This window comes from Shewanella sp. MEBiC00475, assembly GCF_005234075.1.
GTDB classification, from domain to species: Bacteria; Pseudomonadota; Gammaproteobacteria; order Enterobacterales; family Shewanellaceae; genus Shewanella; species Shewanella polaris.
In genome coordinates this window covers 2,998,913-3,056,583 of sequence record NZ_CP039928.1, presented here as the reverse complement: position 1 = coordinate 3,056,583, position 57,671 = coordinate 2,998,913, and the positions used below count along the sequence as shown (strand labels likewise).

At 39.4% G+C, this 57,671-nt stretch carries 54 protein-coding genes and 1 pseudogene (2 of these 55 running past the window's edge); 24 read left to right on the top strand and 31 right to left on the bottom strand.

Annotated elements, in window-relative coordinates; all coding sequences use genetic code 11:
• The 3 genes and pseudogenes from FCN25_RS13660 to FCN25_RS13650 form a co-directional block, all read left to right on the top strand.
• Positions 1-1,719, top strand: a pseudogene (locus FCN25_RS13660) (efflux RND transporter permease subunit); it begins 1,433 nt to the left of the window's first position.
• Positions 1,720-1,861: 142 nt separating this feature from the next.
• On the top strand, positions 1,862-2,476 hold the full coding sequence (locus FCN25_RS13655; RefSeq protein WP_175405875.1) for a TatD family nuclease-associated radical SAM protein: 615 nt from the start codon (positions 1,862-1,864) through the stop codon (positions 2,474-2,476).
• An 89-nt stretch (positions 2,477-2,565) separates the two neighbouring features.
• On the top strand, positions 2,566-4,824 hold the full coding sequence (locus FCN25_RS13650; RefSeq protein ID WP_137225676.1) for a PAS domain-containing protein: 2,259 nt from the start codon (positions 2,566-2,568) through the stop codon (positions 4,822-4,824).
• 193 nt (positions 4,825-5,017) lie between these two features.
• On the opposite strand, the gene FCN25_RS13645 is transcribed toward FCN25_RS13650, so the two are convergent.
• The 9 genes from FCN25_RS13645 to tkt all read right to left on the bottom strand — a co-directional run bounded on the left by FCN25_RS13645 (position 5,018) and on the right by tkt (position 15,423).
• Positions 5,018-6,466, bottom strand: a complete 1,449-nt coding sequence (locus FCN25_RS13645; protein ID WP_137225674.1) for a hypothetical protein — start codon at positions 6,464-6,466, stop codon at positions 5,018-5,020.
• Between the two features lie 108 nt (positions 6,467-6,574).
• Positions 6,575-7,036 carry a hypothetical protein gene (locus FCN25_RS13640; protein WP_137225672.1) on the bottom strand — a complete coding sequence of 154 codons (462 nt, stop codon included), beginning with the start codon at positions 7,034-7,036 and terminating at the stop codon, positions 6,575-6,577.
• A gap of 100 nt (positions 7,037-7,136) precedes the next feature.
• Positions 7,137-7,883: a hypothetical protein gene (locus FCN25_RS13635; protein ID WP_137225670.1), complete on the bottom strand. Its 747-nt coding sequence runs from the start codon at positions 7,881-7,883 to the stop codon at positions 7,137-7,139.
• Positions 7,884-8,425: 542 nt separating this feature from the next.
• A complete protein-coding gene (locus tag FCN25_RS13630) occupies positions 8,426-9,166 on the bottom strand; it encodes a DUF481 domain-containing protein (protein WP_137225668.1) in 741 nt (246 codons plus the stop codon).
• Positions 9,167-9,303: 137 nt separating this feature from the next.
• Positions 9,304-9,438, bottom strand: coding sequence for a hypothetical protein (locus FCN25_RS21270; protein ID WP_302628587.1), 135 nt, complete (start codon positions 9,436-9,438; stop codon positions 9,304-9,306).
• A gap of 313 nt (positions 9,439-9,751) precedes the next feature.
• A complete protein-coding gene (gene fba / locus FCN25_RS13625) occupies positions 9,752-10,816 on the bottom strand; it encodes a class II fructose-bisphosphate aldolase (protein WP_137225665.1) in 1,065 nt (354 codons plus the stop codon).
• Positions 10,817-10,969: 153 nt separating this feature from the next.
• Positions 10,970-12,145: a phosphoglycerate kinase gene (locus FCN25_RS13620; protein ID WP_137225663.1), complete on the bottom strand. Its 1,176-nt coding sequence runs from the start codon at positions 12,143-12,145 to the stop codon at positions 10,970-10,972.
• Between the two features lie 75 nt (positions 12,146-12,220).
• The gene (gene epd, locus FCN25_RS13615; RefSeq protein ID WP_137225661.1) at positions 12,221-13,240 is read right to left on the bottom strand and encodes an erythrose-4-phosphate dehydrogenase; all 1,020 of its coding nucleotides are present in this window, start codon (positions 13,238-13,240) and stop codon (positions 12,221-12,223) included.
• 188 nt (positions 13,241-13,428) lie between these two features.
• A complete protein-coding gene (gene tkt / locus FCN25_RS13610) occupies positions 13,429-15,423 on the bottom strand; it encodes a transketolase (protein ID WP_137225659.1) in 1,995 nt (664 codons plus the stop codon).
• A 539-nt stretch (positions 15,424-15,962) separates the two neighbouring features.
• Between tkt and metK the strand changes: the two genes are divergently transcribed.
• A complete protein-coding gene (gene metK, locus FCN25_RS13605) occupies positions 15,963-17,114 on the top strand; it encodes a methionine adenosyltransferase (RefSeq protein ID WP_137225657.1) in 1,152 nt (383 codons plus the stop codon).
• A 161-nt stretch (positions 17,115-17,275) separates the two neighbouring features.
• Positions 17,276-17,806: a GNAT family N-acetyltransferase gene (locus FCN25_RS13600; RefSeq protein ID WP_175405874.1), complete on the top strand. Its 531-nt coding sequence runs from the start codon at positions 17,276-17,278 to the stop codon at positions 17,804-17,806.
• 77 nt (positions 17,807-17,883) lie between these two features.
• Here FCN25_RS13600 and FCN25_RS13595 read toward each other — a convergent pair whose 3' ends face one another.
• The 3 genes from FCN25_RS13595 to FCN25_RS13585 all read right to left on the bottom strand — a co-directional run bounded on the left by FCN25_RS13595 (position 17,884) and on the right by FCN25_RS13585 (position 19,075).
• On the bottom strand, positions 17,884-18,243 hold the full coding sequence (locus FCN25_RS13595) for a hypothetical protein (RefSeq protein WP_137225653.1): 360 nt from the start codon (positions 18,241-18,243) through the stop codon (positions 17,884-17,886).
• Positions 18,244-18,304: 61 nt separating this feature from the next.
• Positions 18,305-18,853, bottom strand: coding sequence for a GNAT family N-acetyltransferase (locus FCN25_RS13590; RefSeq protein ID WP_137225651.1), 549 nt, complete (start codon positions 18,851-18,853; stop codon positions 18,305-18,307).
• A 3-nt stretch (positions 18,854-18,856) separates the two neighbouring features.
• Positions 18,857-19,075, bottom strand: coding sequence for a hypothetical protein (locus FCN25_RS13585; protein WP_137225649.1), 219 nt, complete (start codon positions 19,073-19,075; stop codon positions 18,857-18,859).
• Positions 19,076-19,197: 122 nt separating this feature from the next.
• Between FCN25_RS13585 and FCN25_RS13580 the strand changes: the two genes are divergently transcribed.
• Together FCN25_RS13580 and argR are read left to right on the top strand one after the other, a co-directional pair.
• Positions 19,198-19,623 carry an META domain-containing protein gene (locus FCN25_RS13580; RefSeq protein ID WP_137225647.1) on the top strand — a complete coding sequence of 142 codons (426 nt, stop codon included), beginning with the start codon at positions 19,198-19,200 and terminating at the stop codon, positions 19,621-19,623.
• Between the two features lie 166 nt (positions 19,624-19,789).
• On the top strand, positions 19,790-20,260 hold the full coding sequence (gene argR, locus FCN25_RS13575) for a transcriptional regulator ArgR (protein WP_101034246.1): 471 nt from the start codon (positions 19,790-19,792) through the stop codon (positions 20,258-20,260).
• Positions 20,261-20,322: 62 nt separating this feature from the next.
• On the opposite strand, the gene FCN25_RS13570 is transcribed toward argR, so the two are convergent.
• From FCN25_RS13570 to FCN25_RS13545, 6 genes are all read right to left on the bottom strand, one after another.
• A complete protein-coding gene (locus tag FCN25_RS13570) occupies positions 20,323-21,261 on the bottom strand; it encodes a Dyp-type peroxidase (RefSeq protein ID WP_137225645.1) in 939 nt (312 codons plus the stop codon).
• Between the two features lie 254 nt (positions 21,262-21,515).
• Positions 21,516-22,547 (bottom strand): ABC transporter ATP-binding protein, encoded by a 1,032-nt coding sequence (locus FCN25_RS13565; RefSeq protein WP_137225643.1) that lies wholly within the window; start codon positions 22,545-22,547, stop codon positions 21,516-21,518.
• A 2-nt stretch (positions 22,548-22,549) separates the two neighbouring features.
• Positions 22,550-24,181 (bottom strand): iron ABC transporter permease, encoded by a 1,632-nt coding sequence (locus FCN25_RS13560; protein WP_137225641.1) that lies wholly within the window; start codon positions 24,179-24,181, stop codon positions 22,550-22,552.
• Between the two features lie 93 nt (positions 24,182-24,274).
• Positions 24,275-25,282 carry an extracellular solute-binding protein gene (locus tag FCN25_RS13555; RefSeq protein ID WP_137225639.1) on the bottom strand — a complete coding sequence of 336 codons (1,008 nt, stop codon included), beginning with the start codon at positions 25,280-25,282 and terminating at the stop codon, positions 24,275-24,277.
• A 217-nt stretch (positions 25,283-25,499) separates the two neighbouring features.
• Entirely contained in the window at positions 25,500-26,249 is a 750-nt protein-coding gene (locus FCN25_RS13550; protein ID WP_137225637.1) for a ferredoxin--NADP reductase, read from the bottom strand.
• Between the two features lie 44 nt (positions 26,250-26,293).
• Positions 26,294-26,923, bottom strand: coding sequence for a DUF5610 domain-containing protein (locus tag FCN25_RS13545; RefSeq protein ID WP_137225635.1), 630 nt, complete (start codon positions 26,921-26,923; stop codon positions 26,294-26,296).
• A gap of 273 nt (positions 26,924-27,196) precedes the next feature.
• On the opposite strand from FCN25_RS13545, the gene FCN25_RS13540 reads away from it, so the two are divergent.
• Together FCN25_RS13540 and FCN25_RS13535 are read left to right on the top strand one after the other, a co-directional pair.
• Complete coding sequence (locus tag FCN25_RS13540) at positions 27,197-28,684, top strand: FMN-binding glutamate synthase family protein (protein WP_137225633.1); 1,488 nt, start codon at positions 27,197-27,199, stop codon at positions 28,682-28,684.
• A gap of 151 nt (positions 28,685-28,835) precedes the next feature.
• Positions 28,836-29,021 (top strand): hypothetical protein, encoded by a 186-nt coding sequence (locus tag FCN25_RS13535; RefSeq protein WP_240778510.1) that lies wholly within the window; start codon positions 28,836-28,838, stop codon positions 29,019-29,021.
• A gap of 214 nt (positions 29,022-29,235) precedes the next feature.
• Here FCN25_RS13535 and FCN25_RS13530 read toward each other — a convergent pair whose 3' ends face one another.
• Together FCN25_RS13530 and FCN25_RS13525 are read right to left on the bottom strand one after the other, a co-directional pair.
• A complete protein-coding gene (locus FCN25_RS13530; RefSeq protein WP_175405873.1) occupies positions 29,236-29,484 on the bottom strand; it encodes a hypothetical protein in 249 nt (82 codons plus the stop codon).
• Positions 29,485-29,847: 363 nt separating this feature from the next.
• Positions 29,848-31,635, bottom strand: coding sequence for an ABC transporter ATP-binding protein/permease (locus tag FCN25_RS13525; RefSeq protein ID WP_137225629.1), 1,788 nt, complete (start codon positions 31,633-31,635; stop codon positions 29,848-29,850).
• Between the two features lie 347 nt (positions 31,636-31,982).
• On the opposite strand from FCN25_RS13525, the gene FCN25_RS13520 reads away from it, so the two are divergent.
• On the top strand, positions 31,983-32,159 hold the full coding sequence (locus FCN25_RS13520) for a hypothetical protein (RefSeq protein WP_137225627.1): 177 nt from the start codon (positions 31,983-31,985) through the stop codon (positions 32,157-32,159).
• Positions 32,160-32,202: 43 nt separating this feature from the next.
• Here the strand turns inward: FCN25_RS13520 and aroG are convergent, their stop codons facing one another.
• A complete protein-coding gene (aroG, locus tag FCN25_RS13515) occupies positions 32,203-33,258 on the bottom strand; it encodes a 3-deoxy-7-phosphoheptulonate synthase AroG (RefSeq protein ID WP_137225625.1) in 1,056 nt (351 codons plus the stop codon).
• A gap of 413 nt (positions 33,259-33,671) precedes the next feature.
• Between aroG and FCN25_RS13510 the strand changes: the two genes are divergently transcribed.
• Positions 33,672-34,517: an ABC transporter substrate-binding protein gene (locus tag FCN25_RS13510; RefSeq protein WP_254693644.1), complete on the top strand. Its 846-nt coding sequence runs from the start codon at positions 33,672-33,674 to the stop codon at positions 34,515-34,517.
• On the opposite strand, the gene FCN25_RS13505 is transcribed toward FCN25_RS13510, so the two are convergent.
• From FCN25_RS13505 to nrfA, 5 genes are all read right to left on the bottom strand, one after another.
• Positions 34,514-35,638 carry a lipopolysaccharide assembly protein LapB gene (locus FCN25_RS13505; protein ID WP_254693643.1) on the bottom strand — a complete coding sequence of 375 codons (1,125 nt, stop codon included), beginning with the start codon at positions 35,636-35,638 and terminating at the stop codon, positions 34,514-34,516. The two genes, FCN25_RS13510 and FCN25_RS13505, sit on opposite strands and share 4 nt — an antisense overlap.
• A 209-nt stretch (positions 35,639-35,847) precedes the next feature.
• Entirely contained in the window at positions 35,848-36,189 is a 342-nt protein-coding gene (locus FCN25_RS13500; RefSeq protein WP_137225620.1) for a hypothetical protein, read from the bottom strand.
• A gap of 85 nt (positions 36,190-36,274) precedes the next feature.
• Complete coding sequence (locus FCN25_RS13495) at positions 36,275-37,525, bottom strand: ammonium transporter (RefSeq protein WP_137225617.1); 1,251 nt, start codon at positions 37,523-37,525, stop codon at positions 36,275-36,277.
• A 9-nt stretch (positions 37,526-37,534) separates the two neighbouring features.
• Entirely contained in the window at positions 37,535-37,873 is a 339-nt protein-coding gene (locus FCN25_RS13490) for a P-II family nitrogen regulator (RefSeq protein WP_137225615.1), read from the bottom strand.
• A gap of 333 nt (positions 37,874-38,206) precedes the next feature.
• Complete coding sequence (gene nrfA / locus FCN25_RS13485; RefSeq protein WP_175405872.1) at positions 38,207-39,598, bottom strand: ammonia-forming nitrite reductase cytochrome c552 subunit; 1,392 nt, start codon at positions 39,596-39,598, stop codon at positions 38,207-38,209.
• 282 nt (positions 39,599-39,880) lie between these two features.
• On the opposite strand from nrfA, the gene narQ reads away from it, so the two are divergent.
• The 3 genes from narQ (at position 39,881) to FCN25_RS13470 (ending at position 43,501) form a co-directional block, all read left to right on the top strand.
• Positions 39,881-41,596, top strand: coding sequence for a nitrate/nitrite two-component system sensor histidine kinase NarQ (narQ, locus tag FCN25_RS13480; protein ID WP_137225611.1), 1,716 nt, complete (start codon positions 39,881-39,883; stop codon positions 41,594-41,596).
• On the top strand, positions 41,589-42,218 hold the full coding sequence (locus tag FCN25_RS13475) for a response regulator (protein ID WP_137225609.1): 630 nt from the start codon (positions 41,589-41,591) through the stop codon (positions 42,216-42,218). Before narQ ends, FCN25_RS13475 begins: the two co-directional genes overlap by 8 nt.
• A 467-nt stretch (positions 42,219-42,685) precedes the next feature.
• On the top strand, positions 42,686-43,501 hold the full coding sequence (locus tag FCN25_RS13470; protein ID WP_240778381.1) for a molybdate ABC transporter substrate-binding protein: 816 nt from the start codon (positions 42,686-42,688) through the stop codon (positions 43,499-43,501).
• 130 nt (positions 43,502-43,631) lie between these two features.
• Here the strand turns inward: FCN25_RS13470 and FCN25_RS13465 are convergent, their stop codons facing one another.
• Positions 43,632-44,003: a YacL family protein gene (locus FCN25_RS13465; protein ID WP_137225607.1), complete on the bottom strand. Its 372-nt coding sequence runs from the start codon at positions 44,001-44,003 to the stop codon at positions 43,632-43,634.
• Positions 44,004-44,202: 199 nt separating this feature from the next.
• On the opposite strand from FCN25_RS13465, the gene FCN25_RS13460 reads away from it, so the two are divergent.
• Entirely contained in the window at positions 44,203-45,168 is a 966-nt protein-coding gene (locus FCN25_RS13460; RefSeq protein ID WP_137225605.1) for a zinc transporter ZntB, read from the top strand.
• 104 nt (positions 45,169-45,272) lie between these two features.
• Here the strand turns inward: FCN25_RS13460 and fkpA are convergent, their stop codons facing one another.
• Positions 45,273-46,028, bottom strand: a complete 756-nt coding sequence (gene fkpA / locus FCN25_RS13455; RefSeq protein WP_137225603.1) for an FKBP-type peptidyl-prolyl cis-trans isomerase — start codon at positions 46,026-46,028, stop codon at positions 45,273-45,275.
• 184 nt (positions 46,029-46,212) lie between these two features.
• On the opposite strand from fkpA, the gene FCN25_RS13450 reads away from it, so the two are divergent.
• The 6 genes from FCN25_RS13450 to pepN all read left to right on the top strand — a co-directional run bounded on the left by FCN25_RS13450 (position 46,213) and on the right by pepN (position 52,744).
• Complete coding sequence (locus tag FCN25_RS13450; RefSeq protein WP_137227409.1) at positions 46,213-47,169, top strand: WD40 repeat domain-containing protein; 957 nt, start codon at positions 46,213-46,215, stop codon at positions 47,167-47,169.
• Between the two features lie 20 nt (positions 47,170-47,189).
• Positions 47,190-47,402, top strand: a complete 213-nt coding sequence (locus tag FCN25_RS13445; protein ID WP_137225601.1) for a SlyX family protein — start codon at positions 47,190-47,192, stop codon at positions 47,400-47,402.
• A gap of 97 nt (positions 47,403-47,499) precedes the next feature.
• On the top strand, positions 47,500-48,012 hold the full coding sequence (gene def / locus FCN25_RS13440; protein WP_137225599.1) for a peptide deformylase: 513 nt from the start codon (positions 47,500-47,502) through the stop codon (positions 48,010-48,012).
• A complete protein-coding gene (locus FCN25_RS13435; protein ID WP_137225597.1) occupies positions 48,006-49,364 on the top strand; it encodes a COG3014 family protein in 1,359 nt (452 codons plus the stop codon). The genes def and FCN25_RS13435 overlap by 7 nt, the downstream gene beginning before the upstream one ends.
• A 48-nt stretch (positions 49,365-49,412) precedes the next feature.
• On the top strand, positions 49,413-50,006 hold the full coding sequence (gene lpoB / locus FCN25_RS13430; RefSeq protein WP_175405871.1) for a penicillin-binding protein activator LpoB: 594 nt from the start codon (positions 49,413-49,415) through the stop codon (positions 50,004-50,006).
• A 77-nt stretch (positions 50,007-50,083) separates the two neighbouring features.
• A complete protein-coding gene (gene pepN / locus FCN25_RS13425) occupies positions 50,084-52,744 on the top strand; it encodes an aminopeptidase N (RefSeq protein ID WP_137225593.1) in 2,661 nt (886 codons plus the stop codon).
• A 131-nt stretch (positions 52,745-52,875) separates the two neighbouring features.
• Here pepN and FCN25_RS13420 read toward each other — a convergent pair whose 3' ends face one another.
• A complete protein-coding gene (locus FCN25_RS13420; RefSeq protein ID WP_137225591.1) occupies positions 52,876-54,009 on the bottom strand; it encodes an endonuclease/exonuclease/phosphatase family protein in 1,134 nt (377 codons plus the stop codon).
• Positions 54,010-54,438: 429 nt separating this feature from the next.
• Between FCN25_RS13420 and FCN25_RS13415 the strand changes: the two genes are divergently transcribed.
• From FCN25_RS13415 to FCN25_RS13405, 3 genes are read left to right on the top strand one after another with little or no spacing between them, the layout of a single operon-like run.
• Entirely contained in the window at positions 54,439-54,930 is a 492-nt protein-coding gene (locus FCN25_RS13415) for a CIA30 family protein (RefSeq protein WP_175405870.1), read from the top strand.
• Between the two features lie 59 nt (positions 54,931-54,989).
• Positions 54,990-55,592 carry an HAD family hydrolase gene (locus FCN25_RS13410; protein WP_137225587.1) on the top strand — a complete coding sequence of 201 codons (603 nt, stop codon included), beginning with the start codon at positions 54,990-54,992 and terminating at the stop codon, positions 55,590-55,592.
• 32 nt (positions 55,593-55,624) lie between these two features.
• The gene (locus FCN25_RS13405) at positions 55,625-55,840 is read left to right on the top strand and encodes a TIGR02450 family Trp-rich protein (RefSeq protein WP_137225585.1); all 216 of its coding nucleotides are present in this window, start codon (positions 55,625-55,627) and stop codon (positions 55,838-55,840) included.
• Between the two features lie 69 nt (positions 55,841-55,909).
• Here the strand turns inward: FCN25_RS13405 and FCN25_RS13400 are convergent, their stop codons facing one another.
• Entirely contained in the window at positions 55,910-56,803 is an 894-nt protein-coding gene (locus FCN25_RS13400; RefSeq protein WP_137225583.1) for a tetratricopeptide repeat protein, read from the bottom strand.
• Positions 56,804-56,977: 174 nt separating this feature from the next.
• Positions 56,978-57,671, bottom strand: the 3' portion of a protein-coding gene (locus FCN25_RS13395; RefSeq protein WP_137225581.1) for a DUF2955 domain-containing protein. 335 nt of this gene lie beyond the right edge of the window; 694 of the gene's 1,029 nt are visible here — the last part of the coding sequence; the start codon falls outside the window, past its right edge — the gene reads right to left on this strand; it ends in the stop codon at positions 56,978-56,980.

The following is a 57,671-nucleotide window of genomic DNA, read 5'->3' as shown; positions in this document are numbered from 1 at the left end:
TCAAAGCTGATTCTACCTGCACATTTAGCTCACATGAAAATAAAAAAACGTAAAGTACCGACACATGTATTCTCACGTATTAAATTTGCTATCAACGAATGGCTTCAGCATTTTATTCATAACACCTATCGCCACTTCCTCGAACGTTGTATTAAACATCGTTATAACGTTGTTGCGGTGTTTGTTGGAGTATTAATTCTATCGTTAGCTTTGGTGCAGAGCGGTAAAGTTCGCTGGGTTTTCTTTCCAGATATTCCATCTGACTTTATTCAAGTTCAACTTGAAATGGAAGAAGGTAGCTCTGAACAGAACACCTTAAAAGTGCTTCAACAAGTGGAAGATGCGTTGTACAAAATGAACGCCAAACTTGAAGATCAATACGGTTACCCAATGGTAAAGCACAGCTATATTGAACTAAGTTCGCGCAGCAGTGCCTTTGTGTTTACCGAGCTGACTAAAGGTGAAGACCGAGAAATAGACGGTGTGGCGATTGCTGAAGAATGGCGCAAGCAATTACCCGAGTTATTATCAGTTAAAAAGCTTAACATCAATGCCAGTACCAACGATGCTGGCGGCGACTTATCGTTCCGCTTAACAGCAACCGACTTAGACCAGTTATCTGAAGCGGCCAAAGTGCTTAAAGCTAAATTGGCCACTTACGAAGGCGTGTATGATATTACTGATAACTTCTCATCAGGTTCACACGAGATCCGCTTAAACATTCGTCCAGAAGCAGAAGCGCAAGGGCTAACATTGTCTGATTTGGCTCGCCAAGTCCGTTACGGCTTTTATGGTTATGAAGCCCAACGTATTTTACGTAATAAAGAAGAAGTTAAAGTCATGGTGCGTTACCCACTAGAGCAACGTCGTACTGTGGGTGATCTTGAAAACATGCTTATCCGCACACCGTCTGGTGCCGCAGTACCATTTTCAACCGTGGCAGATATTGAGTTAGGCGAGTCATATGCGTCTATCACCCGTGTTGATGGTCGTAGAGCTATCACCATTTCGGCCAATGTGAATAAGGATAACGTTGAACCATCGAAAGTGGTCGCTGAAATTCAGGAAGATTTTCTACCTGAATTAACTGCGCGATTCCCTAAAGTGGCTTCAGCTTTGGATGGCGGCAGCTTGGATGAGCAAAATGCCATGTTAGGGTTAGCACAAGGCTTTTTCTTTGCTATGTTTACCATTTACGCCTTAATGGCTATTCCATTAAAATCGTACACTCAACCACTTATTATCATGTCGGTGATCCCGTTCGGCATGATTGGCGCCTTGTTTGGTCATTACATTCTTGGCTTATCCATGAGCGTATTAAGCTTGTGCGGTATTGTGGCGTTAGCTGGGGTAGTGGTAAACGACTCGCTGATTTTGGTCGACTTTGTTAACCGAGCACGCGAAGAAGGTAAATCGTTGATGCAGTCGGCAATCGACTCTGGTTGTTATCGCTTTAGAGCAATTATTTTAACCTCACTCACTACCTTTGTTGGCTTAGTACCGATTATTATGGAAAAAAGCTTACAAGCTAAAATTGTCATTCCAATGGCAACTTCTTTAGCGTTCGGCATTTTGTTTTCTACTGTAGTGACGCTGATTTTAGTTCCTGTGCTGTATATTATCCTTGACGATATAAAACGTACATTAAGCCGTTTTTACCTCTGGTGGTGGCAACCTAAAGCAGTTACAGAACCATTAAGTTCTGACGATCACCATTAACCACGTTAACCACTATTGTTAATCTAAAAAAACAGTGCTAAATAAGCACTGTTTTTTTGCTTTAAAACTGCGAGCTGAGCAACATAGTTACCATCTGTATTTAGCTACAATACTGGCCATGTTCTCCATGGTAAAAACGGTTATGACCACAACCTCAGCTATGCCAACCTTAGTTTACGATATCGGCAATCACCGTTATCTCAATATTACGGCAAGATGCACATTAAGATGCCAGTTCTGCCCCAAGCATAATGGTTCGAAGCAAGTGCACGAGTACGACTTATCTCTCACTCAACGTATTACCGCAGAGGATATTATCCCCTTATTAGGTAATGTAAATGAAGTGGAAGAATACGTATTTTGCGGCTTTGGTGAACCCACTTTAAACCTTGAGTGTTTGCTCGAAGTTGCCCGAGAGATAAAAGCACAAGGTGGACACGTAAGGCTGAATACTGATGGTTTAGGTAATCACTTTCACCGTCGTAATATTTTGCCAGAGCTCAGCCAATGCATAGACAGTTTATCAATTTCACTCAATGCCGATACAGCAGAAAGCTACCAACAACACTGTCGTCCCAAGCTTGAAAACTCATATGAGGCACTGCTTGAATTTATTCAACTGGCTCCTAAATATATACCTCAAGTGCAAGTGAGTGCCATTAATGGACTGGCTAATGTAAACATTGAACGTTGCCGCATTATCGCAGAACAAAACGGCGCAATATTTAAACAACGCGAGTTAGATGTCATTGGTTAAACAAACCAGATCTATTAGTGGATAGACGTTTTCGCCAAAGAAGGCTTCATGTTAGTATTGTTGTAAGAGAATGCTAAAAAAGTGGCACAATGTCTAAACACAAATCAGTGGGTTCTTCAAACACGTTATTAATTTCATCACAAGCGACTCATTGGTCTCAACAGCACATTCTTTCGCTGTTAAGCCAACTTATTATTTTATTAATTGCGGTGTTTATTATCACTAGCATGGTGGTCAATTTAGGCGAACGTCGCCTACAAGAAGATTGGGCCGACCAGCGTTACAGTGAATTACAAACAGTCGCGTCTTTGGCGTCAGACAAAGTATCATTTTTGCAATTTAGAACTCAAACCATTGCAAAAGATGAATTACTGCGGCAATACCTGCTAAACCCATCAGAAAAACTGAAATTAAAAACCATCAAAAGATGGGACTCATTAACTGAAAATATACCAGAGCTTCTTGATCTGGCATTATTTAACCCTCAAGGAGAACTTCAGTTTTCCACTACGGGGAGTTTCAATAACATGCAGCTACCAGCAACATTATTGGGCTCAAGTAAAAATATGGGTGGCAGTGATATTTACACTTCACCAATGGCATTTACTCCCATTAATGGCATATTAGAACCTTATTTTTACCAGTTATCATGGATAGAGAATCCAGACCAAAGTATTAATGGTTATTTGGTCACTTACAATTCTATTGTTAAATTACTTGAAACAATAAAACCCGCTTTTTTCAACCAAAACTCGCCATTACTGCTGCTTGATACTCAAGGGTTTCTTTATGCTGGAGCCAACCAACCCACTCCATTAGACAACATGCCAGACACGCTAGGGGCCAGTTTAAAACAAACTAACCCCGAGTTATGGCGAGTAATGGCAATGAATAACTTTGGTCAGTTTCATAGCCAAGATTCAACTTTTGTATATTTAAAAGTTGAATTAACTAGCCAATATGAAACTAAAAGAGAATACTTTTTATTATCTTACATACGTCATGATGATATTGCAGCTCGGTATGCACAATGGCGAATGGCGATCATTATTGCGGGATGCCTAATCGCACTATTTGCTAGCTTACTGATTATATTAAGGCATCGATTTGTCCTCGAGCGACGAGCAAAACAAAATAGCGTCCAATTGAGTAACGGTCTATTTAACAACGAATTGAGCTGTTTAATTGTCAATGATAGTGGCCGCATCCAAAGTGTAAATGCTAAAGCATCTGCAGCCTTATCACTGCCAATTGATGCCCTCAAAGATCGCAGCATACAAAGAGTACTGCATCTTGATGATGATCGTTTCCATCAAATTAAAGAGGCGTTAACGCTTCATAACCAATGGCGAGGTGAAATCAATTTAGAAACACTTAATAGTAGTATGTTACAGACTCACATTCGCAACGAAAAATGCCCTAACAGTAATGAGCATTACTGGTTGGTCACATTTGAAGATATTACCGCATTAATTGATAGTCAGCGCCAAGCCTATCTCTATCACTTAATGAGCAATGGTGCTGTTGCTTCGGCGCTAACTGATGCCAATGGCCTTATTATAAAATGTAATCACCAATTTGATTTGCTGATGTCTTTACACGGAGACACTAATATTTCGCTTACCGAATTGCTGGGTGATGAACTGGATAATCAATGGCAAAATATTACCGCACAAATTAGTTTACAAGGTGAATGGACTGCGCAAATTATGCCATTTAGTCATAGCCGTTTTACGCATTGCTTAAAAACAACCTTAACAGGTCAACTCACATTTGAAGGGGATATTGAATTTCTTATTTGCACCTTTGAAGAAACGACTCCCGCGATATCAGTCCAAAACAGCAGTAATATAATAGGTCATCGCAGCGCCATTGTATTACGCTTAAACGAGCTTGAAGATTACTTTATTAATCTTAACGAGCTCACCAAAGAAAATTCAAGCTTACTGGTGATGGACATCAATCCAGAAAGCATTTTCAGCAATATGGGTAATATAAGTCAACTTGAAAAGTGCCAAAAAGACATTGAACTGCAATTACTGATTAAGTTACCACTTAATTATCAAATTGCTCAATGGCAACTTGGAAAGCTGGTCATTTTAATGCCAGAGACCAATGCGAATTCAGCACATAAATATGCCATTAATATAATGCAACGATTAGAAGAAATGAATTTAGGCGCAGGGATTAATATTGGCATAGCGAGCTATTTGCAAGCGCAAAGTTTAGATCAATATCTAGCTCATGCTGAAATAGCATTAAAACGTGCAAAGCAGTCCGTTGATCAAAATATTTGCCAAGCTTTTACTCGTTCAATTGATAATGACAGCTACCACGAAAGGGATTAACTCAAAAAATTTACGTAACGGTAGATTCTTTGCGTAACGGTAGATTATGTGACTTTAAAAATTGTATTGTCGTCAGCCAAATAAATGTCGCTTATCACGGGTTGTTAACCTAAATTAACAACCCGCGATATATTGGCAATACTCCCTCATCTTAAGCCACTCCCCTTGTATAAGCATTATTCAATTCAATGCACTATTCATGAACACGGGGATGAGGATTACTGGTAATGTCAGTAAGAATATCATCTGATTCAAGTTTAAAGGGCTGTATATTATCCGGCAGCTGACTTTCTTTAATTTCAACAATACTTGAACGATTCATTGTCACTTTAAAACGCGCATATTCCGGTTGTTTTTTACCATCACGCAACACCGCAACCAAATTAACTTGATAGCGACGCTCAACAGACTCATTACTAATATTACCTTCGTTTTCTGAATATATTTTGGCTTTCCCGCGCTCTAAATGACGAGCAAAAGGCACTAAACTGAAGTTAACTTGCTCTTGAATTTGCGAATAGTCGGCTTCAAAAGGCTTATTGGTAACCTTAGTAGCGATACGATAATGCAGCACTTCTGAATCCACTTTGTTTTGACTATGGCGTTGCTTCATAATTTCAGTTACCACATCAGGGATATCTTGGCTGCGCATAAACTCTAGCCAAACAAGTTGTTTTGCAACCACTGTTTGGGTAGTTGTATCGCGTAAAATACGACTCCAGCGAGGACGTCCTCGTTGAATAAACCGCCACATCGCATTTCGAATGTCCTCTTTGAAAATTTCCCTGAAGCCATAAATAACAGCCAACGTGAGTAATAACGTTAAAGTCAGTTCATTAAAGAAACCTTGAGCTTTTATAATCATCGCTGACACCACCAGCATAACTAAGCCCGTAGCAATTCCTGTAACGAATTTTTTAAGCCCTACGCCTAAAGGTTTTAACTCTTCTTTTAAGACAACCCCTTGCTGAATAAGACGCCTTAACAGCAACATTTTATTAGAGATTCGGTTAGCATCTAGCTGAGTTTGCACTGAATTATATTTACGCTCTTGTTCTCGATAATGATTTTCGCCACGACATAAGCTCAACACTTTATCTTTAACATCACTATAATCAGCACTTCTAGGGCTACGAGATAATGTCTTTAATAATTGCTGTTCGCAAAACCAAGATAAGTAATTATCAGCATGTTCGAAATAAGATTTCCACTTAGGATCACTCGGTTCATTACGACGAAACTTTTTTAACAATTGCGTCACCACATCACAAAGCTCATCCAGCTCAGGATAAAACTCACTAGGATCAGTTTTTTGATGCAATTCTTTACCATCAGTTTCAATAGCAACAGCAAATTGGTATGCGAATAAATTAAGGTATAAACGAAACTCTTCTATGGTTCGTTTATTTAAACTGATAAAACGAGACTGAACTAAAGGTAAATGAAGGCCTTTAGAATAATAAGAACGGCGTCCGAGAATACCACTGTGATAATACTCTTCTTCATCAAAGGTATGCGAACCAACACCCATTTCGGTTGGTAAATAAAAATACAGATCAAATACCCGTTGGTCTCCAGGGCCCATTTGATGGCTGAATTTTATTGATAATGCTTCTTCTTGTTTTACTTTAACTTTTGCCACTATATTTGTTCACACACCTTTTTTCATCAACACAGACCCACTATACCGTAAAGGGAATATTAAGCTAAAAGTTAATTTATTCAATGAAAATTAGTCAGAACTATGCTGTTAATTTAGCTGACAAGCCCACACATTATTGCTTGGAAGAAAATCTAGCCTTGCCTTGGTTAATGTTTTATCTAAATAGCTTATCTGAATCTGTTGGGATACACCTGCCTCTGCTAGCAATTCTTCTGTAGCAATACTAAATTCGTTCTCCAAGTATGGTCGTAACAGACTGTTATATTGCCAGTCAGTCGGTTGTAACGTTAATACTAAATGGTACGTTAATGACCCCATATCAAGTCGTTCAACCTCACCAAATAATTGCGCGATTTCTATGCCATTTGTTAATGACTGTAATCGGTAAGTTAGCTTTGCTTGATTATTTTCAATACTGAACGTTAACTCAGCATTACTTTTTTCAACAGTTAACGGTAATTCACCCAAGTGATTAAAATAACCATCAGCACGACAATCAAAATGCCATACATTAGGAGGGTTGTTAACGCGATGAAGAACATAGGCCACAGTAAACGTAATTAGCACCAAACTTAATATAAAAAAAAGTTTTCCCCTTGAGGATTGTAAAAATCTGCGTATTTTTATATGCCATAATCGAGTCATTGATCTAGCCACAAAGATGTACCTTTTGCAGCCATTGCTGGGTAATAAATGGCGAACTCATGTCATCAACACTGACTTTAAGACTACTGACCACAGGTTCAATCTCACTAGAATCAATCAAAATAAAACTAATATAGTGTTGATTGGAAGATAAAGCCATCGTGATAGAATCCCAGCGTACATGGTGACATAAGCGTAATTGTGAAGCTAAGCAGTCTGCATGTAATAGCACATCTTGTTGATTATCACTTCCAAACACAAATAGTCGAATAACGTGTCCATTTTGCGTTAACACTTGCCGCAATACATCTGCCTGTGTAAACAGAGGGGGATTAAGATTTGAGTAAACAAATAATAATGCACTTAAGAGAATAACGATAATAAATAGATACTGACCGGAAGAGAGTAGTCGATTAGGTAACTCCAATATTTTAGTACGCTTATTCATCGCTGTAGCGTATAGAACCACCCCTTGATCAGGCACATATTCAATCATATTCACATGACGTTTACACAAATAATTAATAATTTTACTGATAATATCCAGTAGTTCAGAATGAGGTATTTGCTGGGGACTGTCGCCAGATATTGCGACAGTTTGAAGCATAGAGAGAGGAACCACTTGGCCGCGATGCAGAGCCAACTGATTTAAGACCCAGTATTCATGATCATTTAAATGCCACTGGGTCGCCGTGGTCTGGTCGATCAGCATACGTTCTGTATTGTCGAACCAACAACATCCTAATTGCATCGCACTGTCTCAGTGTATCGACTGATAAAAAAAGTATACTCTCAAAAGAAGCGCTAAATGGATTCCTTGGTCACGATCTTGTGGATAAGATTATTATTTGTGAGCGAGTCCGCGAATAGTACGATTTTTATGCGCAAAGTATAATTGCATGATAACGAATATAAAAATCGCAAATTTCATTATTATTGTTACAGTGATTGAGATAGAAATGGTTCATTTCATTTGAATCAAACTATAAAAGAACACCTCATAGTATCAATTCTTGGATAGAAATAAGTATTAATTATAATAACTCTATAACGAATGAATTGTAGAACGAATAATCGTAGCCGTGATCGCTGCATAGGCAATAATAAGCCCTTCACTATCCAGTGACTAGGTTAGTACAATGGGGAAAAGTCATTAATATATAAATAAAGTGGTGAGAGAGTTAGTGATGTATAAGCTAAATATTACACTTATTTTAAATCAGCCATAAAAAAAGCTGGCAGAGCCAGCATTTTTATACTTACATTCTAGGTTACATAATTTATGCAGCTAACTTAAAATGAATATAATAATGTCATGTTTGTTTCTGTATCAGTGCTTTCTTTATCATCAAGCGGTTCACTGTTATAACGAACAATAACGGCAAATTTCATCGCTAGAGCACCAACAATATTTGCAGTTAATGAGGTTTCAGAACGAGCATCTAATTTACTACCCCAATCGGCAATAAATTTCTGCTGGAACTTAGATGAATCACTGATCTTGGTTTGGAAATCAATCACCGCGTGAGCAACAACGCTGTCGTCGCTATCATAACCTTCCGCCAGTGCTGATTCGTCATCAAGTTGTTGATATATATAACCAGGACCCGCTTCTGCTTTTAACGACATTCTATCGGTATCAATAAAACGGTGACCATAACCAGCTGAAGTCGTTGAAGTGAAATCATAACCAGTAAATGGATCCACTTCATAGTTAGTATTAGCAAATAAATAGCTCACATCGTTAATTTGATAGTCGCCTTGTACACCAAGAAAATAACGCTTTGCAGTCACTTCATCAGTATCTTCTTTGTACAATCCTTCTAATACATACTCGTTTTCCCAGTCACCTAATTCTTGTTTTAACGCGAAGCGCGCTTTAAACGAAGAAGTATCAGTATTACCAGTGGTTAAAGTCGCACCTAATTCTGCTTCACCAGCAAGAGTGGCATCACCTTCAACAAACTCACTTCCAGCATGTGCTGCAAATGGCATGGTTAGTGTAATAGCTGCAGTAAGTAGCAGTTTTTTCATGTCATTTCGTCCTTTATTTACGATTTACAAACCTAATGTGGGGTCATGCGCTTAAAATTCCCACGCATACTAACACTTTGCTCGCAGAATTGAAAAAATAGTCATACCGCTAAGCGCCAAGCAACAAGGATCTTAGCTTACCAACGGCAAATGCGCCAACGCCATATCATAGAGAACCCTCTAATCCATTCATCAAGCACTAAGGCGGCCCAAACACCCAATAAACCATACTCTAAGTGGATCCCCGAGATAATAAGCACCTGGTACCGCAATATGACTCCTGGTTTATCATAAAAGTGTTAATTGCTGCCGTTAAAAACGTGTAAAGCAAAATAGACGAATAGTGGCCAAGTCAGTAAAATAACGATAAAGGTGTATTTGGCTTAACAGCCCCTAGTAATTCAACTATTAAGATGGCTAACAGCATAAAGGTTATATCAGTAAGCTATGATATTTAGGGGCAATTTTTAAGGCGAGGATAATGCTAGATAGCGTTTAAAAAACAACATTTTTTCGTTATTTATTGACAAAAAAATCAGCTCATTCAAAAAATGAGCTGATTTGCTTTTTTAACGTAAAACTGGCTTACATGATTTTAGGGTCAAGTTCACCAGATTGATAAGCTTTATACATTGCTTGCAGTGATTTAGGCTTAATTTTAGAACCCATCCCCGCACAACCAAATGCTTCATAACGAGTTGTACAAATGTCAGCCATTGCTTCCATTGACGCTTTTAAGAATTTACGCGGGTCAAATTCTGCTGGGTTTTCGGCTAAGAATTTACGTACTGCACCCGTTGATGCTAAACGTAAATCCGTATCAATGTTCACTTTACGAACACCGTGCTTAATACCTTCAACAATTTCTTCTAACGGTACACCGTAAGTTTCTGGTATTTGACCACCATATTTGTTGATGATCTGCAGCCATTCTTGTGGTACTGAAGACGAACCGTGCATCACTAAGTGCGTATTAGGGATACGCGCATGGATTTCTTTAATACGATCAATACGTAACACATCACCAGTAGGCTTACGGCTAAACTTATAAGCACCATGGCTAGTACCAATAGCAATAGCTAATGCGTCAACATGGGTATCAGCAACGAAACGCGCCGCTTCTTCAGGGGTGGTTAGCATTTGATCCATACTAAGGGTACCAACAGCACCAATACCATCTTCTTCGCCTGCTTGACCCGTTTCTAAACTGCCTAAACAACCAATTTCACCTTCAACCGACACACCACAAGCATGAGCAAAAGCGACAGTACGACGAGTCACATCAACGTTGTAGTCATAAGATGCAGGTGTTTTACCATCGGCCATAAGTGAGCCATCCATCATTACTGATGACATGCCTAACTGGATCGAACGCTGACAAATATCAGGGTCAGTACCATGGTCTTGATGAATACACACAGGAATATCAGGATACTGCTCAAGCGCAGCTGCCATAAGATATTTTAGAAACTGTGGACGAGCATATTTACGTGCACCAGCAGATGCTTGCACAATTACAGGGCTGTCTGTTGCTTCAGCCGCTTGCATAATTGCGCGCATTTGCTCAAGGTTATTTACGTTAAATGCAGGGACGCCATAATCATGCTCAGCAGCATGATCAAGTAGTTGTCGTAGAGAGATAAGAGCCATTTCGTTCTCCATTAATAGGGTGATTACTCACCTAGGTCGCTATCGTTTGGACGGATTGTTAACTCTGCGACAACCTAATTCCATTAGGCTGTAACAGAGCATTTTTTATAATAATTATTATTAGGTTTTACGGTAAAATACTTGATGCGTGAACTAAGCGCCACGTTTTTCAAGCATTGCAACTGCAGGCAACTCTTTACCTTCTAAAAACTCAAGGAAAGCGCCACCACCAGTAGAGATGTAAGATACTTTGTCAGCAATATTATATTTATCTACTGCGGCTAAGGTGTCGCCACCACCAGCAATAGAAAATGCTTTTGACTCCGCAATAGCTTGTGCTATACGTTTAGTACCTTCACCGAATTGATCAAACTCAAACACACCCACTGGACCATTCCAGACGATAGTGCCGGCTTGTTCAATAATTTTTGCCAATACTTCAGCACTCTCAGGGCCGATATCAAATATCATATCACTGTCAGTGACATCACTCACCGATTTCAGCGTAGCAACAGCCGTAGGGCTAAATTCGCTTGCCACGACCACATCAGTAGGGACAGGAATATCACCACCGCGACTTCGAGCATTGGCCACAAGACGCTTTGCTTCTTCCACTAAATCAGCTTCATACAATGATTTACCGACATTATAACCCGCAGCTGCAATAAAGGTATTGGCAATACCACCACCCACAACAAGCTGGTCAACCTTGGTTGACAGGCTTTCAAGTACGGTTAACTTGGTTGACACTTTTGATCCACCAACAATTGCCACCATTGGACGAGCTGGATTATGAAGCGCTTTACCTAATGCATCTAATTCTTGGGCTAATAACGGACCCGCACAGGCTATAGGAGCATAAACGCCTACGCCGTGAGTCGACGCTTGAGCGCGATGAGCGGTACCAAATGCATCCATGACATACACATCACATAAGGCAGCCATTTTTTTAGATAACGTCTCATCGTTTTTACCTTCACCAATATTAAAGCGAACGTTTTCAAATACGACGACTTCACCCACATTAACCTCAACGCCATCAAGATAATCACTCACTAAGCGTACAGAGCAATCAAGGGCTTTGACCAAATATTCAACCACAGGTTTCATTGAATACTCTGGGTTAAACTCACCTTCGGTAGGGCGACCCAAATGCGACATCACCATGACTGCCGCACCTTTTTTGAGTGCGAGTTTAATAGTAGGTAATGAAGCTCGTAAACGCGCATCACTGGTTACTAAACCATCGCTGACAGGTACATTTAAATCTTCACGAATAAGCACACGCTTATTTTGTAGATCTAAATCTGTCATGTTAATAATTGCCATAATTAGCAGTTCCTTTTTAAGTTAATACGAAATCTTACTGCGCAACCGGCTTACCCCATTGCGACATAATTGATGTTATTGGTCCAATTTTGCTTGGATCATCGCTAAACTGGTATCCAGCATGCGGTTAGCAAAACCCCATTCGTTATCGCACCATAATAATAATTTGACCAAGTGGCCGGCACTAACACGGGTTTGAGTACCATCAACAATACTTGAACGGGGGTCGTGGTTAAAGTCACACGATACTAATGGTTCGTCAGTGTAACCCAAAATACCATTAAAACTGCCGTTTGATGCACGCTCTAGCACACTGTTGATTTGCTCGATATTGACTTTTTTAGCAAGTGTGACAGATAAATCGATCGCGGTAACATTAATGGTAGGCACCCGAACAGATATAGCTTCAAATTTATCCTTCATGTGCGGCAGAATACGCTCAATGCCTCGGGCTAATTTAGTATCTACCGGAATAATTGATTGGCCAGCTGCACGAGTTCGACGCAGATCATCATGATAGGCATCAATCACCTGCTGATCATTCATCGCCGAGTGAATAGTCGTAATAGCGCCACTTTTGACTTTAAAATGTTTATCCAACACATCAATAACCGGGACAATACAGTTGGTAGTACAAGAAGCGTTAGAAATAACGGTATGTTCTGCACGTAGTAGGTCATGATTAACACCATAAACAATGGTGCCATCAACGTCTGCAGAAGAAGGATTGCTAATGAGTACTTGTTTAGCGCCTGCATGAATGTGTGCTTCGCAAGCTTGGCGATCAACTAAACTGCCGGTGGCTTCATAAACGATATCAATATCGAGTTCTGCCCATGGCAATAAACTCGCATCCGCTTGATTGAGCAGCTGTATGCTGTCATCACCAATCAATAACTTGTCACCGTCGAGTTTAACCTTGTGCTTAAAACGGCCATGAGTGGTGTCATATTGAGTTAAATGACAAATGGCTTCTGGCTTTGCCAACTCATTGATCGCCACTATTTGAATTTGTTGACGTTTACCCGATTCATACAAGGCACGAAGTATTGAACGGCCAATTCGGCCATAACCATTAATTGCAACTCGAATCATTTAGGGTCCAGAGTAATTAACCAAAGCACTTATTATTGAGTCAGTTATAAATAAAACACTGAAACATTAGCGACTTAAATATATTACTTTACGTGAATTAAAGACATAAAAAAACGGCCTACAAGAGTATTGCAGGCCGTTATTATACAGATTAAACACCTAATAGATAAGTGTTTAATCTCAGATGATTATCCTAAAGACTGGACAGTTTTTACGACATTATCAACAGTGAAGCCGAAATATTTAAGTAATTCAGCACCTGGGGCAGACTCACCAAAGGTCGTCATACCCACCACGCCACCGTCAAAACCAATATATTTGTACCAGAAATCAGCGTGTGCAGCTTCAATTGCGACACGTTTAGTCACTGCTTTTGGTAATACGGACTCTCTGTATGCAGCATCTTGCTTATCAAACTCAGTCGTAGAAGGCATAGAAACAACCCGTACTTTTTGACCTAGTTTAGTGAGTTCAGCGGCTGAATCCATGGCTAATTGCACTTCTGAACCTGTGGCAATTAAGATGACATCAGCAGTGCCTTGGCAATCAGACAGTACATAACCACCTTTAGCTACGTTCGCTAATTGCTCAGAGGTACGCGCTTGAGCTTTAAGGCCTTGACGGCTAAAGATGAGAGATGTTGGAGCATTGCGACGTTCAATTGCAATTTTCCAAGATACAGCCGTTTCTGCTGCATCACATGGACGCCATACGGCCATATTAGGTGTTAAACGCAAGTTAGCTAATTGCTCAACTGGTTGATGAGTAGGGCCATCTTCGCCTTGACCAATAGAATCATGGGTATAAACGAAAATATTTTGAATACCCATTAATGCAGACATACGTACTGCATTACGCGCATATTCCATAAACATCATGAAAGTCGCACCATAGTTAATAAAACCACCATGTAGTGATGCACCATTCATAATACCGCTCATACCGAATTCACGCACACCGTAGTAGATGTAGTTACCGGCTGGATCATCTTGAATACCTTTAGAACCAGACCAAAGGGTTAAGTTAGAACCCGCTAAGTCGGCACTGCCACCAAGTAATTCAGGCAACATCGCACCAAATACACCAATGGCATTTTGCGATGCTTTACGACTAGCAATATTTTCGGCTTTGTCTTGGCTTTCTTGGATAAACGCTTGTGCTTTTGTTTCGAAATCAGCAGGCAATTCACCTTTTAATACCCGGCGATCATATTCTGCAGCGAGCTCAGGGTAAGCGGCTTGATAAGCTGCAAAATGCTCATCCCATAACGACTCATTGCTGGCACCCTTTTGCTTAGCATCCCAACCAGCATAAACCTCTGATGGAATTTCAAAAGGAGCATATGGCCAGTTTAAGAATTCACGAGCGGCTGCAATTTCAGCATCGCCTAATGGCGCACCATGGCAATCATGACTACCTGATTTATTCGGTGAGCCAAAACCAATAATTGTTTTACAACAAATCATTGATGGCTTATCTGTAACCGATCTCGCTTCTTCAATTGCAGCACGGATAGCCTCTGGATTATGGCCATCGACACCAGCAATAACATGCCAACCGTACGCTTCAAAACGCTTAGGTGTGTCATCAGTGAACCAGCCTTCAACATTACCATCGATTGAAATACCGTTGTCATCCCAAAATGCCACTAACTTGCCAAGACCTAACGTTCCGGCTAATGAACAGGCTTCATGAGAAATACCTTCCATTAAACAACCATCACCCAAGAAACAGTATGTGAAATGATCGACAATGTCGTGTCCCGGACGGTTAAATTGAGCCGCTAAGGTTTTTTCTGCAATAGCCATACCCACAGCGTTACTGATACCAGCGCCTAAAGGTCCGGTAGTCGTTTCAATGCCTGGAGTGTAACCATATTCAGGATGTCCTGGAGTTTTTGAATGCAATTGGCGGAATTGCTTTAGCTCTTCCATAGGTAATGCATAACCAGATAAATGCAGTAAAGAGTATATAAGCATAGAGCCATGACCGTTTGATAACACAAAACGATCGCGATCGACCCACTTAGGATTAGTTGGATTGTGCTTTAGAAAATCATTCCATAGCACTTCGGCGATATCAGCCATGCCCATCGGGGCACCGGGATGGCCAGAATTGGCTTTTTGAATCGCATCCATACTTAGGGCGCGAATGGCATTAGCGAGTACTTTACGAGATGACATGCTCTCTCCTGCTTGTTTTTATGATCTAGCTGGCAATTGTGAAGCCATATTTTCCCCTACAAGGCGATATGACGCAAATTAAAATTACTCTCATTACACATTTTAATGATCAACTAACTGAATTTTGCTCATATAGAAGTACAAAAAGCTAAATTATTTCATTATACAAGCTGATCAGATACCCATAATCAATACTCACTATACGAGTAATTATTTATTGACAACAACAGTCAAAAAAATCTCAATAGCAATAAAACATCGTCTTTCATTACTGGTGAAAACCGAATAACTCACACTGATATTGTTCAACTCTTAGCAGCAGAGTGATTAAATACAATAGTTAAACCCAAAAATAACATTTTGAATCATAGATTTAATTAGCCTTCCTACTAAACATTGTTTTTGTGAATAAAAAATATTCATGCATTAGTGCACAATTATCGAGATAAATTCGTATAGGGGGGTGTTATCAAAATCAAATTCGACTAAAATAGCCGTCTAGACGTATATTCAATTGCAACCAACGAGATTCCCCTATTATGGCAAAGCACTTGTTTACCTCTGAGTCTGTCTCAGAAGGTCATCCAGATAAAATAGCCGATCAGATTTCTGATGCGGTATTAGACGCGATACTTGAGCAAGATCCAAAAGCTCGTGTTGCGTGCGAAACGTATGTTAAAACCGGTATGGTATTAGTAGGTGGTGAAGTTACCACTTCTGCTTGGGTAGATATTGAAGAAATTACCCGCAAAACGGTACGCGAAATTGGCTACACCAATTCAGATATGGGTTTTGATGCAGATTCATGTGCAGTACTAAATGCCATTGGCAAACAGTCTCCAGATATTAATCAAGGTGTTGATCGTGCCGATCCTGCTGAGCAAGGCGCTGGCGATCAAGGCTTAATGTTCGGTTATGCAAGCAATGAAACTGATGTATTAATGCCTGCACCTATTACTTACGCCCATAAATTAGTTAAGCGTCAGTCTGAAGTGCGCAAAAACGGTACACTACCGTGGTTACGTCCAGATGCGAAAAGCCAAGTCACTTTTGCCTACGATAACGGCAAAATCATTGGCATTGATGCAATTGTATTATCAACTCAACATCGTGAAGACATTAAACAAGCTGATTTGATTGAAGCCGTAATGGAAACCATCATTAAGCCTGTGTTACCTGAACAATGGTTAAATAAAGACACTAAATACTTTATTAACCCTACAGGGCGTTTTGTTATTGGCGGACCCGTTGGTGACTGTGGACTAACAGGACGTAAAATTATCGTTGACACATATGGTGGCATGGCGCGTCATGGTGGTGGTGCTTTCTCTGGTAAAGACCCATCAAAAGTTGACCGTAGTGCTGCTTATGCTGCACGTTATGTGGCTAAAAATATTGTTGCTGCGGGTCTTGCTGATCGTTGCGAGTTACAAGTGTCTTATGCGATTGGTGTTGCAGAACCAACCTCTATCAGTATCGAAACTTTCGGTACTGGTAAGGTGTCTCAAGAAGTGTTAATTAAATTGGTTCGTCAACACTTTGAACTACGTCCATATGGCTTAACAGCAATGTTAGATTTAGCACGTCCAATCTATCAACAGACTGCTGCTTATGGCCACTTTGGTCGAGATATCTTCCCTTGGGAAGCAACAGATAAAGCTGAAATCCTTCGTGCAGACGCTGGATTATAATAAGCTAACTGTCTATGTCATTTTAACCTAGCATTTGTAAACTAAGTTAATAGCATAGAAAAATAAAACCGCCATTAGGCGGTTTTATTTTTTCTGTTTTGTAGCAATAACAACATATAACATTAATAACATCATTATTTGATTTTAAAATGGCTCACATTATGTATCAACCAACTTGGCTAAACACAAAGATAACTGGAAATCAGCAACCTTCTGTTGCCATTAGAGAATGGTCCGCAATCAAATTATTCTACCGTCAACATATGCCTTATGCTCGATTGGCCCAAAAAGAATCTGTTGCTGTCATCCATCATGTTCAACCAACACTCACGAATGACACAGAATTGAGCCAGCAAATAATCATTGCCGCAATAAGAGTTAAACCTGTAGGCCAATATCAATTAATAAGTGGATTGTTAGTCCATCCTGACTATCGTGGCCAGCAAGTATCAACTCAACTATTACAATTTATCGCACCAAAATTAATCGTTAAAGATTGTTTCTTATTTGCCCATCCGTGGTTAATAAGCTTATATCAACAACAGCAATTTATAGTAAGAGAGCCAAGTGAATTATCCACATTGCCAGCAGAAATAACTCAATTATATCACCGGTATCACAGTGAACAGCGACCATTAATATTGATGCAACTTAGTGAGCTAAATGACATCAATGGGCTTAAGTCAGAATAAGTCCAATTCAAATAAACCTAATTCAGTCTAATCTTAAATCAACTTAAACTTACATCAAGACAGCACTTGTAAGTCAATTAGCAGTGATCGAAATGGGCCGTTTCAATACACATAAACGACACTTGCTGCATGGTCATAATCGGCACATCTTTAACAATGATTGAGGCCGTGTTAATCAGCTCTATTTGGGAAACCAATGTTATTGCAGCATTATAATCATTGGTTATGCCACAAAATATCCACATCTCTTTCCAACGAACAAAATACCCAGAATGTTGCACTTGAGAATTAACCGCATCTTGAAAGTGCGCTTCAATACATTGATACGGTTCCCCAGCATCAGACAGTACTGCAGCAATTAACTTCACGTTGTCAAACGCCGAAAGCCTTAAGCTTAGGTATGGTGCAAAAAGTGTTTCAAAATCAATGTTCGTCATATTATTAATAAGTAACCATGTTGATGTAAACTCATTTTAACTGCTTAGCCTATGTTGCTAATCAAGCAATATTACTCGTCGCAAGTAAGTAATAATCACGTTGCTCAAAGCTAAATTGATCAATCTCTGTCATTGCCGCTTTTTGTTTATGCGCAGCCAATGAACGAGCGTTGTCGGCGGCGACATAGGTCACCATAAATGGAAAAGTATCACGTACTTGCCGTTTTAATTCACTCACTAACGCCGCGAAAATACCTTGACCACGCTTCGACTCTTGAATCCAAACGGGGCCATATTGACAAGAGTTAGTTGTTGATATTGCTTGACCATTTAAATCGGCAAACTTAATTTTTTGAATAATATGGCGGTATAAAGGTTGTGCGGAAAAAAATGACCATTTTGCAGCCATTACATAACCAACAATATGCCCTTGTTCTTCTGCGACAAGAAACCAATGTTGATTAATTAACTGAATAACCTCACCTTTTCTCAGCGAATGAGCATGTAGTTGGCTATTAGAGTCTAACAACTCATCATCAACATGAGCACGCTCTAACTGCACTATGGCAGCAACATCGGTTAATAACGCCTTACGGATAATAAATGACAATGATTATTCCTTTGACTCTGAATTGGGAGATTGATTCTTAGCCCATTCTATCACTAGCGCAACAGGTAACGGAGACATAATTAATGTGCCCACACCAATAAGTAAAGCGATAACCAACATGCCGCTGACTTGTTGAGCAAGATCACTTTGCCAGTATAGTCCTACGCCCAGCAACAACATGATTACCCCAACAAAATGCAATACTTTGACTATTTTGATCATTTGAGACTCTTTAATAGGTTAAATAATGTTAATTCATCCAAAACATTACATTTATTTACTCTTTTATTACTGTTCAAGTAGTAGAATAACCGCAATGTTTTCGTTTTTGGACCCATCTCAGCATGATAAAGCATATTCTCGGCGCCACTGTAATATTTTTAGGCCTTAGTGCTTGCCAAAGCCAACCACAAGTTGTCTCTAATGAACAATTAATGGGTCGTTGGCATGTAGACGTTGTCCTCGATACTCCAACCATTAATAATAGCCCAGCAAATTTAGTGTTTGCCCCAAATGGTCAGCTAACAGGTAATAATAGTTGTAATCAATTTTCTGGTCATTACGCTCAGCAAGGTAACTTACTGCAACTGGCTCCGTCAGATTCAACCATGAAAGCTTGTGTCGATAGCTTAATGACTCAAGAAGCTGATCTGATGAAGGCGATATCATTAGTGCAGCAAATTGATTTTTCAAAAGGAAAACTCAATTTATTATCAAAAAAGGGTGATACGTTATTGGTACTAACAAAGCAATCGTTACCCTTATCTTAAATCCATCGTTTAAATAAATCATCGGATTGGCTATAAGTGTCAGCTTAAATTTCCACTATAAAAATGAATTTTTATTCAACTATTTTGATTCTTTCTTGACTTAATAAGTCAATCTATTCAAAATGTGCTAGTTTTTTGAATAATAACTATAAGTTGAATTATCACTATGCCAGCGACAAGAAATCAGGATGAGCTCGTGCGAACTTTTAAAGCGATTCTCAAAGAGGAACGTTTTGGAAGCCAAAGCGAGATTGTTATTGCGCTTCAAGCCGAAGGATTCGGTAATATTAATCAATCTAAAGTATCTCGCATGCTCAGCAAGTTTGGTGCTGTGCGAACTCGAAATGCTAAGCAAGAAATGGTGTATTGTCTTCCTGCCGAGCTAGGAGTCCCTACTGCAGGTAGCCCCGTTAAAAACTTAGTACTGGATGTTGATCATAATCAAGCCATGATAGTGGTCAGAACCAGCCCTGGTGCAGCGCAGTTAATTGCACGTTTGCTTGATTCAATAGGCAAGCCTGAAGGGATATTAGGTACTATTGCAGGCGATGATACTATTTTCATTTGCCCTGCAAGTATAAAAACTATCGATGATACATTAGAAACAGTTAGATCTTTATTCAATTATAGTGAATAAAAAACCATTCCAATAAAAAAGCAATGCCATGGCATTGCTTTTTTATTATCTAAAATTAGCGTTTAGGCATCATCGAATTGAATTAAAAAATCCAGCGATGGCACAAAGAATGATGACCCAGTCAATGCTTTAGTAAACAACATTAAATGGTCATGATTTCCATCGCTATCGCCATGTACCATACTCCGAAGCATTTTTTCAAAATGTTCAGGGGTGCGGCAGACAGAAATAAATACCAACCCTTGTTCTCTCGTTGAACCATAAGGCATACTTTGACGTAAAATCTCTAATGAGTTTCCTTGCGGATCCTTTAAATTGACTCGTTTAGTATGACTGGTTAACGGCTTATCTTCTGATTCGTACTCAATATCATCAGCTTTGGTACGGCCATATATATCTTCTTGTTTTTTTACAGGTAAACGATGCCATTTACTTAAGTTATGCAGATATTTTTGTACATGAACATAACTACCTGAAACAAACTTTTCGTCTTCATCACCGACAAGTGCAACCTGTTGACGATGGCGTCCTTTAGGGTTTTCTGTACCATCAACAAAACCCATTAAATCACGGCTGTCCATAAATCGAAAACCGCGCTCTTCATCTACTAATTCAACCAAATCTTCAAACATCTGGTTAATTTCATTGGCAACAAGATGCAAAATATCATAACGATCACAACGGATATGAACAAACAAATCATATTCCATTGCAGGTGCATCACGATTACCTTCATTCATAGCAGGAAAAGGTTTTAATAATGCAGGACGAGCGTCTGGATAAAAGGTATCCCAAAAATTAGCCCCAATACCCACAAAGCCATTAAATGCACTGTCGGTATATTGATCTGTGAGTTCGTAAATGTATTGTGCCACATTAGCAATAGATGGACGTAATTGCTCTTCAACACCATCGTTGGCATTAAACATCAAATACACACTGTGTAAATTCCCTTCTGCGCAAATCCCTAACTGTTCACGAGGCATAACTTGGTTACCCATATTTACTTATCCACCTTAATACTTTCTGTCGGCCTAAATGGTGATAACTTAATACTGGATGCTATTAAAAAACGAATAGCACCTCTGATCAATTTCATTAATCAGTAGCTTATCTTAATCAAATGTAAATTTCTTTAAGTGTATTCACATTTAGCTTATTTGTAAGTCACATTTTACTTAAATAAGTTTAGATAAGAGATTGATCATCAGTCACATTCATCAAATGGAGATCAAATGATACAGACTGTTGAGCGTTAATTAAAAATCACCAGAGGATGCGCGGCAATAACAACATTCACCCGTTGACCAGGCATTAATATTGTTGATTGACTGTTTATATCCAAAACATTATCGCCAATTTGAACTTGATAATGACATACAGTGCCAAGAAAATGCCTTTGGACAATACAACCATTACCTTCGATATTGGAATGTAATTCAATTTGCTGTGGTCGCAGTAATAAATGTCCTTGGCTACCAATAGGCAGAGACAACACTTCTGTACTGTTTAGGTATCCTAAAGAATACTGTACTTGATAATTGGAAGTGACCGTAATCGGTAAATAATTTCCCGAACCTAAAAAGTCGGCTACATAGCGATCTGTCGGCGCAGAGTAAAGGGTTTCGGCTTTACCATGCTGTATAATGGCGCCATTTTTAAACAAAGCCAGTTTATCGGCAAACACAAATGCTTCGTCTTTACTGTGGGTAACAAACACCGCACTCACATTACGTTGCTTCAATATGGCACGAATTTCCAACATCATATCGTTACGAACTTGTGCATCAATATTAGAAAAAGGCTCGTCGAGTAATAATAATTTCGGTTGATAAGCTAATGCACGCGCAATCGATACTCGCTGTTGTTGCCCGCCAGATAATTCATGAGGATAACGAGATGACAATCCCGTTAATTTAACCAGCTCAAGCATTTCTTCTAACCGAGTTAACCGCTCCGCACGATTGAGTTCGTTAACGCCAAATAATATATTTTCAGCCACAGTTAAATGGGGAAATAGAGCATAGTCTTGAAAAATCATGCCTATACCACGCTGCTCACTCGCAACGAACACACCATCACCACTCAAAACTTGACCATTGATCCTAATACAACCTTCACTAATGGCTTGTAAGCCTGCTATCGCACGCAATAGTGTTGTTTTACCACAACCACTAGGACCCAATAGTGCAACTATTTCACCCTGTTCTAATATAAGATTTAAATGGCGCAATACAACTTGGCCTTGATAATCACTGCAGACATTTTCAATAGTTAACGTTGACATAATTAGCCTTGTTGCTCTAATGAGCGATTTAGATAAATCAGGGGAACAAGCCCAACCAACACAATCACAATAGCGGCCAATGCTCCATGTTCAAGCCTTTCATCTGATACAAACTGAAAAACATAAGTAGCTAAGTTTTCAAATCCTATGGGACGCAATAATAATGCAGCGGGTAATTCTTTCATACTTTCGATAAATACCAACAATGCGCCAGCAAAAATCCCCTTACGCAATAAAGGTAAATGCACTCGCCATAAGAGTTGATTAGGTGTTCGCCCTAGCGTAATACAAGCCATGTCTAAAGAAGGCGAAATACGTTTATAACTGTTTTCTAAACTGCCAATGGATATGGCAATAAATCGGACACAAAAAGCAAAAATCAGCGCAAACACGCTTCCTGTTAATAATAAACCAGGCCCTCGAACGCCAAACCAGTCGTAAACATCGTTAATCGCAAAATCGATAAAGGTCAGTGGCACCAAAATGCCGATAGCTAAAACAGTGCCCGGTAAAGCGTAACCTGTACAACTTAATCTAGACGGAAGATGGTCACTTTTACGTGGACTAACCCGGCGAACAAACATCAATATCAGAGAGAGAACCACGCACACAGCACTGACAATTGCGGCAATGTATAAACTATTTAGGCTATATTGCCAAAATCGTACATCCCAACTTTCATTGAAATAATCGATAGCATATCCACACAACACAATGAAAGGTAATAAAAAGGCTGTAAACAACAACACAGCACAATAGCCTAATGCGACCCAAGCCGTTTTTGGTGATAACACATATCTATCGGCTTCATTAAGAGAAGATTGTTTTTGAAATAATTGTTGTTTACGACGGGCAAAACGTTCAACCCCAATCATAGAAAAGACCACTAGCAGCATAATTGCCGAAAGCTTTGCTGCCGCAGTTAAACTGCCATACCCGAGCCAAGTATCATACACAGCAGTAGTTAATGTCGGTACAGCGAAATAGCTTACAGTGGCAAAGTCTGCTGCGGTTTCCATTGCCACGAGTGCAACACCGACAGCTAACGCGGGTCTGGCCATTGGTAATGCTAGGCGCCAAAAACTTCGCCACGGGCTACACCCCATAACACGAGATGCATATAACAAACTGGAAGACTGCTCCATAAAAGCGGTTCTAGCTAATAAATAGATATAAGGAAATAACACTAACGACAATATTATCGCTGCACCACCAAGACTCCGTATCGAAGGGAAATAATAATCATGAGGAGATTGCCATTCAAACCAAGCTCTTAATGTACGTTGCACCGGTCCTGCATAATCCAACATATCGGTATAAACATAGGCAACAATATAGGCTGGCATAGCTAATGGGAGAAGTAATAACCATTGAAAATAACGACGAAATGGAAAATCACAGCGAGCAACCAACCAAGCCGCTGGCGTCGCTATCACTAAAGTTCCCAGTCCTACCAGTAACATCAGTAATAAACTATTAGCGATGTATGTCGGCAGTACTGTATTAAACAAATGGTTAAATACAGCTTGATCAGGAAGAGTGGCTTGCACAATTAAGGCAACCAGTGGCAATGTTAAAATCGCCGCAATAAAATAACCAGCAAGCGACCAGCTTCTGGTTAAGCCTAAAATCATAAAAAATACCGGGTTAATTCAGCGCACTAAATGAATAATATAATAGTGCGCTAGTAATATTTAAACCAACTTGAGTGAGCGTTCGAGGTTTAGTTAAAGGTCGAACTTCGTTTCATCAAGCAACTTAACAGCGGCTTGATGATATTCAGCCAACTTATAAATAGGTAAACTGTCTGCTTTAAATTCGCCCCATGAAGCAACTAATTCAGACGGTGCAACATCAGCTTTAATCGGATATTCCATATTGACTTCAGCGTACATTTTTTGCGCCAAATCCGAAGTGAGAAACTCCATTAACTTAATCGCATTGCCTTTATGCGGTGCATATTTTGCTAATGCCATACCTGAAACATTAACATGAGCACCACGATTTTGCTGATTTGGGAAATTAATTTCAACAGCTTCTGCCCAACTTTTTTGGTTTTTATCCATCAGCATTTTGCCAAAGTAGTAGCTATTACCAATGGCAACATCACACATACCTTCTTTAACAGCTAACACTTGATCACGATCGTTACCTTGTGGCTTACGCGCTAGATTGGCTTTAACGCCTTCTAACCATGCTTTGGTTTTCGCTTCACCATCATGGGCAATCATCGACGCCACTAATGCGATATTGTAAGGGTGTTTACCGCTGCGAGTACAAATCTTGCCTTTGTATTCTGGTGAGGCTAAATCTTCATAATCAATATCAATTTTACCGCTGCGTTCTTTAGAAGAATACACATTACGTACCCGCATTGTCAGCGCATACCAATCATCGTGTTGTGAACGATATTGGGCTGGAATATTGTCGTCGATGACGCTACTTTCAACTGGAGATACAAGATCTTTATCAACCAACTCCATTAAACGGGAGAAGTCAGATGTCAGTACTACATCAGCAGGAGATAAGCGACCTTCACGCACCATACGTTCTGCGATACCGTCTTTAGCAAATACCACATTAACGTCGACACCACTCTGTGCAGTAAACTTCTCTAAAATTGGCTCAATAAGAAAAGCCTGACGATAAGAATAAACCGTTAATGCATCAGCAGCATAGACTGAAGAAGTCACACTCGCTAAACCTAAAAATGCGACACTTTTTAACAATTTCATTAATTAACGCTCCCTAATTAAAACAATTTAGTCAACAAAACCCAATTGATATTGATAATGGTTATCAATTGCAACAGGATAAGTGATCAAATCAAAAGGAGCAAGTGTTGTTTCTATATCACGCTGGATATCAGCTAGGTTAAAAATGACACAAATATATTATCCGTCATAGTGACAGATGAGAAGAATAGCGATTAAATTAATATTAATTAATATGTTACCAGTATTTTTCTACTGTAATTTGCCCTGGAGCCCGTCGAAGGTTTTTAGCCAATCCTTTATCAATCAAGGCCGTTTGAGCATCTGTGATCATTCCTGGATTACCACAAATCATCATCTGAGAGTGCTCAGCATTAATTTCTAACCCGGCTTTTTGCTCAATAAGCCCACTGCTAATGCCATCAGGAATACGACACGATAAACCATCGGGATAATCTTCTCGGGTGACAATCGGAATAAACACGAACTGTTGAGGATATTTCTTAACAAATTGCTTTATTGTCTCTAAATAGGCTAAATCTTCTGCTAGCCTTACACCATAAACAAGTACGACTTTTTCAAAGCGCTGCCAAGGTACATCTGTCGCTAACATTGAGATAAAAGGACCAACAGCGGTACCCGTCGCCAAAAACCATAAGTGCTTACCTTGTAATGCACCGTGAGGCACTTCCTCTAAGGTCATAAAACCAGCCGCTTTCGATGACACTTCGATATTGTCGCCAGGCTTTAATGCTTTGAGATCTGGTGATAACTGTCCATCTTCTACTGCCACAGCAAGTACTTCTACATAATCCGTACTGGGTGGATTAACAAGCGAATAGGCGCGGGCAACACGTTTATCATCACGCATTTGACTGAGTTTAATAAACTGACCAGCGATAAAAGGTTCGATATCGGCTTTGATGCGCAACGAGAATAATTTATCATTCCAATCAATACGTTCAATCACCTTTCCCGTTGTCCACATAATCACAGTCCTTATCAATGAAAGCCAATCTTCATCATAAGAGACTAAGTGGCTTGAGTCACGCTTTGTGATTCATCTTTAGTTGAATGGTCTTGCTTGAATTGTGCTAATCCGTCCTGTATTAGCTCATACGTTTTATCTACATTTGCGGCTATATCACCCTCTAATACTTTTAAACCAGACAATATGTCACTGGCTTCTTTAAAGCCTTGACCAATAGCGTCGCCAATTTTTACCACAAAACTGTCTACTTGCTCATCGAGCCCCATAGATTGATTTTGTTGCTGATGCATTGAGAAAAACTTTGTTGCAAAGCTCAAAATACGATCCGCAGTTGCCTCTGGCGAATAATCTACACCGCTATCAATGCTTTTTTGGACTGAGTCTTCCCCCAACGTTGGTGCAAGTTCTTCATTAATGGCTTCAATAGCGGCGCGATAAAGTAATGCCATAGATTTGTTACCTGCGGCAATACTCACTTCTTCTTGAGCAGCAAGAATCGTGTTGTTCATCATTTGACGACTGAGTTGATTGGCAGAAACCTTGGTTGATGAATTTACCGCTGAGTTGTTATTTTCAGCCGCTTGATTTGACGACGTCGAAATGCCGACTGAAACATCTTTACTGTCCCTTGTATTGCTCGTCGTTATTGAAGTGGTATTTTTAATGTCCATAATAATATCTCATTTGGAATGACCGATAGCTTAATTATCGACCAACAAATGAATATCTGTAGTCACAAATGACAAATAAACAATTTAAATGATCACAACTAAGAAATTACAGCTTTACTTAAGTGTATGACAATCGTTTGATAGCAAGGCCAAAATTTTAACGATATAGTAATTGTCTATTTGATATAGAGAACATTACTAGCAAATAGGATTGATCAGTCATTATCATTAGTACTAAATCATTAATATCGAATTCTATTTAAGGACAATATTATGCCGCAACAACATTGGTTTATGTGGGGAATGGATATTTTTTCCGGTCTTTTTTTAGTGTTATTTTGGTTATTACTCATCGCGGTAATTTACATGTTTATTGCTGATAAACTACAAACCAAACAAGCCATTCGCCACAACTACCCTGTTATCGGTCGTTTTAGATATCTATTCGAAAAACAAGGTGAATTTTTTAGACAATACTTTTTTGCTCAAGACAGGGAAGAGCTACCTTTCAATCGCGCTGAACGTAGTTGGGTTTATCGTGCGGCTAAAAATGTTGACCGTACTATCGCGTTTGGTTCAACTCAAGTATTGGATAAACCGGGCGCTGTAATGTTCATGAACTCAGCATTTCCTGTCAGCGACCATGAAAAACATAACACCACAGCGGTAACCATTGGACCAAACTGCCAACAGCCATACACTACCGATAAAATTTGCCACATTTCAGCAATGAGTTTTGGGGCTTTGTCTCGTCCAGCGGTGACAGCATTATCTCATGGCGCCGCAAAAGCAGGTTGTTGGCTCAATACTGGCGAAGGTGGATTAAGTCCTTATCACCTTAAAGGTCATTGTGATTTAGTCTTTCAGATAGGTACTGCTAAATACGGTGTCCGTAACGAGCAAGGCCATTTAGATCCGCAAAAGCTCAGCGACATGGCGGCGCATCAAGAAGTCAAAATGTTTGAAATTAAGTTAAGCCAAGGTGCGAAACCCGGTAAAGGCGGTATTTTACCCGCCATCAAAGTCACCGAAGAAATTGCAGCCATTCGCGGGATCCCTGTCGGACAAGACTCAATTAGTCCTAATGGCCATATTGAACTACACAATGTTGCTGACATCGTCGATATGATAAATCAAGTAAGAGATATCACCGGAAAACCAACAGGCATTAAGGCTGTATTGGGTGATATGTCTTGGGTAACTGATTTCCTGGAAGAAATTGAACGTCGCGGCATTGAGCATGCACCGGACTTTTTTACACTAGACAGTTCAGATGGTGGTACCGGCGCAGCACCACAAGCCCTAATGGACAATGTAGGCTTACCATTAAGACAAAGCTTACCGCTACTGGTTGACTTATTGAATGAACGCGGCTTTAAGCAACGCATTAAAATTATCGCCACAGGTAAAATGATCATGCCATCATATGTCGCATGGGCTTTGGCCACTGGTGCTGACTTTATCGCTTCAGCTCGTGGAAATATGTTTGCTTTAGGCTGTATTCAATCTTTGCAATGCAATAAAGATACTTGCCCAACGGGAATTACAACTCACAATACACGGCTACAATACGGTTTAGATCCTAAAGATAAATCAGCACGAGTCGCAAACTACAATCACTTTTTGCATTACGATTTAAACATGATCGCACATTCATGCGGCGTTACAGATCCAAGATATTTAACTCGCCACCATGCTCGTATAGTCGAATCATCTGGTGTAGCAGTAACCTTAGATAAGCATTATCGCCACATGCAATAAAAAAACGGACGAACGTTCAATAAAAAATTAGAGCGGGTCATTAGATTGCCGAAAATTAATATAAGGTGTAGAATATAGTTGATATGGATCACATTAAAAGGCCTTAGTGTGATTTTGAATAGGCGCCAATCCAGAGGATTTCGTGTTGAATATAAAAACCGCTGCCGTAAACATAAATACGCAAAGCTTAAGTTTAAGTTGCAAAAACTGTAATCGAATGACAGAAATCGAAGGCGAATTAGTGTGTTTTGAACAAGGCAAAATTAAGCGTTTAACACTGGATCCTTCTCCAGCTGCACTGATCAAAATGGTGTGTATTGCTTGGCAGAAAAAATAATCTATCTTAACTAGCAATAGTATCCATCATTTAAGTATCCACTCATTATATCCCAATCAACTCCCTCATTTTTGAAATGGTAAATAAACCTAATATCAGCGATGAATAACTTATTATCATGAATTAATAAGGGTTTGATGACATCAATTCATCTGCATCTTTATGAGTATAAATCGGCATACCTGCATAAATTGATTGGATAGACAGAGTTGGACTAGAAAAGTGTGTCTTGCGCGTCATCATTTCGTTTAATAATGCTCTTATCAAGCTCGCTGCTGATTGCCTTAGCTAAAGTAACACCTCGAGTTGTTACTCTTAAACCTGCACACAAATCGTTATATACGATTTTAATTGCATCATCAGACATATTACGTGTTTTTAGCATGGCCATAATAGCATGCCAATCAGTAGTCACTTGATGTCGGGTGCCTTCTAGCGCCGCAATTAACGAAATATTATGCACAAGTTACCTCCTGACACGATTTAGTCCCTTCATAAGATCCAATTGGTTGATAAATAGAGCTATCTCATAAAAATAACCCGCAAGCACAACTATAGATTAACTGCGTTGATCATCATCGTCAAAAAATTTGTTCGTAATAAATGTAACAAGACAGTTTCTATACAATTTAGCAGTATAAGCAGTTCAATTAACAAGCTCTTTTACTATAATCGAGATAGACTATTCCTACTTAACATGTTGGTGTTAACAGCCTGTATTATAACTACGCAACCTTATGGTCAAGTGATAGCTAATGATAAATACCAACAACCGTATGGTACGCAACAGCATCCCAAGATTCACTTGTCGAATTATAAATTATAGTTACTCACTAAGCCTTTTTTCATTTTGAATATGCCAAAGCCGGGCATAAAGACCTTGTTGAGCTAACAAACTACTATGTGTACCATGCTCGACAATCTTACCTTTACTCAATACTACTATTTGGTCAGCATCAATAATGGTCGATAAACGATGAGCAACAACTAAGCTTGTAAGCCCTTTAGCTGCATCCCGTAATGCGTTTAAAATCGCTTGCTCAGAACGTGAGTCTAACGACGATGTTGCTTCATCAAATACTAAAATAGGTGCCCCTTTTAATACCGCTCGAGCGATAGCAACACGTTGTTTTTCACCACCAGAAAGTTTTAATCCCCGCTCACCCACTTTGGTATTACCTTTATCAGGTAAAGACTCAATAAAATCACTCAAATGCGCTAATTTAGCTGCAGCAAAAACCTCTTCTTCAGTGGCTTCTGGACGACCATATCGAATATTTTCATAAATGGAATTGTTAAATAACACGGTATCTTGTGGCACGATAGCGATAGCTCTTCGCAAGGCCTGCTGACTAAAGTCACGAACATCAATACCATCAATAGTGATAGCTCCATGGTCAACATCATAAAAGCGAAATAGCAACTTAATAATAGTTGATTTACCTGCACCACTGTCACCTACAACAGCAATTTTTTTCCCTGCTGGCACTTCAAAATTAACACTATTTAGAATAATTCGTTGATCATATTGAAAGCTTACATCTGTGAATTTTATCGCTCCAATAGTTGGGCTTTTCTCAATTGCACCAACTTGGTCTAACACTTGAGGTTGTTTGCCTAAAATATCAAACATACGCTCAATATTGGCTAATGCACCACGGATCTCTCGATACACAAAACCTAAAAAATTAAGTGGCATAAACAACTGCATCATAAATGCATTAATTAATACGAAGTCACCAATCGTCATTGAACCTTGACTCACTTCATATGCTGCAAGAGCCATCATCGCGGTCATAGCCACAGCAATAATGACTGCTTGGCCACCATTTAGCGCAAATAATGATAAGCGATTTTTTCGTTTCGCAACTTCCCATTGTTCTAAAGCTTCGTCATATCGTTGTGATTCAAATTGTTCATTATTAAAATACTTTACAGTTTCATAATTTAATAGACTATCAACGGATCGCGTATTCGCCAGCGAATCCGCTCTGGCTGCATCACGTACATAACCCGTACGCCACTCCGTCGCGATAATAGAATAACCAATATATGCTATAACAGAAAATAACGTAATTAACGCAAAAATCACCCCATAGTTATAAAAGAAAATACCAATAACTAAAGCGATTTCCAGTAATGTCGGCACTATATTAAACACCATGAAGCGCATTAAAAAACTCACGCCACTAGTACCTCGTTCAATATCTCTAGATAAACCGCCAGTACGGCGATCTAAATGAAAATCAAGATCGAGTCGATGTAAATGTTCAAAAACAGCCCGCCCAAGGCGACGAATAGCACGCTCAGTAACCCTACCAAATAAGGTATCACGTACTTCACCAATAATGACATTCAACAAACGCACCGCCCCATAGGCCAATACTAATCCTATGGGGACAGCAACAAGCTGTGTAGCAGATTGTTTATCAAGAGAATCAACCAAATCTTTTAAGATAAATGGAAGTCCTACACTGGCAATTTTAGCAATAATCAAACAAACCATTGCCAAAAACACACGTCCTTTAAACTCTAATAAATATGGCCATAGTAATCGCAATACATGCCAATTTAGTTTCCCTACCGGGCCTTCAAAATACGCAGAAGGTCTCATCTATACTCCAATTAATTACCGCCGTTATAGGCAGTCTATGACGCTCTAACTTTAATTGTCTTATTATACGCCATTTCCTTATCAGACTTATGTCACATTACTATTGAATAAATACAAACTGATTTTAATCATAGTGTATGGGGTAGACGCCAGAAAACAGCACTTTAGACTTACAATTTACGAAAGTGTAGTAAACTAAAATACTACTGTTAGATTTTTTTTTGTTATTTTTACTTTATTAATCTAAATAGAGTTATTTCTATAAGCATAATTTGATATTCTTTGAATGCAGAGAATCGCCGCTTGATGAGAAACAAACAACGATTTACTAGTTTGAAGGATGTTTTATGTTAGATAGCTCGAAAGCTCAATACCCACCATTACAATTAATACAAACATGGGTATGGATGATGATTGAATCAAATAATCCTGAACTGCAAGATAAAGGTCGAGATAACCTGATATCGGCCTTTGGCAGTTTAGCCAAAGCCAATGAATACCTATTTGAATATGCAAAAAAATAAGGCGCAAATTGCGCCTTATTTTTTAAATATTACCAAGCAAGTACTATACTTTACGACGGTCGACTACACTTTGATTTAGTGTTGCTAAAAGAGACTCTGTGTCATCCCAGCCTATACAAGCATCGGTGACACTCTGTCCATAACACAACGCACTATTTTCAATTAAATCTTGGCGTCCTTCGACTAAATGACTTTCTACCATGACGCCAAATATAGCCTGATTACCTTGAGCTATTTGACCTGCAACATCATCTGCAACCATCATCTGCTTTTTATAATCTTTACTGCTATTAGCATGACTAAAATCAATCATAATATTATCAGTCAAGCCCGATTCAGTAAGCTGCTTAGTGATATCAGCTACATGTTCAGCACTATAATTGGGTGCCCGTCCGCCACGCAAAATAATATGGCAATCAGGATTCCCTTTAGTCGATACAATTGCCGAATGACCAAACTTAGTCACCGATAAAAAGTGATGTGGCGCATTAGCAGCGCCGATAGCATCAATGGCTACTTTAATCGTGCCGTCGGTACCATTTTTAAAGCCTACCGGACATGAAAGTCCTGATGATAACTCTCTATGCACTTGCGACTCGGTGGTACGAGCGCCAATAGCTCCCCAACACATCATATCGGCGACATATTGAGGTGTGATCATATCTAAAAATTCACCAGCAGTGGGTATTCCAGAATCATTCAAATCGACTAACAATTTTCGAGCAGTACGCAAACCGTCATTGAGTTGATAACTATTGTCCATATATGGGTCATTAATTAGACCTTTCCAGCCCACAGTTGTTCTTGGCTTCTCAAAATACACCCGCATCACAATTTCAAGCTGGTCTTTATACTGCTCACGCAGCTTAACCAAGCGTTGACCATATTCTAAGGCTGCTACAGGATCGTGGATAGAACAAGGACCAATTACCACCAATAAACGATCATCTTCGCGTGCTAATATATTATGAATACTATTACGTGCATTGAAAACTGTTGTAGATGCACTCTCGGTTGCCGGAAATCGTTCTAGAATCGCAATCGGTGGAAGTAATTGTTTTATTTCATCGATACGAATATCGTCATTTTGGTAATGCATAGTAGTTGTAACTCCAGCCAAAACGTTTTATTTACCTTATTCAGAAAAGATAAATTCAGATAATACAATTCATTAAAAAAATGATTAAAAACATCGAGAAAATGAACATCAACTATCAATTTAACCAGTATTTACCTACAAATCAATCAAGAATTATTCATCTGTGCCGATAACAAAGACTATAGAGATATTAGTTCAAAGTGGTTAATAGCAAGCAATTGAGGACGAAACTATAGGCCTTCAATGCAAAATGATTCTTACATGAATCTAGTTATTAGCAGGAGATTGATTGTACAAGTAAAACATAATTAGGAAAGTAATGTGCTTTGCTTAAAACAACAAAAATGATTAAAACGCAATACAAGGACGATGTTCCACTTTATATGTAGCAGATAATTCAGAGGAGGAAACCATTGAAAAACAGCATCAAAAGTTTACTCATTGCATTCAGCTCTTTAATTGGTGTTTGTCCATCTGCGTTAGCTAATCCCATTATTCCCATCAAAGATACACACGAATTAATCGATTTACACGCGCAGAATGACAATAAAACATTAGTATCGACCATTAATAGCATTAGCTTTTCAACCAGTAATAGCATTGCACCTTATTTCTTTTCCGATACAAACACTGGTGTACAATACGACCTATTGAAAGCTGCGCTTAACACTCAAAATATTGAAATAAAAGAAATTATACATGCGCCCAATTTACGTTCTCAACGTCTAGTAAAAACAAAAAAAATAGATTGTATGATCAATACTCCTGATAATGTTGAAGGATTATTTTATACACAAAGCTTGATTGAATATCAAAATAGTTTGTTCTATTTATCAAGAAATAACCTCGAGATAGAACAAATTGATGATCTTAATGGTTTGTCTATTTTAGGGTTTCAGAACTCAAAACAATACTTAGGCGATGAGTTTAAAATCTTAGAAGATGCTAATCCGCTTTATAGTGAAATATCAAATCAGAAAAGCCAAGTAGTGATGTTATTTAATGGTTATGTACAAGTAATCGTTTTAGAAAGACGAATATTTGAATATTATCGCCATTTGCTCAGACAAAAATTAGACACCAGTATCCGCGTAACCGAAGCCGCACTTTTTGACCCCGCAGAGCGAAAAATTGCCTGTCATGATCAAATAATAGCTAATCAAGTTAATAGTGCCATTACGGCACTTAAACAATCATATCGCTATCAAGAAATACTTGATCTAGCTAAACAAAATAATTATCAACCTCAGATGGATTAATTCCGTCTCATTGCTTGTAATTTACTTTGATAGCGTTGTTTGTTGCTAGTATCACTTAATGCCAATGCGCGTTTAAGGCTTTTCTCTGCAAGTCGTTCATCACCCGTTGCCCAATAAGCTCTCGACAAGCCAAAATAGAATTCATGGCGATAATCGGCTTTCGCAACAGCTCGTTTATACCATATAAGTGCATTTTGATATTGGCTATCAAAATAGGCTTGTTGCGCCATATCAAAATAATAAAAAGGATTATTAATTCGAGCAAGTTCAAGTACTTTATGAATCTCGGCCCACTCAACTAAACGATCTTGCTCGCCTAAAATGAGAGCTAAATTATATAACGTTGATAGGTCTTGCGAATTAACTTGTAAGGCTGCTCGATAAACTTGTTCGGCTTCATCATCAAAGCCTTTATGACGATAGATCACCGCGAGGGTATTGATGGCAGCAACAAGCTGCGGATCTAAGATTATGGACTTTTTTACCAACGCATATGCGGTGTCATAATCGGCTCGGACTAAGGCTTCTGCTGCAACGTTGTTGTAATACATGGCACTTAATTGGCGCTTATTAACTCGTTTTTTTCGGTAGGCCCGTACTGAACGTTCGGGCAAAAAGTCAATTAAAACCTCCGTTCCCCTGAACAATACAGTATGAGAATCTTCTGGCGGCAATAAGCTTAAATTAACGTGTCCGTTAACTAAATAAAAACCACCGCGGCGATCCCAAAAAGGTTCAACATCAATATCATACAATTCAACAGGTACATTTAGCACATCAGCTAATGAAGCCGATAAGACCACCAGAGACATACAATTTCCTTGACGATCCAGCACTGTTTCACTCGCTGTACGAGTATAATGATCGCGATATTCAAAACCACCATCTTGGGCACCAACATATTGGGCTAACCATTCATTAGCTAAGGTATTTTTGCTGCGGATGGAATTATCAGACTGAAACTGACGCTTAAAATTCGCTACAAAGGAGTCGGGTAAACGATAAATATCGTCGACATCAATCGTTAATACAGGTACAAAATAATCATCATAAAAAAGTGAATTAACGTTAACATTTTTGGACTGAGATGGGCTTGACTGGCAAGCGCAAAGGAAGCACATTAAACTCAATAGAATGAAGAAACAAACATTAGGTTTATGTCTATTATCGCTAAGACTTAATGTCTCACAGGAGCGCTTTAATGGGTGACAAAGCAGCATAATTCAACCCTCAGAGGAATAAGCTATCTAAAAGCTTAGTCAATAGCCTATCTTTCAGCCAATAAACTTAGATAAAAAAATAAGCTTTCATTAAAGTATTACTCTATTTTCTAGGGGTATTCTTCGTCATGAGGTAGATCAATTTGAATGAAAAGCTGCTGGCCATGATATTGATAAGGACGATAATTTAACTGTCCACAGTGATAATAAAGATAAGCTGTATTGACAGAAATACACCCAATTGGTAATGACCGTAAAATAGTTAATTGCTGTTGTTGGCGCAGTAGCGTTTGCCACTCATGTAGCTGTAACACTTCATCACGCACAGCAAAAGCATCAAATGGTTCAGATGATTTACGCACTACAACAGTGCCCGCTGCAACAATAGGACTAAAAGAAGAAGTAATAGCAACAATTGAACCAAGCAAACAAAATGTACTAAAGAAACTCATATCGCCCCCAATTTACGAATAATCTCCAAAAAAAACAGAACCCGAAGGTTCTGTTTAATACTGACTCAGTTAATGAAGTTAAAAATTAACCGGCATTATTACCACTAGAAAACTCAGGGTAAGCCTCTACACCACAGTCAGAAGCATCCATACCATTGTACTCTTCTTCTTCTGTTACACGGATACCCATGGTCATTTTTAATACAAACCATACTAATAACGATGCAGTGAATACCCAAATAAAGATAACTGCTGCACCATATAGTTGACTACCAAAACTAGCATCTGCATTCGATAGTGGAACCAACATCAATCCAAGGAAACCTGCAACACCGTGTACCGAAATAGCGCCTACTGGGTCATCTATTTTAACTCGGTCAAATGCAATGACAGAGAAGATAACCACGGCACCAGCAACTAAACCAATCACACCAGCCATTAACAATGAAGGTGATAATGGGTCAGCTGTAATGGCGACCAATCCAGCCAATGCCCCGTTTAAAATCATGGTCAAATCAGCTTTGCCCCATACCACTTTACATACAATAAGTGCTGAGATGGCACCAAATGCTGCAGCAGAGTTTGTGTTTACAAAGATTTTAGCCACTGCACTCGCATTTTCAGCATCTGACACTAACAATTGCGAACCACCGTTAAAGCCAAACCAACCCATCCATAAAATGAACATACCTAAGGTTGCCATCGGTAAATTAGAACCTGGAATAGGATGAATTTGACCGTTTTCACCATATTTACCTTTACGAGCTCCAAGAAGCAATACGCCAGAGATTGCAGCTGCTGCACCGGCCATATGCACAATGCCACTACCAGCAAAATCTACAAAGCCTGCAGCAGAAAGGAATCCACCACCCCATGTCCAGTAGCCTTCAACAGGATAAATCACTGCCGTCATTACCACTGAAAAAACAAGGAAAGACCATAATCTCATTCGTTCAGCAACAGCACCTGATACAATCGACATCGCTGTAGCAACAAATACTACTTGGAAGAAAAAGTCTGATTCGAGCGCATGATCTGCACCATCAGCTTGACCACCGATTAACGAACCAAAAGAAGGAATAAATCCACCTTCAACATTGTCGACATACATAATGTTGTAACCGACTAATAAAAACATGACACACGCAATTGAGTATAAACACACATTTTTAGTTAAAATTTCAGTGGTGTTTTTTGAGCGGACTAATCCAGCTTCCAGCATGGCAAAACCAGCAGCCATCCACATGACTAACGCGCCAGAAATCAAGAAATAAAACGTATCTAATGCGAAACGTAATTCAGTTACCGTCAGGCCTAATTGAGTTAACTCTTCCATACCAGCCTCCTATAATGCTTCGTTATCAAGTTCACCCGTACGGATACGGATAACCTGTTCTAAACTAGTAACAAATATCTTGCCATCACCAATTTTACCGGTATGAGCGGCACTGGTAATCGCTTCAATAAGCATGTCTAAGTTTTCAGATTTTGTGGCAATTTCTAATTTTACTTTTGGTAGAAAGTCCACTTGATACTCTGCCCCACGATAAAGTTCTGTGTGACCTTTCTGACGTCCAAATCCTTTGACCTCAGTAACAGTCATACCTTCAATGCCCATGCCTGCAATAGCTTCACGGACATCATCCAATTTAAATGGCTTGATGATAGCGCTGACGAGTTTCATCTCGACCTCCAAAAGTGTGAAAAAATTAGTTGTTATTTATTTGTTGTAACGAGTTAATTCAATCATCAGGCCACTTTTCCAACAAGTTGTTATATATAGATTTTATTTTATTTTATCTTTTATCCATTAATATAAAGGCACCAATCAAGTGCGTATAAGATCACCGTCGCATTGTTTTGGTGCAACAATAATCCCACCTATGAAACCGCTTTGTAATACCCTCTTGTTGAGGATTTAGATATAAAGCACATAAAAAAACAGCCCTCAAATGAGGGCTGTTTGTTGGATTATTTCAGGTTGACACCTGAGGAGAGCGCTTATGCTAAGTACAACTTATTTGTAAGTCGCTTCACGCTTTTTAGCTTCTTCTTTCCACTGAGGAACCAGTGTTTTCTTAAACTCAGCTTTTTCAGCATTCATGGTTTTCATGTCCATGCCTAATGCTGCTTGCGCTTTTGCTTTAGTAGAAGTGTCAGGGTATGCAATAGGTTGTTTAACACCTTTAGCACCTAATAACTGAGCTAGTTTCACACGAGCATCAGCAGCTTTATCCACTGCAGTACCTAAAATGCGTAATATTTCAGCTGGAGCATGAGTTGATGCGCCATGAGATGCAGTCGCATAATCCCAACGCCATTGTGAATGACGAATATCCATTAAGATTGGCTTCATTTCAGCTTCAGTAGCACCAGCATCCCAAGCAGCTTTCGCTTCAAAGTGAGCTTTAACTAACTGAGCTTCAGCACGCGACTTTAATTCTTGAACTCTAGCTTTACCATCATTAACTTGTTTAAGCATAAACTCTTTGCTTTGAGTGTGACAAGTTGCACATGTTTCTTCAAAGCGATCAAATGGATTACCCACTTTATGATCTGTAAATTTGCGGCCTTTGTCATTAGTCACTTTAGGCATATGACAATCAACACAACTTACATTGTTTTGACCGTGAGTACCCATTTTCCAAGTTTCATAACCAGGATGTTGTGCTTTTAACATTGGAGTTTTAGACACTGCATGAGTCCAATCTGAGAACTCCATGCTGTCGTAATATGTTTCCATTTGTTCAACGGTGGTACCCATATCCCAAGGGAACTTAACAAAACCTTTACGGTCTTCAGTTTTCTCGAAATAGTATTCAACGTGACACTGACCACACACCATTGATTGCTTATCTTTACGAGAAGCTTTATCAAATGGTGTATTTAACGTATCCATTGCACGGTCAACATACGGACGTGATATACGTAATTTTGATGAACCTTTTTCATGACAATCGCCACAACCAAGTACATTGACAATTTCTGGACCGCCTTTAGCCCATTTACCACTGAAATAGCCATCTTCACCTTGTTCTTCAATCATGCGAGGTACATCAGGACTTTTACAGCTCCAACATGCCATTGGCATTGGACCATCTGCAGCATTTTTTGGCGCGCCAGTACGTAATGAGTTAGTTACGTCAGTAATTGCATACATATGACCACGTGGTGCATTGTAATCTTTAGCAAAACCGTAACCTGCCCATAACACGACTAAACTAGGTACTTTTTCTAACATATCAACAACGTCTTTGCTTTCATCAGTAGCATGCCAGCTGTCATATTGCTTTGAAAATTTATCTTTATAAACCTCATTACGAGGTTCGGTTTTATCACTCGCCATAGCGCCTGCAGCCATAAATCCGGCTGCAATCACCGCACTCAGTGCAATTGATTTTACATTCATCTTCATCACCCTTTATCTCCGTGTTACATTATATTTAATTTAATAATCACGACATCTCCAAGATCAAATTTAGCGATTTAATCCTGCTTTAAATATACCCCTTATTAGGTATAGCCGCAAAAGTTTGCGCTAGATCAACATGTAAACAAGATGTAGCTCACAGTTTGATACAATTGTTAATGTTATCAACTAATACCTAATATAGAACACACTATTGGATAGTATACGAAACAGTACTTTCGACTTACCTTTAAGCACTCATTGATATAATAACGGGACCTTATGTTTACTCGTGGCAGCCTTACCTCCACCATTTTCAGTTTAATGCTCATTTTGATTTTATTATCATCAAGCTTAGCGGTATTTTCTATTGTTAATTTAAGCTTCAGTTTAGGGGATGCCAAAGGGATCAACGCCTCTGGGTCACTGCGGATGCAAAGTTATAGGCTATTGCTGTATACCAATGTAGGTGGAAATAATCCCAATAAAAAAATAATTGAATTTGAAAACACACTCAGCTCTGAAGCCCTTACCCGTTCTCTCGCTTGGTATAGCCCCAAGGAACTAAGTGACCAATACTTGTTAGTTATCGACAAGTGGAAAGTGATGAAATCCTATATAGAAGAAGGCAATACACAAGAGTATTCTAAATCGTTAACTGGCTTTGTCGACACCATTGATACCTTAGTATTAAAGATGGAACTATTTGCTGCCTTAAAACTAAAGCTATTGGTTATTGGGCAGATTATCGGGTTATCTATTTTACTGGTTATCGCTTTCTTTGCTGTGGTGTTTACACGCAAACGTGTTGTTAAACCATTACAGTTATTGATGGACAGTGCAGCCAAAATATCTAAAGGCAATTTCAAAGTCGAAATGCCTAAAACGGGTTATATAGAGCTAACCGCGCTTGGAAATGCATTACAGAAAACGGCCGCTGAGTTAGCCAGTTTGTATGAAGATTTAGAAGACCAAGTCAACGAAAAAACCTTGGCATTAACCCGAGCCAATAACGAACTGAATTTTTTGTACGATAATTTAATCATGTTACATGCCGATAAACTAGACTATAAAGCACTCCAGTCCGCAATTAATCAACTTAAATATTATGAAAACTTAACCTATCTGAGATTAGTCATTGAACATGATGATGGCACTAAAGATATAATTAACGCAGAAGGTGGTTGGCCAACCGATAACTTATCTGAATCTGTACATTTCCCATTATTGATAGAGCAAACACAACTGGGTTATTTAGATGTAATATCAAATAAACCTCTGAATAATATTCTTTTTAAAAACTTTTCTATGATGCTAACTCGCTCTATAACCATCCACAATGCAACAGAACAACGCCAACAACTGGCACTATTAGAAGAACGTTCGGTGATCGCTAGAGAATTACATGACTCTATTGGGCAACTATTATCCTTTTTAAAAATCCAAGTCAGTTTGTTAAGTAAGAGTCTTGATAACAGTTGTCGCAGTCCAGAAGTTGAAGAGCAATTATTAGGGATCAATGAGGGTGTCAGTATCGCTTATGTACAACTACGCGAACTGTTATCAACGTTTAGATTGACCATTAAAGAACCCAATTTAGGCCAAGCTATCGAAGTGATGCTAGACCAGTTACGTCATCAAACTAATATTGATATCCAACTCAATTACAAGCTTTCACCCCATTTACTTGAAGCAAAACAACATATTCATATATTGCAATTGGTTAGAGAAGCGACATTAAATGCAATAAAACACGCAAAACCTGCCCATATAGTGGTAGATTGTCAGCTGACTGAAAATGATATGATTACCATTTCAATTTGTGATGATGGTATTGGCGTGTCACACTTAGCCGAACGGGACCAACACTTTGGTATTGGTATCATGCATGAACGGGCCAACAAATTAAATGGTGTTGTATCATTCAATAGTAATCAGAATGGCGGTACAACTGTCACACTGAGTTTTCCACCTCAACAGGAGCCTTTAAATGGGTAAGCCGTATTCCGTACTTGTTGTCGATGATCATCCTTTACTGCGTCGTGGCATTTGCCAATTGATCACCTCTGATAGCGATTTCACTTTATTTGGTGAAACAGGCACAGGGTTAGAGGCACTGACATCTGTCGCCGAAAACGAACCCGATATTATTTTGCTCGATTTAAACATGAAAGGTATGTCGGGTCTTGATACCCTCAACGCTATGCGCCAAGAAGGTGTTACCGCGAGAATTGTAATACTGACCGTATCTGATGCAAAACAAGATGTAATGCGTTTATTACGCGCTGGTGCAGATGGTTATTTACTCAAAGATACCGAGCCAGACTTATTACTCGCACAGCTCAAAAAAGCCATGTTAGGTCATAGGGTCATTAGTGATGAAGTAGAAGCTTATCTGTATGAGCTAAAAAACACTGTCGACGATAACAGCTGGATAGAGAGTTTAACGCCTCGAGAATTACAGATATTACAAGAACTTGCTGAAGGTAAAAGTAATAGAATGATCTCTGAAGATTTACACATCAGTGAAGGTACTGTCAAAGTTCATGTGAAGAATTTACTTCGCAAAGCAGATGCAAAATCACGTACCGAAATGGCTGTCAGATATTTAAATCAATAGGTAACAATCAAAGTAAGTAGATAATCAAATACTTTACGATATCTCAATAAATAATGATCCGTTAATAAATAATGCTCCCTTAATTGGGAGCTGTTTCATTCAGTCGCAATAAAATGTATCTAATTCTGTAGAGGTGAACATCTTACCTATTACGATGCCATTGAATCATTTCAGTTATAAACCCTACCTCTACCAGAGTTGAAGCTTAAAAGCTAAATACTCAATATCGCATTTATGCGATCCCTCCAAAATTGCGACAATGGTCACTAAATAGACTATCCATCCCTAAGCTCATGAAAAATATGATGTGTTTTAAATAACTTACCTTTATTCTATTCTTCATTGACCATTCATTTGTGACCGGATGTCACCTAATTATCAGTATTCAGACATTATTATTTTGCGAAATAAACATTTTTACAAAATAAATAGAGTCTATCCCGTACCTCATTTAAAAGGATATTATTTTGAAAATCAAACAAACCTTATCTTTATGCTCTGCACTCATTGCCTTTTTAATCCCAATGTCGGCATCTGCTGACTCTTTAACACTCTATGCTGCTGGTAGCTTAAAGACGGCATTAAATGATGTAGCATCATCTTATACTCAAGCCTATAAAACAGAAGTCAGCACAAAATATGCGCCTAGCGGACTGTTAAGAAAAGCAATTGAAGACGGTGAACAACCTGATGTTTTTGCTTCTGCAAATATGAAACACCCTGAAAAACTGGCTACGGAGGGATGGGGAAGTCCAGTGGTGTTATTTGCCCGAAATCAGCTTTGTGCGCTAGCGCAACCGAATGTAAAAGTGACTCCAGATAACCTGCTTTCTACATTAATGGATAAACAAATCCGCGTTGGTACTTCAACGCCTAAAGCTGATCCAAGTGGTGATTATGCTTGGGAACTTTTCCACAAAGCAGAAACAATACAAAAAGGAAGCTTCTCGGCTCTTTCAACTAAAGCTTTGCAGCTTACTGGTGGTGAACAAAGTGAAAAAGCACCTGAAGGGTTAAATCAATATGGTTGGGTGATGAGTGAAAAAAAGGCGGATATTTTTCTAACTTATTGCACCAATGCTGTATTGGCAAAAAACCAGGTTAAATATCTCAACATAATCACCATACCTGAATCACTTTCAGTAGGAGCAGATTATGGCTTGGTAGTTAAAGAGGGGGCACAAAATAAAGCATGGCAATTTGCCATGTATATTCTCTCACCTGAGGGACAAAGAATTCTGAAAAAATATGGTTTTGAAGCCAACGCCATTCCTAAGCTCTAAGACGTATTGAAATTAGGTTTGAAATGACAAGACAGTTACCGATTTTCAGTCGGTAGCTGTCAAAATACATTAGAGTAAGTACTTAGCTAATAACACAAATGATCAAGCCAATATAAAGTTGAGCGAACTATTATTTTTCTTGAATAAACGCTAACCAACTTTGCAATGCTGATTCGAAATCTTCCAAACCACAATAAGATTCAGATTCCGCATTATATAAATTCATTGCTTCGTCTAAGACATGATCATCTTCAAAATCAATTATATTAGCAAATACTCTAACTTGTTCGGTGTCGATATCGATGGTTAAATCTCTACCAATATCACGCCAATGATTGGCCCTACCCGTTTTAATAAGCATAATTTGGTTTAAGATATAATTAGCGCGATTTTTATCATCACCAAGATTTTCAGCAAACCAACTGCCTAACACCTCATGCCCCATACTAAATTCAGCAAACACAGTGCCTTCAAGGCGATTACGACGAAATTGAAATTCCATACAAGTACTCTTCTAATAGTATTTGTTCTATTTTAACCGATGATCAACAATTCTGCTGCTTGTTAGCGGATCAAATAGTGTGCTTGATGATTAAATATTCGATAACGAAAGGATTTCATTCCACATGTTCGTTTAAACTTGGGCAAGACTAAAAAGTAGCGTAAATTGTTGCGATAGTGATCACTTGGAATGATTAATAATGAATAATGGTTTTATTTACAGCTTACTATTAACAGGCCCAAATGCTGGCCAATCGCTCACTGAAGCGCAAGTTGCTCAGTGGCAGCCTCAAGATGGCCTTTTATGGCTACACCTTCGCTATCGTGAACCTAAAGCGCGTAAATGGCTCCTCAACTCTGGTTTAGATAGGGTCGAGATGGATACTCTATTGGCCACCGATACTCGCCCACGAGTATTAAGCTCAGAAAAAGGGATCTTACTGGCATTGCGAGGGGTTAATTTAAACCCAAATTCCGATCCAGAAGACATGGTCGCAGTGCGGATCTACGCTGAAGAACACAAAATTATTTCAACATGCGAACGCCAATTACAATCGGTTATCGATGTTGCCGAAGCAATTACCCATGGTAAAGGTCCAGTTGATAGCGCAGCGTTTATCATGGCCATCTGCGAACGGTTGACCCAACGTAAAGTCGAGTTTATCGGTAAACTTGAAGAACAGCTAGATGAATTAGAAGAGAAAGTAGTCACTCAAGTCAATAAAACGTTGCGCACTGAAATTGCTGAACTACGTCGACAAACAGTGGTATTACGACGTTACCTAGCCCCACAACGAGAAGCTTTTTCTCGTATGCTGCAAGAAACCAACGAGCTATTTGACGTTAATGACAAAATCCGTTTACGTGAAATCCACGAAACCCTGATCCGAGTCATAGAAGATCTTGATTCAATACGCGATCGCGCCAGTGTCACCCAAGAAGAACTGCAATCGCAGCAATCAGAACAAGTAAACCAAAGGTTGTATTTTTTATCACTTATTTCGGCAGTATTTCTACCTTTAGGTTTTTTAACTGGCTTATTGGGTGTCAATATTGGCGGCATACCAGGGGCTGAAACAAACTGGGCTTTTGCTGCATTTTGTGCAGGCTTATTTGCACTTATTGCCTTTCAAATGTATCTGTTTTACCGCTTAAAATGGATATAGCCAGACTACTGAACATTAGTTATCCCGAGTTAGGTTAGTTAGATATAAAAAAGACGCCGAAGCGTCTTTTTTATATCTATGATAATCGCAAAGCGATTTCAATATTACTTTGCAGCAGGTGCAGCTACTGGCGCTTTTTCAACAGACACTAGCTCAACTTCAAAAACTAAAGTTGAGTTAGCAGGAATAGTACCAGTATCACGATCACCGTAAGCTAATTCAGCTGGAATAACGAATTTGTACTTAGCGCCAACAGGCATTAACTGTACACCTTCAGTCCAACCAGGAATAACACGATTTAGCGGGAACTTAGCGGTTTCACCACGCGCATATGAACTGTCAAACTCGGTACCATCAGTTAGCGTACCGCGGTAATGTACTTCAACAGTATCTTCTGCTGCTGGCTTTTCGCCCGTTCCAGCTTCTAATACTTCATACTGTAAACCAGATTCAGTCGTGGTTACGCCTTCTTTAGCTTTATTATTTTCTAAGAATTTTTTGCCATCGGCAATCGCTTTAGCCGCTACTATTTCAGCTTGCTCTAGGCGTTTGTCGTTTAATTTTTTATCTAGGTTTTCCAATACTGTCTGCATTTCTTCTTCAGTTAGCAGCATGTCTTCACCTAAACCATCGGTAAAGCCTTTAATCACCATGGTACGATCAACAGCAAAACCTAATTCTTCTTGCTCTTTAATGTGACCTGACATGTACTTACCGATTGAACCACCTACACTGTATGCTTCTTTTTGCACGTCAGTTGTTAATTCAATTTTCTTTTGGGTAACGTCTTGATCTTGATTACACGCAGTAAGGCCAACAACGGCTAATGCAACTAACGATAATTTGTAAATAGATTTCATTAAAGCTTCCTCAGCATCCTATAGTGGTTACAATAACCTTAATACATTCAATCAATGAGATATGTAAGTGGTCATGTTAATTATCCACTTTATACTAGTTAAAACGGTTATACCATTGGGTAAACCTTATATAATTAAGGTTTAAGACAATAATTCTAGGAGCAAGTTCATGATACGAGTTCCAATGCGGTTTTTTTGTTCAATCTTATTTTGTGTATGCTTATTATCCGCATGCCAACCTTCACCAAGCAAAGTCATGATACTGACAACGGATGCCAGCTACAGCGCCAGCTTATCTGATGATGGTAATCTAGCATTAATCAGCACGGCTAATAATGGTGTACAAGTATGGGATTTAACCGGCCCAAGTTTGTCATATCAATGGTTACAAGGTCAAAAGGATAACACCAGCAATGTCATTGATACCGCTATTTCCGCCAACAAAATCTTTGCCGCCACGATTAGCAGTAACTCATTAGCGATATGGCGTTTAGATGATGGCAGTTCGGTAGGTTGGTGGTCGCTGCCCTCTTACGCTCAAAGCGTGGCGATTGCCAATGATGGCCAAACTTTAGTCGCTCTTGGTGATGGTTCCGTCATGTCATTATCACCGAAAAACAATCGTTTGATTCAGTTTTTAGGTCATAACGAAAAGGTCAATAGTGTATCGATTAGCGCTGACGGTCTAAAGGCACTAAGTGGTGGTAATGATAACAAGGTTATTCTATGGCAGGCGCAAACAGGCCAACCTATTCAACAATGGCAGTTAAGCTCGCGCATTACCAAAGTACTGATTAATGAAAGTGGCAGTTTAAGCTTTGCAGGTGATATAACTGGTAATGCAACAATCTGGCAATCAGCTTCAGGGGCTGCACTAAGTCAGTTAAACATTATTCGTAGGCAAATGAATTTTTCCTCTGCTCGCTTTGCTCAGAATGATCAGCAATTACTCACCGGAACACCATCAAGCGAGATCTTTTTATGGCAAGTTGACTCAGGGGAAAAGCTCGGACATTGGAAAGTTCAGCTGAGTAAAAACACCCAAAATAAAGGCGCTGTAGTATACTCTTCCGTAATGACAGAGCCAGGCTCAATCGTCAGTATTAGTAGCCAAGGTCTAGTAGAATATTGGCAGCAATAACCAATCAATAAGAGGTCGACATGGAGCAAGTGTTGCAAAAAATTGATGATCTTGAAATGAGACTATCATTTCAAGACATCGTCATTGAGGAGTTAAATCAAGAAGTGATTAAACTCAATACATTAGTTGCCAGACAACAACAGCAAATGCTATTAATGGTCAATAAACTGCATGCGATTGAACCCAGTAACATGGCATCTCAAGCAGATGAAACACCACCACCGCATTATTAAATAGTCTTAATGAACACTGTTGCGATTAAAGATGGTTTACCATTAACCAATGGTATCGAAAGCTCATTATTTTTAAGTTAACTAACAGTTGGCGTACATGCAATTAAATCAGCACCTCACAATAGCAACTACAGGCGATAATATTCTTACGCTGACGGCTGAGCCTGTGACGGTGTTTGATGACGCATTACACGCGTTAGCAGATAACATGCTCAGCACTATGTTAAATACTAACGGGGTTGGTATTGCGGCAACGCAAGTGTTCAGTCGAGCAGCAATGTTTATTATGGCATCCAACCCCAATAAACGTTATCCCAATGCACCATCTATGGCCCCAACCGTCGTGATCAATCCACAAATATTGTCTACGTCAACAATGACAGAAACGGGCATGGAAGGTTGCTTGTCGCTCCCCGGTAAACGTCTGTCTATTTTGCGACATACCGAAATTGAGGTCCAATATCAATCGCTCGATGGTCGATTACACCAGCAATCATTATCGGGATTTGTAGCTCGTATTTTTCAACATGAATATGACCACTTGCAAGGCATTACCTTACTTGAACGAGTCAACCTTATGGCAGCATCGGCCGAGGTATCCTCATGTTAAAATCAGTTTGGGTGTTATTAATTCTTACGATGGGATTAACGGGATGCGCTTTTAACAGTGTATTTGTTAACTATCCTTCGCAAATAGCACCGTACAGACAACAATTAAGCAGTGATGCTCCCACAGCAAACATCAATGAGTTAGCAGACAATATTAGCGGTAATGATGGCCTACTTTACGCCCAGGAGTCTGGACGTATTATACAGATTTCGGGAGATTTCACTCGCAGCAAAACCTATTACCAACAGGCCATTGATGCCTACCAAGCCTTTGATGACAAAGCCACCGTCAGCGCCAGTCAACTCGGGGCTGGGGCGAGTAGTATTTTATTAAATGATAACGCCATTCCATACCGTGGCCCTGGTTATGAACGTATAATGCTGCACCAGTATCAGGCTCTGAATTATTTATTTAGTGGCGACACTCAAGGTGCACTCGTTGAAGTTCGCCGCAGTAATGAACTACAAAGCTTAGAACAAGCTCGATATCAGCAATCGCAAAAATCGGTGCAAGACATGGCCAATGGCACTATCGACGCACAAATAACTCAATTAAGCCAAGAAGCCGGAACTGTTACCAGCTCATTTCTTAACGCGTACAGTTATTACATCACAGGGTTATTGCACGAACTCGCTAACGAGCCAAACGATGCTTTTATCGATTATCGCAAAGCAGCGCAAATTACCCCTAATAACACTTATTTACAGCAAGATTTAATCCGCCTAGCTAAGCAACTTGCCATGCCTCAATACGATGAATTTAAACGCCGTTGGGGGGATGCCGTTTTACCTACCGAAGACCAAGGCCAAGTGGTGTTTATTGTAGAAAGAAGCTTTGTCCCCGAAAAACAAAGTATTACCGTCCCTTTTTCTATCGACGGTAATTGGCAAACAGCATCATTAGCGACTTACCAACCACAGCGTCAATTATTAAGCGAAAGTAAAATTATAGGCTTAAACCAAGTATTGGAAGCCCAGAGCATTGCCAATATCGATGCGTTGGCTATAAATGCATTAAAAGAAGATTTGCCTGCTGCATTGTTTCGTCAAGCTGCCAGAATTTACGCAAAATACCAATTAAACCAAAGTAGCCGTAGTAGCAACAATCAAATGAATGTTGGGGCAATTGCGATGCAGATTTTTAACGTCATTAGCGAGCAGGCTGACCGTAGAAGTTGGCTTACGTTGCCACGCCAAGCACAAATTGCCAGAGAGTTTATTGCTGCGGGCGATTATAATATTGGTTTAAATAATAGCCAAAATGTACAAATTACAGTGAAACCGAAACGTACAACATTAATTTGGGCAATAGAAACTGGAAATCGTACCCGTTTTTATTCAATAATCATCTGATAGACGATAACCTTTATCAACTGTCACTCATCACTAATGGAATTTATTATGAAAAATTTGAAACTGATATTTGTGTTAGCTGCAGTAATGGGGCTGAGTGCCTGTCAATCTAAAGTTGAATATGGCGATGCCTCTGAAGTAGAAACAGTTAACGAAAACTTTGGCTCAACCGATCTGCAAAATATTGCTGCTAAAATGGTCGACAGTATGTTGACGTTCCCACCTGTTATCGTCATGACTCAAACTAACCGTCCCATTATTTTTGTTGATAAAATCAAAAACAAAACCTCTGAACACATCGACACAGAGTCTGTTACCGATACTATTAGCAACAAATTATTACGTTCAGGTAAGTTCCGCTTTATCGACATGACCAAGGTTGATACCGTGCGTAAACAGCTCGATTATCAAAATAATGCAGGCATGGTCGACCCATCGACAGCGATTAAATTTGGTCGTCAGATTGGGGCGCAGTACATGTTGTACGGCAACTTATCTAGCATCGTTAAACAAGATGGCAGCACCAAAGATGTGTACTACAAAATGACCATGCGTTTAATGGACCTTGATACCGGTTTAATTGAATGGTCTGATGAAAAAGAAATTCGTAAAGTTAAATCGAAATCATTTTTAGGCTTGTAATTAGCCTGATCATAGCGCTAAAGCCGACAACCTTGTCGGCTTTTTCATACACCCAATAATAAGTTAGGAACACTAACGTGAAATTGTTATCCACTGAATTATTTAGCCCTCGGATCATTAAAACTAGCCTAGTTGCATTATGTTGTGCCAGTGTGATCAGCTGTAGCAGCTCTGTTTCAACCTCATCTTTTCAACGAGATGGCACAGCCAATATCAGCCAAGCACAAGCGCAAGCGCGTTCAAATATCGTTTCTAATGTGCAATACGAGCTGACCTTTTTCCTTAGTGAACAAAGCCAATTCAGTGCAAAATCAGTAGTACACTTCGACCTAAGCAGCGTGCCTAAATCGCTTACGTTAGATCTAAATAAAGCCAATGTTCAACAATTTATCATTAATGGCACCAAGGTTTACCCTAATTACAATGGCGCTTACTTCACTTTAAATCAGAGTCTATTAACCAGTGGTAGTAACACTATTGAAATTGAATTTACTCGGGAACACAGCACTAACGGCGAAGGCCTGCATCGTTTTGTCGACCCTGTAGACGGAAAAGTTTACTTGTACTCGCATTTTGAGCCTGCTGCCGCCCAGCAAATGTTTGCCGTATTTGATCAACCGGATATCAAAGCCAATTATCAAATTAATGTCCATGCTCCAAAAGATTGGCAAGTCATCAGCGCCATGCGCGAAACCAATGTGATTGACCAAGGTGACAATAACTTATGGACATTCCCAACAACGCCTAAGCTGAGCCCGTATAATTTCTCCATGCATGCCGGTCCCTACAAAGTGTGGCAAGACAATTCAGGGCGTTATCCAATGCGATTATTCTCTCGTCAGTCAGTGGCCTCACAAGTTAGCCCACAAGATTGGTTTACCTATACTAAGCAAGGTTTAGACTTTTTTGATAACTACTTTGGCATTGCTTATCCGTTCAAAAAATATGACCAAGTATTGGTGCCTGACTTTCTCTACGGTGCCATGGAAAACGCAGCAGCAATTACTTTTTCTGAAGACCGTTTCTTATTTAATGCCGAAATGACGGCTGAACAAAAAGAACGTTTAGCGGGCGTTATCATGCATGAAATGGCCCACCAGTGGTTTGGCGACTTGGTAACAATGAAATGGTGGAATGGCCTGTGGTTAAACGAAAGTTTCGCCTCATTTATGGGCACCCTTGCCACCAGTGAAGCCACCGAATTTAGTCATGCCTGGCGTACTTTTTATGCTTCTGGTAAACAAGCTGCTTATCATCAAGACAGCTTAGTCACTACACATCCCATTGAAGTGCCCGTAGCCACCAGCCAAAATGCCTTTGATAATATCGATGCGATTACTTATCAAAAAGGCGCATCAACCATCAAGCAATTGCGTCATTTACTCGGTGAAGAGACCTTCCGCCGTGGTGTGAGCCAATATTTACAACAATACAGTTATAAGAATGCCGAGCTAAACGACTTTATTAATAGCCTAGCTCAAGCCAGTGGCCGAGATTTATCACTTTGGACCAAAGAGTGGTTGTACGCAGCGGGTGTTAACACCATCAAAGCACAATACACTTGCCAAAATAGCCAAATTGACTCGTTTGCCATTATACAAACTGCAGATGAGCAACACCCAACACTGCGTGAACAAAGAATAAAAATTGGCTTGTTCAATAAGCAACGTTATGGGGTAGAAAAACAAACATCGCTGGCAGTGACATACAAAGGCGCTTATACCGAAGTTGAGCAGTTAATTGGCGAGGCTTGCCCAGATTTAGTTTATCCAAACTACGATGACTGGGGCTTTGTAAAAGTGGAGTTAGACCCAACGTCATTTAATACCGCTAAAGAGCAACTAAGCCAAGTGAGCGATCCGTTATTGCGATCAATGCTTTGGCAGAGCATGTGGGACAGCGTCATTGAAGGTAAAACGCCATTAAATGAGTTTTTAAATATTGCATTAATTAATGCACCACTGGAAAAGGATTACACAATTCTTGGACAAGTATTAGGCAATTTACAACGGGCTAAAAACTACCTCGATTTAATGGCGCCAAGCAATACAGCCTACAATAATAAAATATCCAAAGCACTTAGCCAGATGAGTCTGCGCATGAGCATGGAGTATTTTAGTAATAGTGATTTCCAACGTCGGTGGTTTGATGCTTACATTAGTTTCTCTAACAATGGAGACGCGTTAAAACATATTCAATCTTTACTGCAAGGTAAAGACCTCATTAAAGGTTTAAGCATAGATCAAGACTTACGCTGGGCAATGATCAAACAATTAAACCGTTACGATTATGGCAATGCTCAGGCGTTACTTGCCAAAGAAAAGCAGCTTGATCAATCTGACTCAGGTGAAAAAGCAGCGATTGCTGCAGAAGTAATCCGGCCTCAGTCATCGCTTAAACGTCAGTGGCTAAACACCATCGAACATAATGACAGCATGCCGTTCTCAAAAATTCGGGTTGCGATGAATAATCTTTACCCTGCAGAGCAAAAGTTATTAAGTGCCGCAACTGCAGAGCAACGGTTTGCCAACTTAGCGTTAATGGACAGCAAGGGACCGGTATTTATGCGCAGTTTTGCAGCGCAACTCATTCCAACAGAATGCAGTTCGGCGAACATTGATGCCATTAGTTCCGTCTTAAATACGCAAACAGGTTTATCGGCATTAACAAGACGAGCCCTACTTGAAACTCGTCAACAAGAGCAGCGCTGTGTAAAAATAAAGCACATGTTAAGATAACGATTGGCTTGTCTAGCCTTATAAAATAGGTTGATGTTAAAAAGCGCTGATGCAGATCAGCGCTTTTTTATTATCAAATATTTCTGTGGCCATTAATACCAAACACACTCATGAGCATGTAAAAAACAACACTAACTGCGCACACTAAAACGCATCATTACCGGTGCATGATCGGTACTGTCACTATCGCGTTCATAGTCAGGTCGAACAAGGTGTCTGTCAAACGTTTGATAGTTGACAATATGAGCAAGGTTTTGTTGTTGTGTGGGATTAAATTCACTCGACACCAAGATGTAATCGAGCACTGAACCACTATTGCCATAGTAATGTGTCGGTTGCCTTACCGTATGAGGCTCATCATCGATTACCGATGCCGATTCGAATTCATCTTCAGCTAAGGTTGCATTGCGCTTAGTTGCGGCAATAAATAACTCATAACTGTCAAACAAACTACTTTGGTGTAATTCTGCCATTAGTGATGTTTCGCCTAGCTTAGCCAGCCCAGGGTCTTCAATGTCACTGCGAAATACTCGCAATTGATTGTTAAATGCGGCTAAGAGCTCGCTCCCCATGGTGTCATTAAAGTCGCCCATTAACATAAAGGGTTGCTGACTTTGTTGCCGTCTCATCAACATTTGATGGCACAACAACGCGGCTTCACTGCCACGTTGCAAACTTGATGCCCATCGCCCAAGTACTTGTCTTGCTACAAAATCAGCTCCGCCATGTAAACCGCTGTGACTAATATCATCACGACTAACACCACTTCGCTTGGACTTAAGGTGAATAACATAACAATCGCATGGGCCAAAAATGGGAAACTGTATCGTGGCTCGAAGTGGTTTCCGACTAAAAGCAAATGTCTCAGCTAAACCTAATTGAGTTACCCACTGCGGATCAGGAATGACATTGGCAGAATCGATAATAGGATACTTTGAAGCTATGGCTACCACAGGGCTGCGATACACATAGTCACTGACCACCTCGGGTAAATCTAACGCCACAAAATACTCATAACCCAACGACTTTGTCAGTGTAGCTAATGCGTCGGGACTAAATACTTCTTGAAAACCGATAACATCGGGTTGGTTTTGCTCAATAAAATCACTTAACCAAGCACGCTTTTTTAGCCATTGTTTGTCGCTATAGATATTTTCAAAGTCGTAGTAGGCGTAAGGCGGTTCAATAAAGTTAAATAAATTTATGCTCACTACACTGAATGTAAGCGCTGGTGATGAAGTAGAAGATGTGCTGTTAACTTGCAAAATATGTTGTTCCCAATAAAACCTTCATCAAGGGTACTGACAACATTATGGTTTGTCGAATATAACCGTTGAATTTAACAGCCTCAAAAATAACTGAACCGAAAGACACTGGCCTACGTAATGTATCAATATACCGTCTACTAGATAATCGATTAGAGAACCTGTTAGATAACGACTAATTTAGCAAATCTTATACAGCCAATGTAATCCCCCAGTAGTACCTTTTGGCTTATCCCTCACCCTGATAAGCCATTTTTTTACATTGTGCGTTATCTCGAAAATAGTACGCTAGTTATAATTAATGGGTTTATAATGACATCAATAAATAGACACAAAATTCGCCTGAATCAGGCCATAAAAACAACCATATTGGTTGCTGGTTTTATGTCCCTTATTAGCCAGTCCGCATGGAGTACAAGTGAGGAAAATATGCTATTTCACTTTACCGATGTAAGTCACTTTACAAAATGGAATATCAATAATGACACTGTAATGGGTGGCGTCTCACAAAGCCAAGTTAGCATTGATGGCCAACAAAACTTGCTATTATTTACGGGTTCGGTTTCATTAGAAAATAATGGTGGATTTGCGTCTACAGAATCAATATTAACATCTCAAATAACAGCAGCATCATTACTGACTTTAGTGGTTAAAGGTGATGGAAAAACCTATCAAATTCGCCTAAAAACACCGAGTTTATCGAATGGTGAAGCTTATGTAGCTAATTTTACCACTCGTGTCGACACAATCACTCAACATGCTTTTACCGCCGCGGACTTTACTGTCAGCTTTAGAGGGCGATCGGTCGTAAATGCACCAGAACTACATTTTGAAGATATTGATAGAATTGGTTTTTTAGTCGCCCAAAAACAACAAGGCCCATTTGCAATTGAGTTACACTCTATTCAATTCGACAGATAAGCATTAAGCATTAAGCATTAAGCATTAAGCATTAAGCATTAAGCAAGTAAGGGTATTCATTGAATTTACCAATGCAAATAAAAGGCATTATTTTTGACTTAGACGGCACCTTAGTTGAATCCAGTTTGGACTTTGATTTAATTCGTCAGCAAATTGGTTGTCCTCAAGCCATTGATCTACTTAAATACGTCGACAGTTTAAATTGCAAAACAACTCAAGCCAAAGCAAACCAAGTTATTCTTGCTCATGAATACCAAGATGCAATAAATGCTAAACCAATTAAAGGTATGACAGAGTTAATTAATGCTATTGAAGTGGCTAAATTACCCACCGCCATAGTGACTCGTAATAGCCTTGCGGCTAGTGACATGAAGATTAAAAAAAATAATATTGCCATCGACCATGTGCTCACTAGAGAAGATTATCCAGCAAAACCCGCACCCGATGCACTACTGGCAATAGCTTCGCAATGGGAAATTGCCCCACAATATATTATGTATGTTGGCGATTACTTATACGACATTCAAGCGGCCAATAATGCTGGCATGATCGCCTGCTTAATTACCCATGGCATTGAAAACCGTTATCAAGCATTAGCAGATATTGTTATTGATGAGCTAAGTCAACTGCTGCCATTACTGACTCCAACTGAAAAGTGTTAGTCACATAAATCAAATAATAGTATGAGAACAATATGAACCGATTTCACCCAAAGAAATTACTCCACAGTAAATGGACTAAGATTGAGGTTATTAACAAGCTCAAACATTTTAGCATCATAAAAGTGGAATATGACGAGCAAAAAAATGTCATTGAATGCATTATTCGTGCAGAAATGAATACACAAGAGTTTGCAGTAGACTGGCACGATCTAAAAGATTCACAACAGTGGAAAATGGGCTGGCAATAAAAAAGTGACTCAAGCAATAAACCTGAGTCACCTCCATGATATGGATCTTAGAATATATTTTAAAAACTATTATTTTTTGTTAATTATAAATATAGAGCCACCGGCTTGTCGAAAAGAAATAGTTTCTAAGCCCCAATCAGATAACATGACTTCATCGATGCGTAAGCTATCCCCTTCACTGCTACAGCCCCACATTTTGGCACAGGTCTGCCCAGCTATATTTGATCCAGTCCCTTTCGACGAGTCTGGGATCATGTGATTTAACTGTGCGATATGAGTACCAAACATACCTTCAAAAGTATCCATTTTAACATCAAGAGTTTCCATTTCATCTTCAGGAAAATTGATCGCTGCAGTTTGCTCATTTGAACCAGTTTGTTCAGGGGTTAACGTGACAACATCTTTTGAAATTAAATCATAAAGTTTGTTAAGTGGTAAATCTTTAGTTGATTCATGTAAGTAAAGTTCTTGGCCATAATTTCTAGCTGCAAAATTCATTTCTTCATAAGCTCTAGCAAGGTATTGATCTGCAAGTGCCAAATCTTGTTTTACCATGCCACCACCTAAATACATTTTGCCTAACAAATACGAAGATTGCCCATGCCCCATCTTTGATGCGTACTCTAAATATTCAACGCCTTCGTCAATATCTTTTAAATGCGTATCTTGTAAGTGCAATACACCCGCTTTGTACTTTGCATCCATAACTCCGTTTTTGCCTGCACGTCGGTACCACTTTAAGGCCATGTCTAAATCTTTGTCAGTGCCATAACCAGCATAGTAAAACTCACCTAACATAGCCATTGCAGATGAATGACCACGTTTAGTTAAAATACGGTACGCTTTAAAGTACTCAACACATTCAGAGGTTTGGCACTCTGGGAGCTGGCTCGCCTCACTTTTTGTAGGTGCGAAGAAAAGAAAACTCATAACTACGCTAAAAATAATTATTTTATGTTGCATATGCTAATTCCATTTAGTGAATGTTTTTATACTATTAGTGCTTAAGTTAATATTGTCTATAGTATAAATGGGTGATATATAAACAACATGCAGTTAAGTTTAACATTCAATTTACATCACTAAGTCAGCAGTGATGCACTTTTACATAAAGCGAGTCACGGTAAAAAATCAAAATTAAACACCAAATTTTGTTACTTCAAAACGATTTAACAACCGATGCACCAAATAACACAGCAATAATGTCGCCACTATCGCTACTAAAATGCTACTGATACGATATAAGGCACTAAACACTAAGTCATTGTTTGGGGTTAAATATTGGCCAAACAAGATTCCTAAGGTGGTCATGGCACCAAAGCCGACCCCGGAACCGCTAGCCTCTCTAACATGCACTTGGCTAAATAGCATTAAGCCTATCCATAACAGTGGTATCACAAAAATTAATAATCCAGACCAATCATACAGCAAGCCTTGGCCAACTAAGCCAAACGTCACCCCAAATAAAGTGCCAATAGCACGTTTTCGAGCATAGCCAAGCGCACCATTCCAATGCATCGGAAATAACAATAATAACGTAGTGGCTTGAGCCGACATAGAATCTCGTAAGTTAAACACCTGAAATACTAAAAATGATGCCGTTGCAATGGATGCTCCAAGCAACGCTTCGTGGCGCATTCGATTAGGTGCTTTAACTACTGCCGCCATCGATGCTCTGGGCTCAACATCTGGCCATAATGCAGTCACGGCGTAAGCAATGATGACTGAAGTAACCGTTGCCCAAAAGTTACTGAAAATAAGGTTGTTAATATCAACACTAGGATAACTGGCAAAGTGCAGCATAATACTTAAACTGATTACTCCGTTTGCA

What these genes read in the sequence shown, in the direction of transcription:
- FCN25_RS13655 (WP_175405875.1), top strand. Translation starts at nt 1,862, where the DNA reads ATGACCACAACCTCAGCTATGCCAACCTTAGTTTACGATATCGGCAAT.
- FCN25_RS13650 (WP_137225676.1), top strand. Translation starts at nt 2,566, where the DNA reads ATGTCTAAACACAAATCAGTGGGTTCTTCAAACACGTTATTAATTTCA.
- FCN25_RS13635 (WP_137225670.1), bottom strand. Translation starts at nt 7,883, where the DNA reads ATGCAATTAGGATGTTGTTGGTTCGACAATACAGAACGTATGCTGATC.
- FCN25_RS13630 (WP_137225668.1), bottom strand. Translation starts at nt 9,166, where the DNA reads ATGAAAAAACTGCTACTTACTGCAGCTATTACACTAACCATGCCATTT.
- fba (WP_137225665.1), bottom strand. Translation starts at nt 10,816, where the DNA reads ATGGCTCTTATCTCTCTACGACAACTACTTGATCATGCTGCTGAGCAT.
- FCN25_RS13620 (WP_137225663.1), bottom strand. Translation starts at nt 12,145, where the DNA reads ATGGCAATTATTAACATGACAGATTTAGATCTACAAAATAAGCGTGTG.
- epd (WP_137225661.1), bottom strand. Translation starts at nt 13,240, where the DNA reads ATGATTCGAGTTGCAATTAATGGTTATGGCCGAATTGGCCGTTCAATA.
- tkt (WP_137225659.1), bottom strand. Translation starts at nt 15,423, where the DNA reads ATGTCATCTCGTAAAGTACTCGCTAATGCCATTCGCGCCCTAAGTATG.
- metK (WP_137225657.1), top strand. Translation starts at nt 15,963, where the DNA reads ATGGCAAAGCACTTGTTTACCTCTGAGTCTGTCTCAGAAGGTCATCCA.
- FCN25_RS13600 (WP_175405874.1), top strand. Translation starts at nt 17,276, where the DNA reads ATGTATCAACCAACTTGGCTAAACACAAAGATAACTGGAAATCAGCAA.
- FCN25_RS13595 (WP_137225653.1), bottom strand. Translation starts at nt 18,243, where the DNA reads ATGACGAACATTGATTTTGAAACACTTTTTGCACCATACCTAAGCTTA.
- FCN25_RS13585 (WP_137225649.1), bottom strand. Translation starts at nt 19,075, where the DNA reads ATGATCAAAATAGTCAAAGTATTGCATTTTGTTGGGGTAATCATGTTG.
- FCN25_RS13580 (WP_137225647.1), top strand. Translation starts at nt 19,198, where the DNA reads ATGATAAAGCATATTCTCGGCGCCACTGTAATATTTTTAGGCCTTAGT.
- argR (WP_101034246.1), top strand. Translation starts at nt 19,790, where the DNA reads ATGCCAGCGACAAGAAATCAGGATGAGCTCGTGCGAACTTTTAAAGCG.
- FCN25_RS13570 (WP_137225645.1), bottom strand. Translation starts at nt 21,261, where the DNA reads ATGGGTAACCAAGTTATGCCTCGTGAACAGTTAGGGATTTGCGCAGAA.
- FCN25_RS13565 (WP_137225643.1), bottom strand. Translation starts at nt 22,547, where the DNA reads ATGTCAACGTTAACTATTGAAAATGTCTGCAGTGATTATCAAGGCCAA.
- FCN25_RS13560 (WP_137225641.1), bottom strand. Translation starts at nt 24,181, where the DNA reads ATGATTTTAGGCTTAACCAGAAGCTGGTCGCTTGCTGGTTATTTTATT.
- FCN25_RS13555 (WP_137225639.1), bottom strand. Translation starts at nt 25,282, where the DNA reads ATGAAATTGTTAAAAAGTGTCGCATTTTTAGGTTTAGCGAGTGTGACT.
- FCN25_RS13550 (WP_137225637.1), bottom strand. Translation starts at nt 26,249, where the DNA reads ATGTGGACAACGGGAAAGGTGATTGAACGTATTGATTGGAATGATAAA.
- FCN25_RS13545 (WP_137225635.1), bottom strand. Translation starts at nt 26,923, where the DNA reads ATGGACATTAAAAATACCACTTCAATAACGACGAGCAATACAAGGGAC.
- FCN25_RS13540 (WP_137225633.1), top strand. Translation starts at nt 27,197, where the DNA reads ATGCCGCAACAACATTGGTTTATGTGGGGAATGGATATTTTTTCCGGT.
- FCN25_RS13525 (WP_137225629.1), bottom strand. Translation starts at nt 31,635, where the DNA reads ATGAGACCTTCTGCGTATTTTGAAGGCCCGGTAGGGAAACTAAATTGG.
- FCN25_RS13520 (WP_137225627.1), top strand. Translation starts at nt 31,983, where the DNA reads ATGTTAGATAGCTCGAAAGCTCAATACCCACCATTACAATTAATACAA.
- aroG (WP_137225625.1), bottom strand. Translation starts at nt 33,258, where the DNA reads ATGCATTACCAAAATGACGATATTCGTATCGATGAAATAAAACAATTA.
- FCN25_RS13505 (WP_254693643.1), bottom strand. Translation starts at nt 35,638, where the DNA reads ATGTGCTTCCTTTGCGCTTGCCAGTCAAGCCCATCTCAGTCCAAAAAT.
- FCN25_RS13500 (WP_137225620.1), bottom strand. Translation starts at nt 36,189, where the DNA reads ATGAGTTTCTTTAGTACATTTTGTTTGCTTGGTTCAATTGTTGCTATT.
- FCN25_RS13495 (WP_137225617.1), bottom strand. Translation starts at nt 37,525, where the DNA reads ATGGAAGAGTTAACTCAATTAGGCCTGACGGTAACTGAATTACGTTTC.
- FCN25_RS13490 (WP_137225615.1), bottom strand. Translation starts at nt 37,873, where the DNA reads ATGAAACTCGTCAGCGCTATCATCAAGCCATTTAAATTGGATGATGTC.
- nrfA (WP_175405872.1), bottom strand. Translation starts at nt 39,598, where the DNA reads ATGAATGTAAAATCAATTGCACTGAGTGCGGTGATTGCAGCCGGATTT.
- narQ (WP_137225611.1), top strand. Translation starts at nt 39,881, where the DNA reads ATGTTTACTCGTGGCAGCCTTACCTCCACCATTTTCAGTTTAATGCTC.
- FCN25_RS13475 (WP_137225609.1), top strand. Translation starts at nt 41,589, where the DNA reads ATGGGTAAGCCGTATTCCGTACTTGTTGTCGATGATCATCCTTTACTG.
- FCN25_RS13465 (WP_137225607.1), bottom strand. Translation starts at nt 44,003, where the DNA reads ATGGAATTTCAATTTCGTCGTAATCGCCTTGAAGGCACTGTGTTTGCT.
- FCN25_RS13460 (WP_137225605.1), top strand. Translation starts at nt 44,203, where the DNA reads ATGAATAATGGTTTTATTTACAGCTTACTATTAACAGGCCCAAATGCT.
- fkpA (WP_137225603.1), bottom strand. Translation starts at nt 46,028, where the DNA reads ATGAAATCTATTTACAAATTATCGTTAGTTGCATTAGCCGTTGTTGGC.
- FCN25_RS13450 (WP_137227409.1), top strand. Translation starts at nt 46,213, where the DNA reads ATGCGGTTTTTTTGTTCAATCTTATTTTGTGTATGCTTATTATCCGCA.
- FCN25_RS13445 (WP_137225601.1), top strand. Translation starts at nt 47,190, where the DNA reads ATGGAGCAAGTGTTGCAAAAAATTGATGATCTTGAAATGAGACTATCA.
- def (WP_137225599.1), top strand. Translation starts at nt 47,500, where the DNA reads ATGCAATTAAATCAGCACCTCACAATAGCAACTACAGGCGATAATATT.
- FCN25_RS13435 (WP_137225597.1), top strand. Translation starts at nt 48,006, where the DNA reads ATGTTAAAATCAGTTTGGGTGTTATTAATTCTTACGATGGGATTAACG.
- lpoB (WP_175405871.1), top strand. Translation starts at nt 49,413, where the DNA reads ATGAAAAATTTGAAACTGATATTTGTGTTAGCTGCAGTAATGGGGCTG.
- FCN25_RS13415 (WP_175405870.1), top strand. Translation starts at nt 54,439, where the DNA reads ATGCTATTTCACTTTACCGATGTAAGTCACTTTACAAAATGGAATATC.
- FCN25_RS13405 (WP_137225585.1), top strand. Translation starts at nt 55,625, where the DNA reads ATGAACCGATTTCACCCAAAGAAATTACTCCACAGTAAATGGACTAAG.
- FCN25_RS13400 (WP_137225583.1), bottom strand. Translation starts at nt 56,803, where the DNA reads ATGCAACATAAAATAATTATTTTTAGCGTAGTTATGAGTTTTCTTTTC.